The 56,889-nt window shown below is 64.1% G+C and carries 48 protein-coding genes and 2 pseudogenes (1 of these 50 running past the window's edge); 27 read left to right on the top strand and 23 right to left on the bottom strand.

The window, feature by feature from the left end; genetic code table 11:
• From ACYVOC_RS08720 to ACYVOC_RS08655, 14 genes are all read left to right on the top strand, one after another.
• Window positions 1-33, top strand: the 3' portion of a protein-coding gene (locus ACYVOC_RS08720) for a hypothetical protein (RefSeq protein ID WP_116003387.1). It extends 189 nt beyond the left edge of the window; 33 of the gene's 222 nt are visible here — the last part of the coding sequence; its start codon lies off the left edge, out of view; the stop codon is at window positions 31-33.
• Window positions 34-40: 7 nt separating this feature from the next.
• Window positions 41-493: a hypothetical protein gene (locus ACYVOC_RS08715; RefSeq protein WP_461161517.1), complete on the top strand. Its 453-nt coding sequence runs from the start codon at window positions 41-43 to the stop codon at window positions 491-493.
• Between the two features lie 372 nt (window positions 494-865).
• Entirely contained in the window at window positions 866-1,624 is a 759-nt protein-coding gene (gene modA / locus ACYVOC_RS08710; RefSeq protein WP_116003389.1) for a molybdate ABC transporter substrate-binding protein, read from the top strand.
• Between the two features lie 38 nt (window positions 1,625-1,662).
• Window positions 1,663-2,337, top strand: a complete 675-nt coding sequence (modB, locus tag ACYVOC_RS08705) for a molybdate ABC transporter permease subunit (RefSeq protein ID WP_461161516.1) — start codon at window positions 1,663-1,665, stop codon at window positions 2,335-2,337.
• 9 nt (window positions 2,338-2,346) lie between these two features.
• A complete protein-coding gene (locus ACYVOC_RS08700; protein ID WP_116003391.1) occupies window positions 2,347-3,042 on the top strand; it encodes an ABC transporter ATP-binding protein in 696 nt (231 codons plus the stop codon).
• A gap of 53 nt (window positions 3,043-3,095) precedes the next feature.
• Window positions 3,096-5,168 carry a TonB-dependent receptor plug domain-containing protein gene (locus ACYVOC_RS08695; protein ID WP_461161515.1) on the top strand — a complete coding sequence of 691 codons (2,073 nt, stop codon included), beginning with the start codon at window positions 3,096-3,098 and terminating at the stop codon, window positions 5,166-5,168.
• Window positions 5,169-5,190: 22 nt separating this feature from the next.
• Window positions 5,191-5,751, top strand: a complete 561-nt coding sequence (locus ACYVOC_RS08690) for a DUF2478 domain-containing protein (RefSeq protein ID WP_461161514.1) — start codon at window positions 5,191-5,193, stop codon at window positions 5,749-5,751.
• Window positions 5,748-6,803 carry an iron ABC transporter substrate-binding protein gene (locus tag ACYVOC_RS08685; protein ID WP_461161513.1) on the top strand — a complete coding sequence of 352 codons (1,056 nt, stop codon included), beginning with the start codon at window positions 5,748-5,750 and terminating at the stop codon, window positions 6,801-6,803. Before ACYVOC_RS08690 ends, ACYVOC_RS08685 begins: the two co-directional genes overlap by 4 nt.
• A 136-nt stretch (window positions 6,804-6,939) precedes the next feature.
• Window positions 6,940-7,938, top strand: coding sequence for a FecCD family ABC transporter permease (locus ACYVOC_RS08680; RefSeq protein ID WP_461161659.1), 999 nt, complete (start codon window positions 6,940-6,942; stop codon window positions 7,936-7,938).
• Window positions 7,935-8,750, top strand: a complete 816-nt coding sequence (locus tag ACYVOC_RS08675; protein ID WP_461161512.1) for an ABC transporter ATP-binding protein — start codon at window positions 7,935-7,937, stop codon at window positions 8,748-8,750. Before ACYVOC_RS08680 ends, ACYVOC_RS08675 begins: the two co-directional genes overlap by 4 nt.
• A gap of 7 nt (window positions 8,751-8,757) precedes the next feature.
• Entirely contained in the window at window positions 8,758-9,552 is a 795-nt protein-coding gene (locus ACYVOC_RS08670; protein WP_461161511.1) for a class I SAM-dependent methyltransferase, read from the top strand.
• Window positions 9,546-10,421: a Rossmann-like domain-containing protein gene (locus ACYVOC_RS08665; protein ID WP_461161510.1), complete on the top strand. Its 876-nt coding sequence runs from the start codon at window positions 9,546-9,548 to the stop codon at window positions 10,419-10,421. The genes ACYVOC_RS08670 and ACYVOC_RS08665 overlap by 7 nt, the downstream gene beginning before the upstream one ends.
• A complete protein-coding gene (gene modD, locus ACYVOC_RS08660; RefSeq protein ID WP_461161509.1) occupies window positions 10,418-11,278 on the top strand; it encodes a ModD protein in 861 nt (286 codons plus the stop codon). Before ACYVOC_RS08665 ends, modD begins: the two co-directional genes overlap by 4 nt.
• Window positions 11,279-11,355: 77 nt before the next feature.
• Complete coding sequence (locus ACYVOC_RS08655; RefSeq protein ID WP_461161508.1) at window positions 11,356-12,168, top strand: TOBE domain-containing protein; 813 nt, start codon at window positions 11,356-11,358, stop codon at window positions 12,166-12,168.
• A gap of 139 nt (window positions 12,169-12,307) precedes the next feature.
• On the opposite strand, the gene ACYVOC_RS08650 is transcribed toward ACYVOC_RS08655, so the two are convergent.
• The 4 genes from ACYVOC_RS08650 to ACYVOC_RS08635 form a co-directional block, all read right to left on the bottom strand.
• The gene (locus ACYVOC_RS08650; RefSeq protein ID WP_461161507.1) at window positions 12,308-12,793 is read right to left on the bottom strand and encodes a dihydrofolate reductase; all 486 of its coding nucleotides are present in this window, start codon (window positions 12,791-12,793) and stop codon (window positions 12,308-12,310) included.
• Window positions 12,794-12,795: 2 nt separating this feature from the next.
• Window positions 12,796-13,629 carry a thymidylate synthase gene (locus tag ACYVOC_RS08645; protein WP_461161506.1) on the bottom strand — a complete coding sequence of 278 codons (834 nt, stop codon included), beginning with the start codon at window positions 13,627-13,629 and terminating at the stop codon, window positions 12,796-12,798.
• A 149-nt stretch (window positions 13,630-13,778) separates the two neighbouring features.
• Complete coding sequence (locus ACYVOC_RS08640; RefSeq protein ID WP_461161505.1) at window positions 13,779-15,218, bottom strand: FAD-binding oxidoreductase; 1,440 nt, start codon at window positions 15,216-15,218, stop codon at window positions 13,779-13,781.
• 46 nt (window positions 15,219-15,264) lie between these two features.
• A complete protein-coding gene (locus ACYVOC_RS08635) occupies window positions 15,265-15,684 on the bottom strand; it encodes a DUF2069 domain-containing protein (RefSeq protein WP_116003401.1) in 420 nt (139 codons plus the stop codon).
• Window positions 15,685-15,705: 21 nt separating this feature from the next.
• Between ACYVOC_RS08635 and ACYVOC_RS08630 the strand changes: the two genes are divergently transcribed.
• On the top strand, window positions 15,706-16,962 hold the full coding sequence (locus ACYVOC_RS08630; protein ID WP_116003402.1) for a YihY family inner membrane protein: 1,257 nt from the start codon (window positions 15,706-15,708) through the stop codon (window positions 16,960-16,962).
• A gap of 175 nt (window positions 16,963-17,137) precedes the next feature.
• On the opposite strand, the gene ACYVOC_RS08625 is transcribed toward ACYVOC_RS08630, so the two are convergent.
• The 3 genes and pseudogenes from ACYVOC_RS08625 to ACYVOC_RS08615 all read right to left on the bottom strand — a co-directional run.
• A complete protein-coding gene (locus tag ACYVOC_RS08625) occupies window positions 17,138-18,940 on the bottom strand; it encodes a TRAP transporter large permease (protein WP_461161504.1) in 1,803 nt (600 codons plus the stop codon).
• Between the two features lie 16 nt (window positions 18,941-18,956).
• A complete protein-coding gene (locus ACYVOC_RS08620; protein ID WP_116003404.1) occupies window positions 18,957-19,568 on the bottom strand; it encodes a TRAP transporter small permease subunit in 612 nt (203 codons plus the stop codon).
• A gap of 225 nt (window positions 19,569-19,793) precedes the next feature.
• Window positions 19,794-20,441, bottom strand: a pseudogene (locus tag ACYVOC_RS08615) (IS30 family transposase); the annotation flags it as partial.
• Between the two features lie 259 nt (window positions 20,442-20,700).
• Between ACYVOC_RS08615 and ACYVOC_RS08610 the strand changes: the two are divergent.
• The 4 genes and pseudogenes from ACYVOC_RS08610 to ACYVOC_RS08595 all read left to right on the top strand — a co-directional run bounded on the left by ACYVOC_RS08610 (window position 20,701) and on the right by ACYVOC_RS08595 (window position 27,384).
• Entirely contained in the window at window positions 20,701-24,231 is a 3,531-nt protein-coding gene (locus tag ACYVOC_RS08610) for an IPTL-CTERM sorting domain-containing protein (RefSeq protein ID WP_461161503.1), read from the top strand.
• Window positions 24,232-24,289: 58 nt separating this feature from the next.
• Window positions 24,290-24,502 carry a hypothetical protein gene (locus ACYVOC_RS08605; RefSeq protein WP_461161502.1) on the top strand — a complete coding sequence of 71 codons (213 nt, stop codon included), beginning with the start codon at window positions 24,290-24,292 and terminating at the stop codon, window positions 24,500-24,502.
• A 31-nt stretch (window positions 24,503-24,533) separates the two neighbouring features.
• A pseudogene (locus ACYVOC_RS08600) lies at window positions 24,534-25,306 on the top strand (transposase); the annotation flags it as partial.
• A 386-nt stretch (window positions 25,307-25,692) separates the two neighbouring features.
• Window positions 25,693-27,384 (top strand): AMP-binding protein, encoded by a 1,692-nt coding sequence (locus ACYVOC_RS08595; RefSeq protein WP_116003405.1) that lies wholly within the window; start codon window positions 25,693-25,695, stop codon window positions 27,382-27,384.
• A gap of 92 nt (window positions 27,385-27,476) precedes the next feature.
• Here ACYVOC_RS08595 and ACYVOC_RS08590 read toward each other — a convergent pair whose 3' ends face one another.
• From ACYVOC_RS08590 to ACYVOC_RS08560, 7 genes are all read right to left on the bottom strand, one after another.
• On the bottom strand, window positions 27,477-28,655 hold the full coding sequence (locus ACYVOC_RS08590; protein WP_116003406.1) for an ABC transporter substrate-binding protein: 1,179 nt from the start codon (window positions 28,653-28,655) through the stop codon (window positions 27,477-27,479).
• Window positions 28,656-28,678: 23 nt separating this feature from the next.
• Entirely contained in the window at window positions 28,679-30,532 is a 1,854-nt protein-coding gene (locus ACYVOC_RS08585) for an AMP-dependent synthetase/ligase (protein ID WP_461161501.1), read from the bottom strand.
• 4 nt (window positions 30,533-30,536) lie between these two features.
• Entirely contained in the window at window positions 30,537-31,340 is an 804-nt protein-coding gene (locus tag ACYVOC_RS08580; protein WP_116003408.1) for an ABC transporter ATP-binding protein, read from the bottom strand.
• Window positions 31,337-32,134 (bottom strand): ABC transporter ATP-binding protein, encoded by a 798-nt coding sequence (locus tag ACYVOC_RS08575; RefSeq protein ID WP_116003409.1) that lies wholly within the window; start codon window positions 32,132-32,134, stop codon window positions 31,337-31,339. Before ACYVOC_RS08575 ends, ACYVOC_RS08580 begins: the two co-directional genes overlap by 4 nt.
• Window positions 32,135-32,299: 165 nt before the next feature.
• Entirely contained in the window at window positions 32,300-33,376 is a 1,077-nt protein-coding gene (locus tag ACYVOC_RS08570) for a branched-chain amino acid ABC transporter permease (RefSeq protein ID WP_116003410.1), read from the bottom strand.
• A 14-nt stretch (window positions 33,377-33,390) separates the two neighbouring features.
• Window positions 33,391-34,266 (bottom strand): branched-chain amino acid ABC transporter permease, encoded by an 876-nt coding sequence (locus tag ACYVOC_RS08565; RefSeq protein WP_116003411.1) that lies wholly within the window; start codon window positions 34,264-34,266, stop codon window positions 33,391-33,393.
• Between the two features lie 157 nt (window positions 34,267-34,423).
• Window positions 34,424-34,798, bottom strand: a complete 375-nt coding sequence (locus ACYVOC_RS08560; RefSeq protein WP_461161500.1) for a hypothetical protein — start codon at window positions 34,796-34,798, stop codon at window positions 34,424-34,426.
• An 84-nt stretch (window positions 34,799-34,882) separates the two neighbouring features.
• On the opposite strand from ACYVOC_RS08560, the gene ACYVOC_RS08555 reads away from it, so the two are divergent.
• The 6 genes from ACYVOC_RS08555 (at window position 34,883) to ACYVOC_RS08530 (ending at window position 45,055) form a co-directional block, all read left to right on the top strand.
• Window positions 34,883-35,512 carry an ABC transporter ATP-binding protein gene (locus tag ACYVOC_RS08555; protein ID WP_116003413.1) on the top strand — a complete coding sequence of 210 codons (630 nt, stop codon included), beginning with the start codon at window positions 34,883-34,885 and terminating at the stop codon, window positions 35,510-35,512.
• A gap of 175 nt (window positions 35,513-35,687) precedes the next feature.
• The gene (locus tag ACYVOC_RS08550; protein ID WP_461161499.1) at window positions 35,688-37,109 is read left to right on the top strand and encodes an MdtA/MuxA family multidrug efflux RND transporter periplasmic adaptor subunit; all 1,422 of its coding nucleotides are present in this window, start codon (window positions 35,688-35,690) and stop codon (window positions 37,107-37,109) included.
• Window positions 37,110-37,142: 33 nt separating this feature from the next.
• The gene (locus tag ACYVOC_RS08545; RefSeq protein ID WP_461161498.1) at window positions 37,143-40,283 is read left to right on the top strand and encodes an efflux RND transporter permease subunit; all 3,141 of its coding nucleotides are present in this window, start codon (window positions 37,143-37,145) and stop codon (window positions 40,281-40,283) included.
• Window positions 40,270-40,515 (top strand): hypothetical protein, encoded by a 246-nt coding sequence (locus ACYVOC_RS08540; protein ID WP_461161497.1) that lies wholly within the window; start codon window positions 40,270-40,272, stop codon window positions 40,513-40,515. The genes ACYVOC_RS08545 and ACYVOC_RS08540 overlap by 14 nt, the downstream gene beginning before the upstream one ends.
• Window positions 40,512-43,613: an efflux RND transporter permease subunit gene (locus ACYVOC_RS08535; RefSeq protein WP_461161496.1), complete on the top strand. Its 3,102-nt coding sequence runs from the start codon at window positions 40,512-40,514 to the stop codon at window positions 43,611-43,613. Before ACYVOC_RS08540 ends, ACYVOC_RS08535 begins: the two co-directional genes overlap by 4 nt.
• Complete coding sequence (locus tag ACYVOC_RS08530) at window positions 43,613-45,055, top strand: efflux transporter outer membrane subunit (RefSeq protein ID WP_461161495.1); 1,443 nt, start codon at window positions 43,613-43,615, stop codon at window positions 45,053-45,055. The genes ACYVOC_RS08535 and ACYVOC_RS08530 overlap by 1 nt, the downstream gene beginning before the upstream one ends.
• 22 nt (window positions 45,056-45,077) lie before the next feature.
• Here the strand turns inward: ACYVOC_RS08530 and gltS are convergent, their stop codons facing one another.
• From gltS to ACYVOC_RS08505, 5 genes are all read right to left on the bottom strand, one after another.
• Window positions 45,078-46,271, bottom strand: coding sequence for a sodium/glutamate symporter (gltS, locus tag ACYVOC_RS08525; RefSeq protein WP_116003418.1), 1,194 nt, complete (start codon window positions 46,269-46,271; stop codon window positions 45,078-45,080).
• Between the two features lie 331 nt (window positions 46,272-46,602).
• A complete protein-coding gene (locus ACYVOC_RS08520; RefSeq protein WP_461161494.1) occupies window positions 46,603-47,409 on the bottom strand; it encodes a LytR/AlgR family response regulator transcription factor in 807 nt (268 codons plus the stop codon).
• Window positions 47,406-48,467: a sensor histidine kinase gene (locus tag ACYVOC_RS08515; protein ID WP_461161493.1), complete on the bottom strand. Its 1,062-nt coding sequence runs from the start codon at window positions 48,465-48,467 to the stop codon at window positions 47,406-47,408. Before ACYVOC_RS08515 ends, ACYVOC_RS08520 begins: the two co-directional genes overlap by 4 nt.
• A gap of 55 nt (window positions 48,468-48,522) precedes the next feature.
• Window positions 48,523-48,816 (bottom strand): 2TM domain-containing protein, encoded by a 294-nt coding sequence (locus tag ACYVOC_RS08510; RefSeq protein ID WP_116003422.1) that lies wholly within the window; start codon window positions 48,814-48,816, stop codon window positions 48,523-48,525.
• A gap of 11 nt (window positions 48,817-48,827) precedes the next feature.
• Window positions 48,828-49,394 carry a DUF6622 family protein gene (locus ACYVOC_RS08505; RefSeq protein ID WP_116003423.1) on the bottom strand — a complete coding sequence of 189 codons (567 nt, stop codon included), beginning with the start codon at window positions 49,392-49,394 and terminating at the stop codon, window positions 48,828-48,830.
• A gap of 257 nt (window positions 49,395-49,651) precedes the next feature.
• Here ACYVOC_RS08505 and ACYVOC_RS08500 point away from each other — a divergent pair, with 257 nt between their 5' ends.
• Both ACYVOC_RS08500 and ACYVOC_RS08495 read left to right on the top strand, forming a co-directional pair.
• The gene (locus tag ACYVOC_RS08500) at window positions 49,652-50,476 is read left to right on the top strand and encodes an undecaprenyl-diphosphate phosphatase (protein WP_116003424.1); all 825 of its coding nucleotides are present in this window, start codon (window positions 49,652-49,654) and stop codon (window positions 50,474-50,476) included.
• An 11-nt stretch (window positions 50,477-50,487) separates the two neighbouring features.
• Window positions 50,488-51,336: a MipA/OmpV family protein gene (locus ACYVOC_RS08495; protein WP_116003425.1), complete on the top strand. Its 849-nt coding sequence runs from the start codon at window positions 50,488-50,490 to the stop codon at window positions 51,334-51,336.
• A gap of 15 nt (window positions 51,337-51,351) precedes the next feature.
• Here ACYVOC_RS08495 and ACYVOC_RS08490 read toward each other — a convergent pair whose 3' ends face one another.
• The 4 genes from ACYVOC_RS08490 to ACYVOC_RS08475 form a co-directional block, all read right to left on the bottom strand.
• Window positions 51,352-53,163, bottom strand: coding sequence for a diguanylate cyclase domain-containing protein (locus tag ACYVOC_RS08490; protein ID WP_461161492.1), 1,812 nt, complete (start codon window positions 53,161-53,163; stop codon window positions 51,352-51,354).
• 115 nt (window positions 53,164-53,278) lie between these two features.
• A complete protein-coding gene (locus tag ACYVOC_RS08485) occupies window positions 53,279-54,097 on the bottom strand; it encodes an alpha/beta fold hydrolase (protein ID WP_461161491.1) in 819 nt (272 codons plus the stop codon).
• A 24-nt stretch (window positions 54,098-54,121) separates the two neighbouring features.
• Window positions 54,122-54,949, bottom strand: coding sequence for a peptidase (locus ACYVOC_RS08480; RefSeq protein WP_461161490.1), 828 nt, complete (start codon window positions 54,947-54,949; stop codon window positions 54,122-54,124).
• A gap of 199 nt (window positions 54,950-55,148) precedes the next feature.
• Window positions 55,149-56,843: a DNA methyltransferase gene (locus ACYVOC_RS08475; protein ID WP_461161489.1), complete on the bottom strand. Its 1,695-nt coding sequence runs from the start codon at window positions 56,841-56,843 to the stop codon at window positions 55,149-55,151.
• Between the last annotated feature and the right edge of the window lie 46 nt (window positions 56,844-56,889).

The following is a 56,889-nucleotide window of genomic DNA, read 5'->3' as shown; positions in this document are numbered from 1 at the left end:
CTCTTGTTGGTGATGGGCGGCAAGAAAGGCTGAGCACCGCATGCCGACGAAGAAAACCCCTGAGCCTGCGGCAAAGTCTGCGAAGCCCGCAAAGCCCAAGGCCGTTGGTGCGGTAAAAAGTGCCCGCCCGCCAGCGCCGCACCGTGCCGCGCCCGCCAAACCCGCCCAGCCGTTTCTGCGCTTCTACCATTCTGCGGATCTGCGAAAAAAGACGCTGGCGGTGCTGGCATTGATCGAAGGCGCGCCCGATGCCACTGCCCACCGGGGCGTTTTGGCGGATGTGGTGATCGAGCTGATGAAGAGCGGGTTCGACGGCTATTTCCTCGCCCCGCTGAAGAAGGCCAAGGCGGGTTTCCTGATTGAGCAGTCCGCCAATGTGGGCCTGATGGGTGCGCAGCAGGTGATCGGGTCTGTGGCCCGCAACATCATCGGCCGCATGGATGCGCCGCAACTGCTTTCGGTCTGCGGCTCCATTCGCGCATTGATGGTGTGACCGAAGCGGTTGCGCGTTGCCGCGCCTGCTGCTTGTGCGGTCGGCTATGAGCTGAAAATTCTAAATTGATAGCTTCTAGCGCTTATGCAGTAAGCGTTAGCGGATTATTTGACCCATATTTCCCCCTGCACTGCGGCTGATGGCCCGCCAGCGGCGGCGCGCCCTGGTGACCGCTGCGTCATCTCCCAGAGTGTTCTTGGGGCGGGTCTCGTGCGGGGTCTGCCGTGCGCACGGCGCGTAGTGCTGTGGTTGCGGCGCAGGGGGACGAAGGGGAGGGTATTGCGGTGTATCAAAGACAAGGTTCGGTGCCGTTATTTTCGTTATAACCAAGCGTATACTTCGCCTGTTTGTCACACTGCGGAGCACCGTCCCATGCGCCTCTCTTTCCTCCAACGCAGCTTTGCTGTCTGTCTTTTGGCTGGTTGTGCCGGTACCGTGATGGCGGGAGACTTGGTGGTGTCGGCGGCGTCCAGCCTGACCAATGCTTTCAAGGACATTGCGCAGAGCTACGAGGCGCAGCACCCCGGCACCAAGGTGCTGCTGAACTTTGGCGCATCGGGCGCCTTGCTGCAGCAGATGGCCAAGGGCGCGCCGGTGGATGTGTTTGCCTCGGCCGACCAGGAGACCATGGACAAGGCGCAAAAAGAGGGTTTGGTGCACGCTGCAGACCGCAAGGATTTTGTGCGCAACACGCTGGTGCTCATCGTGCCGATGGACGCCAAGACCGTGCCCGCCCAGCTGAGCGACCTGGCCCACAGCGGCTTTGCCCGCGTGGCCATCGCCAACCCGGCCAGCGTGCCGGTGGGCCGCTACGCGCACAGCGCGCTAGAGGCGGCCAAGCTGTGGCCCGCCCTGCAGGCCAAGGCCGTGGGCACGCTCAACGTGCGCCAGTCGCTCGACTACGTGGCGCGCGGCGAGGTGGATGCCGGGTTTGTCTACGCGACGGACGCCGCCATCATGAAGGACAAGGTCAAGGTGGCCTTTGAGGTGCCGCTGGCAACCGCCATCCTCTACCCCATCGCCAAGACGGCGGCCAGCCGCAACGCGGCGGATGCCACTGCGTTCATCAACTACCTGGCCACGCCAGCGGCCCAAGCCATTGTGGGCAAGTACGGCTTTGCCAAGCCCTGACGCGGGTTGTTGGCCTTCTCACTTCTTTGATTTGAACCATGGACGTCGCCTGGTCAGCCCTCAGCCTGTCGCTGCAAGTGGCGGGTTGGGCCACGCTGCTCAACCTGGTGCTGGGCATTGGCGTGGGCTACCTGCTGGCGCGCAAGCGCTTTGTGGGGCGCGACCTGCTCGACACCGTGCTGACCCTGCCCATGGTGATGCCGCCCACGGTGCTGGGCTACTACCTGTTGGTACTGCTGGGGCGCAAAGGCTGGCTGGGCCAATGGCTGCAGGACACCTGGGGCATCAACCTGATTTTTTCTTTGCAGGGCGCGGTGATTGCGGCCACGGTGGTGGCGTTTCCGCTGGTGTTCAAACCGGCGCGTGCGGCGTTCGAGGCCATTGACGGCCAGATGGAAGAGGCCGGGCGCGTGCTGGGTGTTTCAGAAATCGGTATCTTTCTGCGCATTACGCTGCCCCTGGCCTGGCGCGGCATTCTGGCGGGTGTGTTGCTGGGTTTTGCGCGTGCACTGGGCGAATTTGGTGCCACGCTGATGGTGGCGGGCAGCATTCCGGGCAAGACGCAAACCCTGTCGATCGCCGTGTACGAAGCCGTGCAGGCCGGGCAGGATGCCGTGGCCAACACGCTGGTGCTGATTACGTCGCTGGTGTGCATCGTCGTGCTGCTGGGCGCCGGGCGCCTGGCTCCGGGGCGCATTGCGCACCGCTCCTGAGGCAAAGCCATGCAGCTCGACATTGACATCCGCAAAACCCTGCGCTCGGGCCAGCGTGTGTTCCAGTTGAATGCGCGCTTCAGTGCGCAAGGCCAGCGCGTGGTGGTGGTGGGGCCGTCGGGGGCGGGCAAAAGCCTGCTGCTCAAGGCCATTGCCGGGCTGGTGCGGCCTGACAGCGGCCATGTGCGGCTCGATGGCCAGACCTTGTTTGACGCACGCACCCGCACCCACCTGGCACCGCAGGCGCGCAACGTGGCCTATCTGTTCCAGGACTACGCGCTGTTTCCGCACCTGAGCGTGCGCCAGAACATTGCCTTTGGCCTGGCGCGCGGCTGGCGCAATCCGCGCCAGGACCATGACAGCGCGGCGGTGGACTACTGGGTCGATGCTTTTCACCTGGGCGAGGTGGCGCACCAGGCGCCGCACGAACTCTCGGGCGGCCAGCGCCAGCGCACGGCCCTGGCCCGCGCGCTGGTGGCGCAGCCGCGTGCGCTGTTGCTCGACGAGCCCTTTGCCGCACTCGATCCGGTCCTGCGCATTACCCTGCGCGCCGAACTCGACGCCCTGCAGCGCCGCCTGCAGGTGCCCATGGTGCTCATCACCCACGACCCGCAGGATGTGGAGGTGTTTGGTGGGCAGGTGCTACACATGCGCAATGGGGAAATCGAATCGCAAGAGTGCATGCAGGCAACATCCGCAGCGTAAAAATTTTTTAACTACCGTTGTATAAAAAAATACATAACGAAATGGAAACACCCATGGAAAACACGAAGCGCGATAGGTATTGCCACCCCTTTGGTGGGAAGAAAGCCGCAACCACAACAACCTGGGCACACACCCCTCCCCGGCTGCGGTTGCTAACGGCTTTGTTGCTGGCGGCTTTTGCGGCTGCACCTGTCGCCGCGCAAGACGGCAGCTTTCAGCTGGGCACGGTGGTGGTTACGGGCGCGGCGCAAGGCGCAGAGCAGGGCGCCGAGCAGGTGCTGGGCAAGGATGCCATCCAGAAACGCAACGCCGACACCGTAGGTGCCGCCGTGGTGGCCTTGCCAGGCGCCAGCCTCTCGCGCAACAGCCGCAACGAAGACACGGTGTATCTGCGCGGCTTCGATGCGCGCCAGGTGCCCATGTTTGTCGATGGCGTGCCGCTGTATGTGCCCTACGACGGCTATGTGGACTTTGGGCGGTTCACCACCTTTGATCTGTCAGAGATCCGTGTTGCCAAGGCCGGTGCATCGCTGCTCTATGGCCCCAACACCCTGGGCGGCGCGATCAATCTGGTCACGCGCAAGCCGGTGCGCGTTTTTGAAGGCGATGTGCGGCTGGGCGTGGGCTCGGGTTCCGAAAAAATGGGTGCGGTCAACCTCGGCACCCAGCAGGGTGCTTGGTACGCGCAGCTGGGCCTGTCGTACCTGGATGCCGACGGCTTTCCGCTGCCCAAGGGCTTCAAGGATTACAAGGCCAAACCCACCGACACCGGCAGCCAGCGCGAAAACGCCTACCGCACCGACCAGCGCCTGTCGTTCAAAGTGGGCCTCACGCCGAATGCGACCGACGAATACGCGCTGGGCTACGTGCGCCAGGACGGCGAAAAAGGCAACCCGGTGTACACCGGCCAGTCCACCAGCGGCATCCGCTACTGGCAGTGGCCTTTCTGGGACAAGGACAGCGTGTATTTCATCAGCAGCACCCGCATCGGCCAGAACAATGTGCTCAAGGCCCGGGTGTTCCATGACACCTACAAGAACAGCATTCTCGCGTTCAGCAATGCCAGCTACACCACGCAGCTGAACAACACCAGCTTCCCCAGCGTGTACAGCGACAGCTCCACCGGCGCCTCGCTGGAGCTGGCCAACTACGCGGTGGCCAACCACGAGTTGCGCCTGGCGGTGCACCTCAAGGAAGACAAACACGAAGAAACCAACCCTTCGTCGCCGACCAAAAACTACCGCGACACGACCACATCGCTGGCGGTCGAAGACAGCATCACGCTCGCCAAAAACTGGCACCTGCGCCTGGGCCTGTCGCACGACAAGCGCGACGCCAAAGAGGTGTACGACTGGCCTACAGGTTCCACCAGTGCCACCAACGGCCTGGTCGAGCTGACCCGCCTGCTCGACGACCACGGCAGCGAGGTCTATGCCATTGCCTCGCACAAAACGCGCTTTCCCACCATCAAGGACCGCTACTCCGCCCGCATGGGCGCGGCGCTGCCCAACCCCGACCTCAAACCCGAGGTGGCCAACCACCTGGAGCTGGGCATCAAAGGATCGCTCTGGACCGGTGGCAAGGGCCAGGCGGCGGTGTTCTACAGCCGCATCACCGACCTGATGCAGAACGTCTATGTGGCGGCGCCGGTAGGCACCTGTGGCGCGGGCAGCAACACCTGCGCGCAATCGCAGAACGTGGGCCGTGCGCGCCATGCGGGGCTGGAGCTCTCGCTCGACCAGGCCCTTGCGCGCCAGTGGACGCTGACCAGTGCCTACACCTACCTGGCTCGCCGCAACCTCAGCGATGCGAGCGTGCAGCTCACCGACACACCGCGCCACCGCCTGTACACGGCACTCACCTGGGCGCCCAGCGATGCCTGGGAGCTGCGCACCACGCTGGAGACCGAGCAGGGCCGCAAGGTCGCTTTTGCGGGGTCGGGCAAAACCATCTACCGCGACCTGGCTGGCTTTGGGATTGTGGGTGTGAAGGCCACCTGGAAGCCGCGCAAAGACATGGCGCTGGACTTTGGCGTGGCCAACCTGGGCGACAAATGGTATGAGCTGTCGGATGGCTTCCCGCTGCCCGGGCGTACCTGGTTTGTTCGTGGCAGCTACCGCTTTTGAAAATGTATGTAGGACCCAAGCCATGCGCATCATCCAGCCTTCGCCCCTGGCCGCCATCGTGCACCCCGACCATCTCGGCGGTGTCGATAGCTTGCTCGTCGACTTCTGCCGCAGCCTCCAGGCCCAGGGCTGGTGCGTGGGCGGGGTGGTGCAGGCCAACCGGGTGCGCCCCGGGGGCGGCAAATGGATGCTGTTGCAGGACCTGCGCACCGGGGAGGAGTTTTCCATCTCGCAAGACCTGGGCGCGCAGTCGCAATCGTGCTGCATCGACCCTGCCGGTGTGGCGCAAGCCAGCGGTGCGCTGCGCCAGGCGCTGCGCGATCGGGTTGATCTGACCGTGGCCAACCGTTTTGGCGCGCTGGAGGCGGCGGGCGGTGGTTTTGCCGCCGAGCTGCTGGCGCTGATGGCGGACGAGCGCCCCCTGATGACCGTGGTAAGTGAGAAACATTTGTCCGCCTGGCGCCGCTTCACCGGCGGGTTGGGCGAAGAGTTGCCGCCCCGCGTTTCTGCGCTGCAAAGTTGGTTTTCCCTGGCCATCGACATGCAAAAGAGCCAAACGGCGATGGAGTGGGAGGAACGATGAAGCGACGCCTCCTTTTGCAATCGGGCCTGCCTTGGCTGGCCGCTGCCTGGTGGGGTGTGCCCGCCTGGGCAGGCCCGGCGGGCAGTACCATCGCGGCCCGCTTTGGCAAGCTGCCACCGCCCGAGCGCGTGCGCCGGGTGTTTGCAGCGGGTGCGCCTGCGGGCGTGCTGCTGGCCGCTCTGGCCCCTGAAAAACTGGTGGGCTGGCCGCTGCAGTTGAGCGACGCCGCCCGCGGCCTGCTCGGTGCGCCGCTGCGCGATCTTCCGTTTGTGGGGCGCCTGGCCGGGCGGGGCAGCACAGTGCCCATGGAAACCCTGGTGCAGTTGCAGCCCCATGTGATCCTCGATTCCGGAACGGCCGACGCCACCTACATCTCGGCCGCCCAGCGCGTGACCGAGCAGACCGGCCTGCCCTGCGTGCTGGTGCACGGCCGTCTGGCCGACCACCCAGCGCAGCTGCGCGAAGTAGGGCAACTGCTGGGCGTGGCCGAACGCGGCCAACGCCTGGCCGCCTATGCCGACACGGTGTTGGCGCTGGCGGCCCAGGTGCGTGTCACCGTGCCGCCGGGTGAGCGCCCGCGCGTGTACTTTGGCCGCAGCGCCGACGGCCTGGAGACAGGGCTGGAAGGCTCCATCAACCTCGAGGTGCTCGACTTTGCCGGGGGCCGCAACGTTGCCGCTGCCGCCGGCAAGGGCTCGCTCACCCGCGTCTCGATGGAGCAGATCCTGGGCTGGGACCCTGAGGTCATCGTCACCCAAGACCCTGCCTTTGCGCGCCGTGCCTTGAGCGACCCGCTGTGGCAATCGCTCACTGCCGTGCGCAAGCGTCGCGTGCACTGCGCGCCCAGCCTGCCGTTTGGCTGGCTCGATGGCCCGCCGGGCGTGAACCGGCTCATCGGAGTGCACTGGCTGGTGCAACTGCTGCACCCCGCGCACCCGGCGGTGCGTGCGCTCGAACCTTTGCCCGTGGCTGTGCAGCGCTTTTACCGCCTGTTCTACGGCGCAGATCTGTCGCCGAAAGCGGTGGCGGCCTTGCTGGAAGGTGCGGCGTGAAATTGATAATAAATTGGCCTCTAGCGCTTATGTATCAAGCGCGAACAGCTATCAATTCGGTAGTTTTAAGCCCATGACTGCCTGCGTGAAAGAAGCCCAGCAGGCGAGCGCCGCGCTCTGCCCGCCCGCCCCGGCCATCTGGCTGCCCTGGGCCGTGGCGGGCGTACTGCTGCTGGCCGTGGTGGTCACCGCGTTTGCGCTCGGCAAGTTCCCCATCGCCCCGGCCGACCTGCTGCGCGCCGTGTGGGCACGGCTGTCGGGCACTGAGTCGGGCCTCACGCCCGCCCAGGAAACGGTGGTCTGGAATATCCGCCTGCCGCGCGTTGCAGCCGGGCTGCTGGTGGGCGCGGGGCTGGCGGCGGCGGGCGCGGCCTACCAGGGCATGTTTCGCAACCCCCTGGTCTCGCCCGACATCCTGGGCGTGTCGGCCGGTGCCGGGTTGGGCGCGGTGCTGGGCATCTACCTGGGCCTGCCGCTGGCGGTGGTGCAGGCGCTGGCTTTTATCGGTGGGCTTCTGGCTGTGGGCACGGTGGTGGGCGTGGCGGGGCTGGTGCGGCGGCACGACCCGGTGCTGGTGCTGGTGCTCGCGGGCATTGCCGTGGGCGCACTGCTGGGCGCGGGCATTTCGCTCATCAAGATATTGGCCGACCCGACCACGCAACTGCCTTCCATCACCTTCTGGCTGCTGGGTGGCCTGAACGCCGTGACCACGGCCGACCTCGCGGTGACGGCGCCCGTCATGCTGGTGGGCCTGGTGCCCATGGCACTGTTGCGCTGGCGCATGAACCTGCTGAGCCTGGCCGACGAAGAAGCGCAGGCGCTGGGCATCTCCGTCGTGCGCTTGCGTCTGCTGCTGGTGGCGGCTGCCACTTTGAGCACGGCGGCGGCGGTGTCGCTGACCGGCATCATCGGCTGGATTGGCTTGGTGGTTCCCCATGTGGCGCGGCTGTTGGTGGGGCCCAACTTTGCGCGCCTGCTGCCAGCATCACTCTTGCTGGGCGGCGGTTTCTTGGTGGCCACTGACACGCTGGCACGCACCGCTGCCAGCATCGAGCTGCCGCTGGGCATCCTCACGGCGCTGGTGGGCGCACCGTTCTTTTTGTTCTTGCTGGCGCGGCCGGGGCGGGGCGAATGAGCGCCGCTCTGCAATCGACGAAAGCCACTGCGCCGGTGCTGCAAGCCTGCGCCCTCACCATTGGCCACGGCCAGCGCCGCGTGGGCACCGACCTGAGCTTTGCCATGGTCCCTGGGGAGGTGCTGTGTTTGTTGGGGCCCAACGGCAGCGGCAAGACCACCTTGTTCCGCACCCTGCTGGGCCTGCTGGCGCCGCTGGCGGGGGAGGTGCGTGTGTTGGGCGAGCCCGTGGCCGAGTGGCCCCGCAGTGCCTTTGCGCGCCATGTGGGCTATGTGCCGCAGGCGCACGCCGGCATCTTTCCGTACACGGTCGAAGACGTGGTGCTGATGGGCCGCGCCGCCCGCATTGGCCGTTTTGCAGCGCCCGCGCAGCAGGACCGTGAGCATGCCCTGCATTGCCTGCACACCCTCGGCATTGCCCACCTGCGCCAGCGCATCTACACCGCCATCAGCGGCGGCGAGCGCCAACTGGTGCTGATTGCCCGCGCGCTGGCGCAAGAGCCTGTGCTGCTGGTGATGGACGAACCCACCGCCAGCCTCGACTTTGGAAACCAGATCCGCGTGCTCGAACACATCGCGCAACTGCGCCAGCAAGGCATGGCCGTACTTCTTTCCACACACCAGCCCGACCACGCGCTGCGCATTGGTGATCGTATTGCCCTGCTTGGAGGCGGGAGGCTGGTGGCCATCGGCACGCCTGCCAGCACCGCGACACCCGAACGCCTGGCCACCTTGTACGGCGTGAGCGAACGCGCTGTGGCCGCGAGCTTGGTCGCCAGCCTGAACACCTCCCCACCATCACCATCCTTATGAGCCCTGTATGACCATCGAAGCTATCGACTTTGGCCGTCTCTACCGCGACCACCTGGCCACCACCCAGCGTACCCGAAAAGATGCAAGCGCTTGGGACCGCCGCGCCGCAGACATGGCAAGCAAGGCGCTGCGCAGCAGCTATGCCGACGAGTTCATCGGGCGTATGGATCTGACCGCCGCGCATTCTCTGCTCGACGTGGGCTGCGGCCCTGGCACGATTGGTTTGGCGGTAGCCGGGCAGTTGCAGCGCGTGGTCGGTCTGGACTACAGCTGCGCCATGCTGGAAGCTATGCGTGCCAAAGCCGCAGAGATGGGGTTGAGCAATGTCGAAACCTTGCACCGCGCTTGGGAAGACTGCTGGAACGACGTGCCGCAGTGCGACATCGTGGTCGCTTCACGCTCGACCACGGTGGATGACATTTCCACTGCGCTAGAGCGTCTGCACGCCAAGGCGCGCCTGCGCGTTTACCTCACACACCTGGTCGGTGGCCATTTCACCGACCCGGCCATCCAGGCCGTCATCGGCCGCCAGGTGCCCAGCGTGCCCGACTACATCTACCTGCTCAACATCCTGCACCGCATGGGTATCCACCCTAGGCTGGATTACATCGCACACGAAAACCGGCTGGCCGATGCGGTGGACTTTGACGACTTTGCACGCCGTGTCGCGTGGTCCGTCGGTGACCTCGATGGCGACGAACAGGTGCGCCTGCGCGCCTGGTACGAACGCGCTACGCCACAGGAGCGCAGGGGTACGCCTATGCGTTGGGCGTTTATTGCGTGGGAGAAAGAACCATGCTGACCACGGCCACCCGCCTCGATGCGCCGCCCATCACACAAGGCGAAACCTTGCTGGCCGAGTTGCACGCCGAAGTGGTGGCCGCTTTGGGTCCCGAGTTGGCGCAAACCCTGCGTATCGAGCGCGCCGTGCTCGGCGTCTTTTTCACGGGCGTCAAGCTGTCCAACGGCGTGGGTGGCCTGTGCGCCACGCCCATCAAAAGTGTGCCCGAGGCCGTGTGTTGCCCCAGCTCGGCCATGGCCATGCCGGTGCCGTGCAAGATCGCCGGGCGCAATGCGGTGCAATGGCTGCAAGATCTCTACCGTCCGCAAGACCTGCGCCGTGCGCTGGCCATCGCCACGCTGAACGCATTGGTCGACACCTTGTGGCTGCGGGATGGCCCGCCCCCGGGCGCCCGGGGGCAGGCTGGCGATGCATTTGATGCGCTCGGCATCGCACCCGGCCAACGCGTGGTGCTGGTGGGCGCATTTGTGCCCTACATGCGCGAGCTGCGCAAACGGGGCCAGTCGTTTGGTGTGCTGGAGCTCGATCTCTCCACCTTGCGGCCTGACGAGCGGGTGTTTCACATTCCACAAGAGCGCGCAGCGCAAGCCATTGCCGAAGCCGACGTGCTCATCACCACCGGTACCACGCTCATCAACGGCACGCTCGACGGCCTGCTGCAGCACCTGCGCCCTGGCGCGCAGGCCGCTGTGGTGGGCCCCACGGCCACGTTGTGGCCTGCGCCTTTTGCACGCCGTGGGACCACGGTGGTGGGCGGCACACGCGTGACAGACGCCGATGCGCTGCTGGATCTGTTGTCCGAGGGTGGCTCGGGTTACCACTTCTTTGGCAAATCGGTGGAGCGCGTCAGCCTGTGTGTGAACCCATGACCAGCCTGCCTTCTGTCTTTTTCGACCACGCCACCATCGACGCCTGGATTGCCGAGGACGCGCCGCTGCTCGACCTCACCACGCACCTGCTGGCCATCGGCGGGAAATCTGCGCGCATGACCTTCACCGTGCGTGGTGATACGGTGGCTGCCTGCACTGAAGAAGCTGCGCGTGTGGTGCAGCACTGCGGTGGGCAAGTGCAAAGCTGCGTGGCCAGTGGGTCGCGCGTGCGGCCTGGCACTGCGCTGCTGGTGGCCACGGGCGAGGCTGCTGGCCTGCTGCGCGCCTGGAAGGTGGCGCAGAACCTGCTCGAATACGCCTGCGGCGTGGCCGGCGCCACGGCGCGCATGGTGCAGGCGGTGCAAGCCGCAGCCCCTGGGGTAGCGGTGCTGACCACGCGCAAGCACGCGCCGGGCCTGCGGCGCATTGCGCTCAAGGCTACGCTCAGTGGCGGCGCTTTTCCGCACCGGCTGGGTGTGGGCGAGACGGTGCTCGTGTTTGCACAGCACCGCGCGTTGGTGGGTGACTGGGATGCAGTGCGGGCACGGCTTGCACTTGCAGCGCCCGCGCTGGCCGAGAAAAAATGCGTGGTGGAGGTAACCTCGCTCGAAGACGCTTTTGCCGCCATTGGCGCGGGAGCTGATGTGCTGCAGTTTGACAAGGTGATGCCAGAGCAATTGCGCGCATGGTGCCCGCAACTGCGTGAACGGCACCCGAAGCTCGGGCTTTTGGCGGCCGGTGGTGTGAACGGCCAGAACGCCGCCGACTACGCCGCCAGCGGGGTGGATGCGCTGGTGACGAGCAGCCTGCACTACGCGCCCCCGGCCGATGTGGGTGTGCAGATGGAGCCGCAATAACCGCAACGGCCGCGCTGGCCCAGATGCCCCCTGCGGCTGTTCTACACTGGTGTTTTCACCCTTTGCAGCACACCAACATGCCATCGAACGACAAACGCATTGAACTGGGCGGCTCCGTGTGGATGACGGTGGGCGGTGAAAGCCTGGGCGGGCCGGGTCGTATCGCCTTGCTGGCACACATTGCCGAGTGCGGCTCCATCACGCACGCCGCCAAGGCCATGAAGATGAGCTACAAGGCCGCGTGGGATGCCATCGACACCATGAACAACCTGGCGGGCGAGCCCTTGGTTCAGCGCGTGACGGGTGGCAAGGGCGGTGGCGGCACGGTGCTCACGCGCCGGGGGGCGCAACTGGTCGAGAACTTTCACCTGATTGAGAGCGAACACCGCCGCTTCATTGCGCAGTTGAGCGCGCAGGCCAACGGTATCGCCGATGATTTTTTATTGATTCGGAGAATCAGCATGAGAACCAGCGCACGCAACCATTTTGCAGGCCCCGTGACCCACGTTCAGCGCGGCGCCGTCAACGACGAAATTGAAATCCAGGCTGCAGGAGGGCACAAAATTGTGGCCATCGTGACGCATGAGAGCGCCGAGGATCTGGGCCTGGATGTAGGCGCGCAGGCGTTTGCGCTCGTCAAGGCCTCGTCCATCGTGGTGGTGACCGATGCCGAAGGGGCAAAGTTTTCGGCGCGCAACCGGCTCACCGGCAGCATCGCACGCCTGGTGCCCGGTGCGGTGAATACCGAGGTAGTGATCGACCTGGAAGGCGGCGCCGCTGTGGCGGCCATCATCACCAACGAGAGTTGTCAGTCGCTGGCGTTGGCGGTGGGCGGCACGGCCACCGCTATTTTCAAAGCCTCCAGCGTGATCGTGGGTGCGCCTGCGTGAAGTGCCCCCCCTGAGTCGCCTGCGCTCTCGCACCGCTGAGCGCAGGGGGGTGCTCCCAGCGCGCACATCGAAATACTGGCGGCCCTTGCGCGGCGGCCCTGGCTTGGGCTGCGCCTGTAATCTGCGCTGCGGGTAGTGTTCAGCGCCGCTCGTAGCGCACGAAGGCGAAGGGCAGGCCGCTGGCGCTGGTGTGCGCCTCGCGGGCTGTCTCTACCCATTCGGGGCCCAGTTCGGGCGCGAAGGCGTCGCCGTCAAAGGGCTGGGCAATCTCGGTGACTTCAATGCCATCGGCCAGGGGCAAGGCCTGGGCGTAAATTTGCGCGCCGCCAATCACCCACACCGTTTCAGATAACTCACACATTTGTAGCGCTTCGCGCAGGCTGGATGCGCGCTGCACGCCATTTTCATGCCAATCGGGCTGGCGCGTGATGACGATGTTGCTGCGCCCCGGCAGCGGGCGAAAGCGCGGCGGGAGCGAGTCCCAGGTCTTGCGCCCCATGATGACCGGGCAACCGCTGGTCAGCCGCTTGAAATGCGCCAGATCTTCGGGCAGGTGCCAGGGCATGGTGCCGTCCTTGCCGATCACGCCGTTGGCGGCGCGGGCGTAGATGAGGGCGATGCGCATGCCTATACAGCCACCGGCGCCTTGATGGCTGGGTGGTGTTCATAGCCAACCACCTCGAAGTCTTCGTACTGGTAGTCGAAGATGCTGTCCGGGCGGCGCTTGATGTGCAATGTGGGGTAGGGGTAGGGCATGCGCGCCAGTTGCGTCTGCACCTGCTCGGTGTGGTTGCTGTAGATGTGGCAGTCGCCGCCGGTCCAGATGAAGTCGCCCACGTCCAGGTCGCACTGCTGCGCCACCATGTGCGTGAGCAGGGCGTAGCTGGCAATGTTGAAGGGCACGCCCAAAAAGATGTCGGCGCTGCGCTGGTAGAGCTGGCAGCTCAATGTGCCCTTGCCACCCGGCGCGGTGGCGGGCGCCACGTAAAACTGAAAGAACGCGTGGCAGGGCATCAGCGCCATCTTGTCGAGCTCGGCCACGTTCCAGCTGCTGACGATGATGCGGCGCGAGTCGGGGTTGGTCTTGAGCGTGTCGATGACCTGCTGGATCTGGTCGATGTGGCCACCGTCCGGTGTGGGCCAGCTGCGCCACTGCACGCCGTACACGGGGCCCAGGTCGCCATCGGCGCGCGCCCATTCGTCCCAGATGGTGACGCCGCGCTCCTTGAGCCACAGGTTGCTGCTCGACCCGGTGAGGAACCACAGCAGCTCGACGATGATGCTCTTGAGGTGCACCTTCTTGGTCGTGACCAGCGGGAAGCCTTCGCGCAGGTCAAAGCGCATCTGATGGCCGAACACGCTTTTTGTGCCCGTGCCGGTGCGGTCGCCTTTGGCTACGCCGTGTTCAAACACATGGCGCATGAAGTCTTCGTACTGCGAGCGGATGGGGCGGGCGGGCATGGGGGTGTCTCTGCGGGGCGATAAAAAACGCCCGGAAAAGGCGCGGCACGGGTTTGGCGGCGTAGGCCGGGCACTATTCTAATAGTTTTGATGAAATAGGGCTCTGGCGCTTACTGGGTAAGCGCTGGTAGCTATAAAAAACAGAGCATTCAAGGTTGTGGTGGTGCGGCCTGGTTGCCCAGCACCCGACCCGGGTTCATGGTGTTCTGCGGGTCCAGCGCCTGCTTGATGGCGCGCATCATGGTCAGCGCCACGGGCGACTGGTAGCGCGCGAGCTTGTCGGTCTTGAGCGCGCCCACGCCATGCTCGGCCGAAAACGATCCACCGAAGGCGGCCACGGCTTCGTACACGAGGTGGTTGACCTGGTCCTCCTGGTCGCGCAGGAAGGCCTTGGCGTCGCTGCCCGCGGGCGCCTGCACGTTGTAGTGCAGGTTGCCGTCGCCCAGGTGGCCGAAGTTGACCAGGCGCACGCCCGGGATCTCGCGCGTGAGCAGCGCGTCGGCATGCTCCACGAAGGCCGGGATGCGCGAGATAGGCACGGAGATGTCGTGCTTGATGTTCAGGCCTTCCTCGGCCTGGGCCAGCGGGATGCTTTCGCGGATATGCCAGAGCTGGTGCGCCTGCGCGATGTTCTCGGCCACGACGGCGTCCTGCACGCAGCCGGCCTCGAAGGCGGTCTCCAGCAGGGATTCAAAGCGGGTGCGGGCGTGTTCTTCCGATTCGCTGTCGGAGTTCTCCAGCAGCACGCCCCACTGCGCTTCTTCCTGGTCGATAAAGGGCACGCGCAGCTGGGGCATGTGCTTGTCCACCAGTTGCAGCGCAAAGCGGCCCATCACCTCAAAGCCCGTCAGCCCTGCGCCCAGGTACTGGTGTGCCAGTGCCAAAAGTTGTACGGCCTGCTCCATCGTGGCGACCGCGGCCCAGGCGGTGAGCTGGGCGGCGGGCCGGGGATAGAGCTTGAGCGTGGCAGCGGTGATGATGCCCAGCGTGCCTTCGCTGCCAATGAACAGGTCGCGCAGGTCGTAGCCGGTGTTGTCCTTGCGCAGGCCGCGCAGGCCGTCCCACACCTCGCCCTGGGGCGTGACCACTTCCAGGCCCAGGCACAGGTCGCGCGTGTTGCCATAGCGCACCACCTGGGTGCCACCGGCGTTGGTGCCCAGGTTGCCGCCGATGGTGCAACTGCCTTCGGCGGCGAGCGAGAGCGGAAACAACAGGCCTGCCTGCTCGGCGGCATCCTGCACGTTCTGCAAAATGCAGCCAGCCTCCACGGTCAGCGTGAGGTTGTCCTTGTCCAGGGCGCGCACCGCGTTCATGCGGGTGAGGCTGAGCACCACTTCGCGGCCCGAGGTGTCGGGGGTGGAGCCCACCGACAGGCCCGTGTTGCCGCCCTGCGGCACGATGGGCACCCCGGCTGCAGCGCAGGCCTTGACCACGGCGGCCACTTCTTGCGTATTGGCGGGGCGCACCACGGCAAGGGCCTTGCCGTGCACGCGGCGGCGCCAGTCTTGCTCCCAGGCGCTGAGGTCTCCCTCCGTCAGTACATGGGCTTCACCGACGGCAAGGCGCAAGGTTTCAATCAGGTATTGCATGGGGCAGGTTCTCCAGTGGGGCGGCTGCGCACGGCAGTGGCCCGGATCAGGGGGCGGTGGGAGCGGGCTCTGGCGCCGGGGCGCTGCGCAGGCGCAGGCGGATGTGCGCCGTGCAGGCGGTAAAAAGTACCAGGCACAGCACAACTTCGAGCAACGCCAGCCATTGCCCTGGAGGGCGGTCGCTCCAGGCACGCACGACGCCTTCGGTGAAATACAGCCACACCAGCAGGCTGACCCAGCGGTAGGTATACATGCGGTTCTTCAAAAAACCCGCCAGAGGAATGCACAGCGGCAAGGCTTTGAGCGCCAGCCACGAGCCACCGGGGCGCAGCGGCGCCAGGAACAGTTCCCAAGCCAGGCACAGCGCTATCAAGGCCAGCAGGCTGGCGACGGCGACGCGGCGGGCGTCGTGTACCAGCGGGTGGGTCGTGGTGGGGCGGGCAAGCGGGGGTTCGACTGGGTTCATGGCGATGGCATCATAGCGAGCATGCCCTTTTCCCTACAGACCGTGGTGCAGCGCCTGGAGTCATTGCCCGCTGATCTTTCGCATTTTCCTTGGGCGAACACCGCACTCACCCTGCGCGAGCGCTTTCGCGAAGACCGCCTCGGCTTGACAGCCAGCAGCCTGACATTCACCACCATTTTGGCCCTGGTGCCTTTTTTTACCGTGGTGCTGGCGGTGTTCACGGCCTTTCCCATGTTTGGCAAGCTGCAGGATGTGTTGCAGCGCTGGCTGCTCGATAGTCTGATCCCCGAGAGTATTGCGCGCCAGGTGCTGGGCTACCTCACGCAGTTTTCGACCAAGGCCAGCCGCCTGGGCCTGCTGGGCTTTAGCGTGCTGCTGGCCACGGCGCTGGCGCTGATCCTCACGATTGACCGCACGCTCAACAACATCTGGCGCGTGCGCCGTCTGCGCCCGCTGGCCCAGCGGGTGCTGATCTACTGGGCCGCCATGACCCTGGGGCCGCTGCTGCTCGGGGCCAGCCTGGCGCTGACGTCGTATGCGCTGTCGGAATCGCGTGGCCTGGTGGAAACGCTGCCCGGGATGCTGCGCCTGCTGCTCGATTCGATGGAGTTTCTGGTGCTGGCCGCGGGCATGGCCGGTTTGTATCGCTACGTGCCCAATACCCAGGTGCGCTGGCGCCACGCTTGGGCGGGCGGCATCTTTGTGGCGGTGTGCATGGAGCTGGCCAAGAAAGGCCTGGCCCTGTACCTGGCCAAGGTGCCCACTTATTCGGCGGTCTACGGCACCTTTGCCACGCTGCCCATTTTGCTGATCTGGATCTATGTGGCCTGGGTCATCGTCCTGCTCGGTGCTGTGGTGGCAGCCTACTTGCCCAGTCTGCTCGCTGGTGTAGCCCGCCGCTCGGGCCACCAGGGCTGGAGTTTCGAACTGGCGGTGGAGGTGGTTCAGCAACTGCACGCCGCACACCAGGGCAGCGCGCGCGGCCTGCGCACCGATGAACTGGCACAGCGCATGCGCGTGCAAGCGCTGCAACTGGAACCCGCCCTGGATGTGCTCACTGGGCTGGACTGGGTGGGGCGCCTGGAAGAGGTGGATGCCGCTTCTCCCCACCAGGCCGAGCCCCGCTATGTGCTGCTGGCCAACCCGCAGACCACGCCACTGGCGCCGCTGCTGGCGCGCTTGCTGGTCGAGCGCTCACCCAGCCTGCAGCCACTGTGGGAGCGGGCGGGGCTGGAGAAATTGATGCTGGCCGATGTATTGCAGAAAATTGCGGTCTAAATAGCCTCTGGCGCTTATGGATATTGCGGTAGCAGCTATCAATTTTGAATTTTTAATCCATGTGAAGCCCGCCGATCTGTATCGATGTGCCAGGGCCACGAGCGCCATGCAAAAAGCCCCCGCACCTTAGGAAGGTGCAGGGGCTTTTGGGGATGGAGCCAGAGGCCCCGCAGGCTTACTTCTGCTTGGGCTCTTCGGCCAGCGAATCCTGCATGGCCTTGAGGGGGTCATCGTTGCCGGAGGCCGGTTCGGCGTCCGAGGCGGCGTCTGGCGCTGGAGCAGCACCCTCCATTCCGCTGGCCGGGTCGGGCGTATTGAAGCCGCCTGGATCGGGCATCGAGGCCTCCATCTCCAGGCGCACCTTGTCCAGGTCGTAGACCACCTTTTTGTCCAACCCGCTGGAGACGATGCCAGGGAAGATGATGACCAGGCTCACCATGACGATCTGGATGAGCACGAACGGTACGGCGCCCCAATAGATCTGCAGGGTCGTAATGGGCTTGACCATTTTCTTTGTGACCTTGTCCAGGTATTCCACCGTGGGGGCCACGCTGCGCAGATAGAACAGCGCAAAGCCAAAGGGCGGGTGCATGAACGAGGTCTGCATGTTGATGCCCAGCAGAACGCCGAACCAGATCAGGTCAATGCCCAGCTTCTCTGCCACGGGGGCCAGCAGCGGCACGACGATGAACGACAGCTCGAAGAAGTCCAGGAAGAAAGCCAGGAAGAAGACCATGACGTTCACCACGATCAGGAAGCCCAACTGCCCCCCAGGCAGGCCCGACAACAGGTGCTCCACCCAGCGCGGGCCATCCACGCCCTGGAAGGTCAGGCCAAAGACCGTGGCCCCCAGCAGAATGAACAACACGAAGCACGAGAGCTTGGTGGTGGTGGTGAGTGCCTGGCGGAGCAAACTCATCGACAGGCGTTTGCGTGCCATGGCCATGACAAAGGCACCCAGTGCACCCATGGCACCGCCTTCTGTCGGTGTGGCGATGCCCAGAAAAATGGTTCCCAGCACCAGGAAAATCAGCAGCAACGGTGGAATCAGCACAAACGTGACGCGCTCGGCCATGCGCGAGAGCAGCCCCATGCGGGTGATTTTGTTGATACTGGCGGCCATGAAAGCCAGGATCACGCCAAAGCACATGGATACGACAATGGTTTCGTCCAGTGCCACCTTCTCCACCACCTCGCCCGACCACCAGCTGTGCAGCGCAGGCATGTTCTTGGCAACGTAGATGGATGCGGCGGTGCAGATGGTTGTCAGGATCAGCAGCGAGGTGATGCCGCTCTTGCCGCTGTCTTCACGCAGGGTGCGCGCCTCAGGTGGCAAGGCAGGTACCCATTGGGGCTTGAAGATGGCCACCAAGATCACGTAGATGGCATAGAAGCCGCACAGCATCAGGCCGGGTATGAAGGCGCCCTTGTACATGTCGCCCACGCTGCGGCCCAGCTGGTCGGCCAGGATGATGAGTACCAGCGAGGGAGGAATGATCTGTGCCAGCGTTCCCGAGGCCGCAATCACGCCGGCGGCCAGGCGCCGGTCATAGCCGTAGCGCAGCATGATGGGCAATGAGATCAGGCCCATGGAAATGACCGAGGCAGCGACCACGCCCGTGGTGGCAGCAAGCAGCGTGCCCACGAAGATCACGGCCAGTGCCAGTCCGCCGCGTATGGGGCCGAAGAGCTGGCCAATGGTCTCCAGCAAATCCTCGGCCATGCCACTGCGTTCCAGTATCAGCCCCATCAGGGTGAAGAAGGGAATGGCCAGCAGAGTGTCGTTCTGCATGATGCCGAAAATGCGCAAGGGCAGGGCCTGCAGCAGGGCTTCGGGCAGGACGCCCAGCTCGATACCGATGAATGCGAAGAACAGACCGCAGGCGCCGAGGCTGAAAGCCACCGGAAAGCCCATGAGCAGAAACAGGATCAGCCCCCCGAACATGATCGGGGCGAGGTTGGTGGTGAAGAATTCCATGGTGTGTGCTCTGCGTTCAGATGGCCTTGCCGTTGCTCTTGGCCGCTTCGGCCAGGCGACGGATGGATTCAGCAAGCTCTTGTTCTGCGGTTTTTTCGTCGCCCTTCTTTAAGGTCGGGTCTTCGATCAGACCCATGAGAAAAGCGATGCGTTTGATCAGTTCAGACCAGCCTTGCAGCAGCAGCAGTGCAAAGCCGAGCGGCATCATGGCGTACACCGGCCAGCGGATCAGCCCTCCGGCGTTGTTCGACATCTCGCCCGATTCGAAACCACGCACAAAGAAAGGGATGCCGTACCACAGGATGGCCAGGCACATGGGCGTCAGAAAGGTCGTAAAGCCCACGACGTCGATCCAGATCTGGGTGCGCTTGGAGAACCGGCTGGTGATCACGTCCACCTTCACGTGCTCGCCCTGCAGCAGGGTGTAGCCGGCTGCAATCAGGAAGGAAGCGGCGAACAGGTACCACTGCACTTCCAGAAAAGCATTGGAGCTGAGATTGAACAGCTTGCGAGAGAGGGCGTTCAGACCGCTGATAAGCGTCGAGGCCAGGATGAGCCAGATGACGTATTTGCCGATCTGGGTACTGAGCCAGTCGATTCCTCTGGATAGTTTCAGTAATGCCTGCATGGTGTCTCCAATCAAATGTGGGCGCGTCGCGCTGCAGATTTGCCGTAGGTATGGCAAGGGGTCCGGCAATTTTTTGCAACGGCGCGATTCTACGGAGCACTCTAATAGGAGTCTGACGGCAGCGTGACGGTGTTATCCCGCAGCAATGACTTGATTCTGTGCTATTGATTTTGTAGCTATAAGGGTTATCACCAGGGTGGATTCAAGTCCAAGTGCAACATTTGTTCAATGCACTGAATCAGCCTGGAGGTTCAGCCGTTGCAAGTGCTGCGCATAGACCTCCAGGGGAGTGCAGTAGCCCAGGGTCATCCTGGGACGCCCATTGAGCTCATCGGCCACGGCATCGAGCTGCTCCTGGGTGTAGCCGCTCAGATCGGTACCCTTGGGGAAGTACTGGCGCAGCAGCCCATTGGTGTTCTCGTTACTGCCGCGCTGCCACGGGCTGTAGGGATCGCAGAAGTACACCTTCATGCCCGTGTTCTCGGTGAGCCTGGCGTGCTCGGCCATCTCTCGTCCACGGTCGTAGGTCAGGCTCTTGCGCATGGGAGCGGCAATGCCATTGAGCTTGTCGCTGAAGGCTTGCAGTGCGTGCGCCGCCGTCGCCGGGTTGGGATGAGGCAGCTTGACCAGTACCACCAGCCTTGTGGTGCGCTCCACCAGGGTACCAATGGCGCTGGCATTGTTGGCCCCCTTGATGAGGTCGCCCTCCCAGTGGCCTGGAAGCTGGCGGTCCTCAATTTCTGGTGGGCGCACATGGATGCTCAGCAAGTCCTGGATCTGCCCACGCCGGTCTTTGCCCTTGGAGCGGGGCCAACGCTTGGCGTGGACCATGCGCAGACAGGACACCAGTTCCTTTTTGAGCTCGCCCCGGGGCTGGACTGTGCCCTTGCTGCGACGGCATCAGTGTGAGTGAAAAGCTACTTTTATGACACAGTAAGACTAATGTATGGCTCGGGCAACGGAGTTTTGCGATTTGCTTTACAGTCTGTTGCATACCGCTGCGTCGCCTTGGCGGATCACATCCCGCAGGGATCAGTTCTTCACAACCGTTCCCCACCAACCAGGGCACCCGGACATGCACCAAGCTCCAACCTCTTTACGCGTTGGATACGGGGTTCTACCCTCCACCACCGTGGAAGACGCACCGCTGGTGCGTTGCCCAGTGACATGGTGGCGATTGTTTGCCGTGTGGATGGCAGTGGCACTGTTGCTGAGTCTTGTACCTCAACGTGCTGCAGCTCAAAGTGCGCTGGATGGCTTTGACCCCAGCGCCAACGATGTGGTCACAAGTGTGGTGGTGCAGCCCGACGGCAAAGTGGTGGTGGGAGGGGGCTTCACCACCCTGGGCGGGCAAGCACGCAATCGTATTGCCCGGCTCAACGCCGATGGCACGCTGGACGCGGCCTTCAACCCCGATGCCGATGGCGCGGTCAATAGCCTGGCCGTGCAGCCCGATGGCAAGATTCTCGTGGGGGGCAATTTCACAACCATAGGCGGGCAACCCCGCAACAACATTGCTAGGCTTAATGCCGATGGCACGCTGGACGCTGGCTTCTATCCCGCGGCGGGGGCTGACCGTCCAGTCCAAAGCCTCGCACTGCAGCCCGATGGCAAGGTGGTAGTGGGCGGAGATTTCAACCTCATGGGTGGGCAAGCGCGCAACTTCATTGCACGTCTCAACACTGACGGCACGCTGGATGCGGGTTTCAACCCCGGGGCCGGAGACTCTGTCTACAGCTTGGTTGTACAGCCGGATGGCAAGGTGGTGGCCGGGGGGTTCTTTAGCACCCTGGGCGGGGAAACACGACGCTACATCGCACGGCTGAACGCTGATGGCACGCTGGACATGGCCTTCAACCCGGATCCCGACGATGTAGTGCGCTCCCTGGCCGTCCAGGCCGATGGCAAGGTGCTGGTGGGGGGTACGTTCAATTCGATGGCCGGACAACTGCGCAGGAATATCGTCCGGCTTCACGCTGATGGCACCCTGGATTCCGCTTTCGTGAATCTGGAAGGTGATAACGATGTCCTCAGCCTGGCCGTGCAGCCGGATGGCAAAGTGGTGGTCGCGGGACGTTTCAGCACCTTGGGCGGACAGCCGCGAAACAACATTGCCCGGTTGAATGCCGATGGCACGCTGGATTCAGGCTTTAACCCAGGGGCAGACAGCACTAGTGTGTTCAGCTTGGCAGTGCAGCCAGATGGCAAGGTGCTGGTGGCGGGTGAGTTCACCACGCTGGGTGGACAAGTACGCAATCGCATCGCCCGCCTGGAGACCGATGGTTCGCTGGACACCTCCTTGAACCCCGGGGCCAACAACCTTGTCTACAGCGTGGTGGCGCAGCCCGACGGCAAGGTGCTGGTAGCGGGGTCCTTCACCTCCCTGGGAGGGCAGGTGCGCAACCGCATAGCCCGGCTCCAGCCCGATGGCTCGCCGGACGCCAGCTTCAACCCGAATGCCAATAGTCCGGTTCTCACCCTCGCGGTACAGCCCGATGGAAAGGTATTGGCGGGGGGTACTTTCACTACTCTGGGCGGCCAGGCGCGCAACCGCATTGGCAGGCTCAACGCCGATGGCTCGCTGGATGCATCCTTCAATCCGGGAGCCGACGGAAATGTTCGCGGCATGGCGGTACAGCCGGATGGCAAGGTGCTGGTGGTGGGCGATTTCAACAACTTGGGCGGTCAGGCGCGTAGCTACATTGCCCGATTGAACGCCGATGGTTCGTTGGATGCCAGTTTTGACCCGGGTGCCAATAACCCGGTCTTCAGCCTGGCGTTGCAGCCGGATGGCAAGGTGCTGGTGGGGGGCATTTTCAATATCCTGGGCGGTCAGGCGCGCAACCGTATTGGTCGGCTCAACGCCGATGGGTCGCTGGATGCCAGCTTTGATCCAGATGCCAATACCGATGTCTACAGCTTGGCCCTGCAGCCGGATGGCAAGGTGCTGCTGGGGGGCTATATCAACTCCGTGGGCGGGCAACCGCGCAGCCAGATTGCTCGGCTCAACGCCGATGGCTCGCTCGATGCCAACTTTGACCCGGGTGCCAATGACGCGGTCTTCAGCCTGCTGGTGCAGCCCGATGGCAAGGTGTTGGTCGGAGGCTTTTTTACCACCTTGGCTGGACAGCCGCGCAACCATATTGGACGACTCAACGCCGATGGTTCACTGGATGGCAGCTTCAACCCAGGTGCCAATAACTTTGTATACAGCCTGGCGGTGCAGCCGGATGGCAAGGTGCTGGTGGGAGGTGCTTTCACCAGTATTGGCGGGCAACCGCGCAACCGCATCGCCCGCCTGAGCCAGCCCGAAGCAGCATTGCAGTCCCTGCTGGCCACCACCGGCGGCACCGGCCTGCGCTGGATGCGCAGTGGCACGGGGCCTGAGGTCAGCCAGGTGCGCTTTGCTCTGGCCACCACAGAGGATGCTTCCGAGGGCGCCTGGACCGACTTGGGCTCCGGTACCCGCATCGCAGGCGGCTGGGCTCTTGACGGCCTGACACTGCCCGCTGCTACTCCCGTGTGGGTTCGGGCACAGGGAGTTACCGCAGGAGGGTATTTCAACGGTTCAGGCTCCTTGGTCCACTCGGTGCGCCAGCTCTTCCTGGCCAGCGCTCCCGGCGCCCCCACGGGCCTTGCGGCCACAGCGGGTAACAGCGCTGTCACCCTTTCGTGGACCGCCCCCGCTGACGATGGCGGCAGTGCCATCACCGGCTACACCGTTACAGGCACGCCTTCGGGCAGCTGCACCACCACGGGTGCACTCACCTGCACGGTCTCGGGGCTGACCAACGGTGTGGCGCACACGTTTACGGTGACTGCCACCAACACCGCGGGGCCCAGCCCGGCATCAGCTCCTGCCTCGGCCACGCCGCAACCAGGTGTTCCTGGCGCCCCAACAGGTTTGACAGCCCTGGCGGGCGATAGCGCAGTGGCCCTGTCGTGGGCGGCCCCTGCCAGCGACGGCGGCGGTGCCATCACGGGCTATACCGTCGCAGGCACGCCTTCTGGCAGCTGCACCACCACCGGCGCCCTCACATGCACCATCGCGGGCTTGGCGAACGGAGCGGTGCACACGTTCACTGTGAGGGCCATCAATGCTGGTGGCACCGGCAGTGCTTCGGGCTCGGTCAGCGCGACTCCACAGGTGTGGGCCCAGCCCGGCGTGACCTTGCCAGGCGGCGGCAATGCAACCGTACAAGTGGGCGCCCCCCCGGGGTGCACCATATCTGGAGCGCAGATTGGCACGACCTTACCCCCAGGCGCGCCTGCGGGCGCAAGCTTCCCCCTGGGTGTCTTCAGCTTTACCGCTGCAGGGTGCGCCAACGCCACCTTGTCGGTGCGCATTGATTACCCCGCGGGCAGCTTGGGTGGCTTGCAGCCCCACAAGTACGGCCCGGCAAGCTCGGGCGCGGCGCCCGGCTGGTTCCCGCACGGCATGGTCGTGGGTGATTCGGTGGTGTTCAGCGTCACGGACAACGGCGTGGGCGACAACAACCCAGCGCTGGGCGCGATTACCGATCCGTTTGCCCCGGTGCTGTTGCCAGCAGGCCCGCCCAGCGCGACGTCGATTCCCACGCTCAGCGAGTGGGGCCTGATGGCATTGGTGATCTTCACGGGGATCATGGGCATGGGCCATTTGCGTAGGCGCACCGTGTTGTAAGACTGGCTGTGAGGCGGCCAGCACCGGCCCGCCCCGCGCTACTGGCCGTGGCGCGCGGGTGCTGCAGGAAGAACCGCAGCATCTCGCCCGTGGCATTCGCCCCGCGCGGGTCGGTGTGGCTGCCCTGGGCGTTGCCGCCCGCCCAGGCATGGCCCGCCCCGTGCAGCAGCCAGTGCTCAGCGACCACGGGGCACGACGGGCCGACAGCGGCATCGCCCGCACGCACCGTGCGGCGGTGCACAGTGCGCGTGTAGTGCTGGCGTTGCGGTGAATAGAGAACGCTACTGCGTAGGCGCCCTGGTCTGGGCTACCAGCACAGCGGCTTCTCGGTGGACGCTGGCGTGTGCATCGAAGCACACGACCGTGCCGCCCTGGAGCGGCTGCTGCGCTACTGCGCCCGCCCGCCCTTTGCCATGGAGCGGCTGCGCAAAGAAGGTGCTGAGTTGGTGTACCGCTGCGCGAAACAACACAGCGAGCCTCGCTCGGGCAAGCGTGGCGCCAAGGTCGACGAGCTGCACCTCACACCACTGGAACTGATAGCCCGTATTGCCGCCCTGGTGTCACCACCGCGAACGCACCGGCATCGCTATTTTGGTGTACTGGCCCCGAACTCGCCGCTCAGGGCTACGGTGACGGCGCTGGCTGCACCGGTACAACCGGCCAAGCAAGTCTTGGTGCAGACCGAGCCAGCCACCACGGGCGAGGGAGCAACTGGAGTGACACCGCTGGGCTATCCCACCCACGCCCGAGCCTGCGACACCCAAACGGTCGAAGGCGCATTATCTGTGGGCGGTGTTGATCGCCCGCATCTACGAAGTGTTCCCGCTGCTGCGCCCAATGTGCGGTGGTCAGATGCGCCTGATCGCCTTTTTCACCGAGGGCACGCAGATCAGAAAGATCCTTGATCACATCGGGGTGGACTCGGAGCCACCACACATATCCCCGGCGCGCGGGCCACCGTTGTGGGATGACTGCGATGCGCAGACGGATGAGGGGGGTGCACATTGGGCCCGACTGGGATCTGGCGGCACAACCGGCACCGGATTACGAGGTGGGCCAGCGCATCAATTGGTGAGGGATCGAAGCAGTGATTTCGCAAGCACTGTGGGGAGGGCTGCGTGTGCAGCAGACCGACATCCATCTTTGGACCAGCGGCAATTGCACCATCTGAAGAACATCGGCTCTGTAGCACTCACGGATCCGAGTTATTCAGGGCATCCTTTGATCTGCTCGTAGGTTTTTTTGCTCATGGATGCCTCAATTCTGATAGGTGTTGCACTTCAGATTTGAGGCCGCCGTGTAAAACGCCTTGTTTCATGTCCTGTGGCCCCCTTGGCGGGGGTGGGTAAATCGCTAGCACGGGGGGCGGATAAGGAAGGTTTTCGGCGCCCAAGCACTCCTATACTGCCCCGGGGTGGGCGCAGACCCGCCTGTAACCCATATGATAGGAGATACGCACTCATGAGCTCTGTAGCACCCGATACGCTGGCATTGCAGCGCCTTTACCATTGGGAGCAGGCAGCACCCAACCGCGTGACGTTGACCCAGCCCATGGGCCAGGGCGTGGTTCAGGATTTCACCTGGGGTCAGCTGGCCGACCAGGTGCGCCGCATGGCCGCACACCTGCAGTCCCAAGGCTGGGAGCCCGGGTCGCGGGTGGCCATTCTGTCCAAAAACTGTGCCTGGTGGCTGATGAGCGACCTGGCGATCTGGATGGCGGGGTATGTGTCGGTGCCGCTGTATCCCACACTCGCACACGACACGGTGAACCAGATTCTCACGCACAGCGAAGCCAAGGCGTGTTTCATTGGCAAGCTCGATGGCTGGGAAGGCATGAAGCCGGGTGTTCCCGAAGGCATGCCCTGCATCAGCTACGCTTTGTCGCCTGAAGATGCACGCAAGAACTACGAAGGCTGGGATGCCATCTGCGCACGCACCCCGCCACTGCAGGGCGCGCCGGTACGCGGTGCGGACGAGTTGGCTACGCTGATCTACACCTCGGGCACCACGGGCAAGCCCAAGGGGGTGATGCACAGTTTCGGCAATTTCGCCTGGGCACTGGGCTCGGGGATCAAGCGCATTCCCATGGGCCAGGAAGACCGCATGCTGTCCTACCTGCCGCTGGCGCACGTGGTTGAACGTGTGCTGGTGGAGCATGGCTGGCTGCGCACGGGCATGCAGCTGTTTTTTGCGGAAACGCTGGAGACGTTTGCATTGGACTTGCAGCGAGCCCAGCCCACGATTTTCTTCTCGGTGCCGCGCCTGTGGGTCAAATTCCAGCAGGGCATTCACCACAAGATGCCACCGGCAAAGCTCAACCGCCTGCTGTCCATCCCACTGATTGGCGGCCTGGTGCGCAGCAAGGTGAAAAAAGCCCTGGGATTGAACCATTGCCGTATTGCAGCAGGGGGCGCGGCGCCCATGCCTTTGTCCCTGCTGCAGTGGTACAGCAAGCTGGGCCTGGATATCAATGAAGGCTATGGCATGACGGAAAATCTGGCCGTCTCGCACATTACCGTGCCGGGCAAAAACCAGCAAGGCAGCGTAGGCCCGGCCTACGACGGTGTGGAACACCGCACCGATCCGCAGACCGGGGAAATCCAGATGCGCAGCCCTGCCCTGATGCTGGGTTACTACAAGGAACCGGAACAAAGCCGCGACGCCTTCACTGCTGATGGCTGGCTGCGCACCGGCGACAAGGGGCGCATCGACGCCCAGGGTTGCCTGCACATCACGGGCCGCGTGAAGGATTTGTTCAAGACCGGCAAGGGCAAATATGTGGCTCCCGCGCCCATTGAAGACAAACTCGGCACGCACGAGTCGGTCGAAGCGTGTGTGGTGACGGGTGCCAACCTGGGCCAGCCACTCGGAATCGTGATGCTCAATGCCGATGCTGTAGCCAAGGCAGAACAGCCGCAGGGAAAAGCCGCGCTGGAGGCCTCGCTGACAGCGCACCTCAAGAGTGTCAATGCCACGCTGGACCCGCATGAGCAACTGCAATGCATCGTCCTGGTGACCACGCCCTGGACGGTGGACAACGATCTCATTACGCCCACCTTCAAGGTCAAGCGCAACCGTATCGAAGACATTTATTCCGCCAACTATGAGCGCTGGGAAACCTCGGGCAAGAAGGTGGTCTGGTACGGCCAGTAAATCGCTGTTTGCGTCCATAAAAAAACACCGCCCGGTTCAAGCCGGGCGGTGTTTTTTTGTGGTGCGCCCAGCATGGGCGCACACTTGCGAACTTATTCGGTAATGTAGTTCGACACGATGACCCAGCGGCCGTCATGCAGTTGCGACAGGCGCGAGAGGTTGCTGCCCAGGCGCTTTTGCGGTCCGAACTTCTGCACTGCGCTGCCAAAGATGTCGCGCGGGATTTCCATGGTGTCCATGGCCTTGATGAAGCTGTCGGTGCTCAGGTTGGTGCCCGCCTTCTGCGCGACGCGGATGAAGCTGTCGATCGCAAGATAGCCATAGACCGAGAACACAGCAGGGTCTTCGTTGAAGGCCGTCTTGTATTTGGTGGCCCAGAAACGGATGGGTTGCGATGCGTCGTCCAGATAGGGGTTCTGCACCGTCATCGTGGCGTAGAGCCCATCCATGGCCTTGCCGCCCAACTTGTGGATCAGGTCGGTGTAGGCTGCGCTGGAACCCAGGAAGATCGGGTTGAAACCCAGTTTGCGCGCTGTACCAATGCCGCCAATCGTCTCGCGGATGATGGTGCCCAGCACCACCATGTCGCATTCGGCCGCCTTGAGCTTGGACATTTGCGAAGAGAAGTCGGTGGCACCGCGTTTGAACGTGGTTTTTTCGACCATGGTCATGCCGATGGCCTTGAGGCCGTCTTCTGCGCCGCGCTGTACTTCCAGGCCGAACTCGTCGTCCTGGTACATGGAGCACACCTTCTGGGCCTTCTTTTCCTTGACCAGCTTCGGCGTAGCAGCCTTCATCTGGTCATAGTAGGTGGCAGCAAAAGCGTACTTGAGCTTGTGGAAAGGCTCGTACATCTCCCGCGCAGCCGTCACCGGGAAGAAGTTGATGACGTTCTTTTCAAACTGTACGGGCATGGCGGCAAGGTTTTGCGCCGTGCCCAGGTGGCCCACCATCATGAAAATCTTGTTCTGGTTGACCAGCTTTTGGGCCGCCAGAACGGCTTTCTTGGGGTCGTAGCCTGAATCTTCCACGAGCAGGTTGAGCTTGCGTCCGTTGACGCCGCCTTGCTCGTTAACTTCGTTCACGCGCAGCATCATGCCGTTGCGCAACTGTTTGCCAAAGCCTGCCAGAGGACCGGACAGATCCTGGATGGAACCCAGCGTGATCTCGGTTTTGCTCACGCCCTGGCTTTCCTGGGCTTGTACCCCGGACGTGCTCATGGCGGCAGCGCATGCCAGCGCGGCCCAGGCTGCGGTCGATGTCATTTTCATGTCCTGTCTCCTTTTGAATTGTGTCAATACATGGCATCGATCTGTGCCGCGTACTTCTGTTCTACCAGCTTGCGCTTGAGCTTCATGGTCGGAGTGAGTTCTTCATCTTCGGCCGTGAGCTGGGTGTCGAGCAGGAAGAATTTCTTGATCTGCTCCACGCGGGCAAACTTCTGGTTCACCCGATTGATCTCGTTCTGGATCAATTCTTGCACTTCAGGGGCGCGTGTCAAACTGGCGTAATTACTGAAGGGTATGTCCTCATCCTGGGCGAATTTCTCCACGTTCTCTTGGTCGATCATGACGATGACCGTGAGATATGGGCGCTTGTCGCCGATGACCACAGCATCCGTGATGTAGGGCGAGAACTTGAGTTCGTTCTCCAGTTCACTGGGCGTGATGTTCTTGCCACCGGCCGTGATGATGATGTCCTTCATGCGGTCGGTGATGCGGAAGAACCCTTCATCGTCCACCACGCCCACATCCCCGGTGTGCAGCCAGCCGTCTGCATCAATGGTTTCGGCTGTTTTTTCGGGCAGGTTCAGGTAACCCATGAAGACGTTGGTGCCACGCACCAGAATCTCGCCTGTGGCAGGGTCGAGCCGCACTTCATTGAAACTGGCGGCCGGGCCGATGGAACCAGGCTTCATGCGCGTGGCCGGCACGCCGGTTGAGGCGCCGCAAGTCTCCGTCATGCCCCACACTTCCAGCATGGGAACGCCCAGGGCCATGTACCACTTGACAAGCTCGGGTGAGATCGGCGCCGCGCCGGTGACGCAAAAACGCGCCCGGTGGATGCCGATCAGTTTACGGGTGTTGTTCAGGGCCAGCCAGCGCGCCAGCGTGAAGCGCAGCCGCAGCCCGGTGTTCACCGCTTCGCCGGCCATGACCTTCTCGGCAATGCGCATGCCTACACCAATGCTCCAAGCGTAGGCGGCACGCTGTAGTGCACTCGACTCCTTGAGCGTGATCATCACGCCCGAATAGAACTTTTCCCAAACCCGGGGAACGGCGGTAAAAACGGTGGGCGCAATCTCGCGCACGTTTTCGGGAATGGTTTCGGGGTTCTCCACAAAGTTCAGCTTGGCGCCTGTGTAGAGCGCAAAGTACTCGCCCCCCATGCGCTCTGCAATGTGGCACAGGGGCAGGAAGCACATGCGTTCATCGCGCTCGTCTTGCGCCACCAGGGTGTTGAAGCCGCGCGTGGTGTAGACCAGTCCGCGGTGGCTGTGCATGGCGCCCTTGGGCTTGCCTGTGGTGCCCGACGTGTAGACCAGAATGGCCAGGTCGTCGGGTTGGCAGTCGGCCGCACTTTGCTGCACAGCGTCAGGGCGCTTCTCCAGCCATTCGCGGCCCAGGGCCCGCAGGGCGTCGAGCGATATTACGCCGGGGTCATCCAGGTCGCGCAGGCCCTTCATGTCAAACACGACCACCTTCTGCAGCAAAGGCAGGCGCTCGCGCACTTCCAAGGCCTTGTCCAGTTGCTCGTCATCTTCCACAAACAATACGCGCGTCGCCGAGTCCTCGCACAGGTAATGCACCTGGGAAGCCGCATCGGTGGGGTAAATGCCGTTGGAGACACCACCGCAACTGAGTACGGCCACGTCAGCCAGCACCCATTCGACCACGGTGTTGGCGAGGATCGAGGCCGTATGGCCACGCTCAAACCCCAGGGCCATCAGGCCACCCGCAATTTCGCGCACCGCCACGCCGGTTTCCTGCCAGGTCCAGCTGCGCCAGATGCCCAGTTTTTTCTGCCGCATCCAGATCTGATCGCCGCGCAGGGCCACCGCGTTCCAGAACACAGCGGAAATGGTCTCGCCCGGCACGACGATATCTTGCCGAGGCTGGATATGGCTTACATCCCACAAATTGCTCATTGCTTCACCGCCATGTCTTTTTCTTTTTCCAGCGCCGCTCGCCGCGCACGCCGGTTTCCTTCATGCCGAGGTAGAACTCCTTGATGTCGTCCTTCTCACGCAGGCGCTCGCAGGAGTCCTCCATGACAATGCGGCCGTTCTCCAGCACGTAGCCGTAATCCGAGGCGTTGAGGGCCATGTTGGCGTTTTGTTCGACCAGCAGGATGGTGGTGCCACGCTCGCGGTTGATGCGCACCACGATCTCGAAAATCTCCTTGGTGAGCTTGGGTGATAGTCCCAGGCTGGGCTCGTCGAGCAGAATCAGATCGGGGTTGGCCATGAGGGCGCGCGAGATGGCCAGCATCTGTTGCTGCCCGCCCGACAGCAGCCCGGCATCCTGTTGTGAGCGTTCCTTCAGGATGGGAAAGTAGCCGTACACCATCTCCATGTCGCGGGCCATGCCGTCGCGGTCCTTGCGCGTGTAGGCGCCCATGAGCAGGTTGTCGTGCACCGAGAGCAGCGGAAACACTTCGCGCCCTTCGGGTACGTGCACCAGGCCCTGCTGCACGATGAACGCGGGGTCTTTCGCCGTGATGTCCTGGCTTTTGAATTCGACCGATCCCTTGCGCGGGTCCAGGATGCCCGAGATGGTCTTGAGAATGGTGGACTTGCCGGCGCCGTTGGAGCCCAGCACGGTGGCAATCTCGCCCCGGCGCACCTTCAGGCTCACGCCCCGGATGGCCTTGATGGGGCCATAGGAGCTTTCGACGTTCAGCAGCTTGAGCATGGGCGCCTGGGCGCCGTCGTCGCGGTCGGTCAGCGTGCTCATGCAACCCTCCGCAATGAAGAAACATCGTCCACGGTGCCCAGGTAGGCCTCGATGACGGCGGGATCGGTCTGCACCTCGCGCGGTGTACCCATGGCCAGCACCTCGCCCTGGTTCATGGCCAGTACCCGGTCGGACACCTTGGAGACGAGCGACATGTCGTGCTCCACCATGAGTACCGTGATGCCCAGCTCTTGCTGGATGTCCTGGATCCAGAACGCCATATCGTCAGTTTCCTCCACGTTGAGACCCGATGAGGGTTCGTCAAGCAGCAGCAGCTGGGGTTCGGTGCACAGTGCGCGCGCCAGTTCCACCACTTTGCGAACGCCATAGGGCAAGCCGGCCACCAGGGTGTCGCGGTAATGCTGCAGGTGCAGCAGGTCGATCACTTCCTCGGCTTTCAGGCGGGCCTGCAGTTCGGCCTCGCGCGCCGTGGCGGTGAAAAACATGTCGCGCAGAAAACCGGTCTTGCGGTGGGTGTGTCGTCCGATCAGCAGGTTGTGCAGCACCGTGGCGTGCTCAAACAGCTCGATGTTCTGGAAGGTGCGCGCAATGCCCATGGCGGCAATGGCGTGCGCCGGCTGGTCGGTGAGCTTCTTGCCCAGGTAGGTGATCTCGCCCGTGGTGGGCTGGTAGATGCGACTGATCAGGTTGAAAACCGTGGTCTTGCCGGCGCCGTTGGGACCGATGAGTGTGAACACCTCACCACGCTTGACGTCGAAGCTGACATTGTTGACGGCCAGTACGCCACCGAAGCGCACGCTCAGGTTGCGGGCAGAAAGGAGGATATCGCTCATCTCAAAGATTTCTTTCGATGCGTGTGCCACGCGCGGCGCAGGAAACCGGCGCGCCCCAGGCCAGTGGCCCCCGCGCAAGGGCTGCCCCGCCGCGCTGGGGGCGTCCCCGAGGGGCCGCTGCCTCTGGCGGCTGCACGGAGGAGCGAAGCGTCATAGGGGAGTGTTTCACTTGAGGCGGTCCGATTTCTGGAAGGACTTCTGCCGCTTGAACATGCCTTTGCGGTAGAACGGAAAGAGTTGCAGCCAGGTCCGGATCTTCAGCCAGCGGCCATACAGGCCGTTGGGTTCGAACAGCACGAAGGAAACCAGCACCATGCCGTAGATGGCGGCCTGCAGACCTGGCGCCTGGCCGATGGCATCGGGCAGCAGGTCTTTGACCATGCCAATGGCCTGCGGCATGGTGATCAGAAAGATGGCGCCGAGGAATACGCCATGCACCGAACCCAGGCCGCCAATCACGATCATCAGCAGCAGGTCGATCGATTGCAGAATGTTGAACTGGTCGGGCGAAATGAACTGCAGCTTGTGCGCATACAGCGCACCCGCAATGCCTGCCAGCCCGGCCGACAGGGCAAACGACAGTGTCTTGTAGCGCGCCAGGTGAATACCCATGCTTTGCGCCGATATTTCCGAGTCGCGGATGGCCACGAACGCTCGTCCTGTGGGCGCGCGCAGCAGGTTGAGCAGGCCCAGCGTGGCCGCCACAGTAATGCCCAGACAGAGAAAATAAAACGCATCACCGCCCGACAGTGACCATCCCCCGAGCGTTGGCGCCTTCACGTGCATGCCCGCGTTGCCGCCGGTCACCGATTCCCAGCGGGCAAACACTTCTTCCACGATGAAGCCAAAGGACAGTGTGGCCATGCCCAGGTAGATGCCCTTGACGCGCAGCGCAGGCAACCCCACCACCAGCCCCACGGCCGCCGACAGTCCGGCGGCGCAAGCCAGCGCCAGGGGAAAGGGCCAGCCCATGCCCACCAACACCGCCTGGGTGTAGGCCCCCACGCCCAAAAAGGCGGCATGGCCGAGCGAAAACAGCCCGGTGAAGCCCGCCAGCAGCATCAGGCCCAGGCCGGCGATGGCATAGATGAGTACAAAGGTCAGCTGCGCCAGCCAGTATTCGGCAAACAGCCAGGGCGCGGCCAGCAGCAGCAGCCCCAGGGCGCTGTACCAGAAGACGTGGCCAGGGTGCTTGGCAAGACGGATGTCCTGCCGGTAATCGGTTTTGAAAATGAAACGCATGTTGTTTGGCCCCGTCAGACTTTCTTGCGGAGCTTTTCGCCGAACAGCCCGTTGGGCCGGACCATCAGCATGATCAGCACCACCACATAGGCGGCTACATCCTTGAAGCCATCGGGCAAGTAAAAGCCCGAGAACGATTCGACCAGGCCAATCACCAGCCCGCCGACGATGGCCCCGGGCAGGCTGCTAAAGCCCCCCACCACGGCGGCGGGAAAAGCCTTGAGGCCGATGAAGCCCATGTTGGCATGCACAAAGGTGATGGGCGCCAGCAGCAGACCGGCAACGGCTGCCACCGCTGCGGCCAGTGCCCACACCAGGCCGTTGAGCCGTTGCACCGGAATGCCCATGTAGTAGGCCGCCAGCTGGTTCTGCGAAGACGCCTGCATCGCAATGCCCAGCTTGCTGTACTTGAACAGGGCGAACAACAGAATGCACAGCACGGCCGTGGCGGCAATGATGACGAACTGCTCGACGTTGACCACCAGTGTGCCAAGGGTCCAGATCTCGTCCTTGTAGGGCACCGGCAGCACATAGGTCTCTGTGCCGATGCCCGGAATCATGGTGATGATGCCGCGCGCCGTGTAGCCCACACCGATGGTTAGCATCACGATGGAGAACGCGGGCTGGCCCAGAATGGGGCGCACGATGACCCGCTCGATCGCCATGCCAAAGAGTGCCATGCCCGCAATGGAACTGAGCACGGCAAGCCAAAAGGGAAACCCCATCAGCGTCATGCATGCCAGGCCGCCAAAGGCGCCCAGCATCATGAGTTCACCCTGGGCGAAGCTCACGGTTTCTGTGCCTTTGTAAATCAGCACGAAACCCAGCGCGATGAGGCCATAAATGCAGCCTTGCGAGACACCGCTGATGACCAACTGCAAAAACTGCACGCTGTTGACTCCCTGTTTTGTGAATGCGTCCCGGTTTATAGCGGGGCATCGCAGTCTTGTCGTTAAGGGTTTTCCGTTGGTGACGTAAAGCAAAGTCTCGTAAGCGACAGCGGCGTTGCGCATCGCGACCGGGGCGATGCATAGCCAAAAAAATTTGTCAGTCGATGGCGAAGCGCGCGCGCAGCGCAGCGCCAAAAGCAGGCCTTCCGCTGAGCGATAGCGTCACGATATGGCGGCTAGCATGGGCGGGGTCACCCTGCACGGTGATGTGATGTTCGGCTGCGTCGTAGCCCAAGTGCAAGGGTGTTGTGTCTGCCGCCTCACAGAGGGTTTGCAGGTCATAGTCCCAGTCACCTCCGTCCTCGATGGCGCCGCAGCGTCCAGGGAAAACCTCGTGGGCCCACGCCAGCACCCACTCGATTTCGGCCAGCAGCGCTGAAAGCTGCTTGGGAGTGACCGATGCCATGGCATCCCAGGTACCTGTGCCCTCATCGTCTTCGCTGTAGTCAAAATCGAGGTAAAGCAGGGTCATGGTGTGCGGCGATGCAAGACAGAAAATGGCATTGTCCGGCAAGCGCATGCAGGCCCTGAACCATGCCACACGGAAAGTGAAACCATGAACGATACGGTACCGGTCCTGCAGGTCGAGGGCCTTTGTTTTTCTTACCCGCAGCACCCGCTTTTTGCGGGCTTGTCTGCCCGATTTGGCGCTGGCGTGATACTGGTGCAAGGGGGAGAGAGCAGCGGAAAAACCACGCTGCTGCGCTTGCTCGCAGGTGCTCTGGCGGCCGATGGTGGTCGTCTGGCGCTGCGCGGCACGGTGCTGGCCGATGCGCCACAAGCCTATCGGCAGCAGGTGTTCTGGGTCGATCCGCGTGCGGACGCCATTGATCCGCTCATTGTGCAGGCTTGGCTGGATTCGTTGCCCGCACTGCATCCTGCCTGGGATGCGCAGGCGATGGCCGATCATGTGCGCGGTTTTGGGTTGGAGCCTCACCTGGACAAGGCTTTTTACATGCTGTCCACGGGCAGTCGGCGCAAGGTGCTGATGGCGGCGGCGCTGGCCTCGGGGGCTGCGCTCACGCTGATCGACGAACCCGTGGGCGGCCTGGACCGGCCCTCGGTGATCTACCTGCAGCGCGCGCTGACCCGCCATGCACAGCAGCCACGCGCCCTGGTCGTTGCCCATTACGAGGCTCTGCCGGGCGTTCCCTGGTCCCAGGTTCTGGAGTTGCCTGATGCTTGATGCGACCCACGATACTGGACTGCCGTTTGCGGCGTGCCATTCGCTGCGCACAGAACCCGCGGGAGCCCGCTGGCTGGCGCCTCGGTAAAGCCCAGGTAAACCCGCTGGCGTGCCAAGCGCAGGTGCGGTGCGCTGGCTACCATACGCCTTGGTTTCACTTTGCCATGCATTTACCATGCGCTCCTCCCGTCTGATCCACCGGCCCCGCAGCCCTGCATTGCGCCAGTCGGGGCGCGCACGCTGGTGGCTCCTGGGCCTGTTCGTGGTGGCGCTGGCCGGTGGTGGTTGGTGGTGGATGCACCGTCAGGCGGGTGAGGGTGCGACTGCCGCCCCTGCGGGTGCCCCTGGTTCCGACGGACGCAAGGCCGGTGGCCCGGGTCGGTTTGGTGGCAGCCCGGCACAGCCCGTATCGGTCGGCGAGGTGCGGCGTGAGGACGTGCGTGTGCAGGTGAGCGCCATTGGCACCCTGAACGCGCGCGCCACGGCGGTGGTGCGTGCACAAGTGACGGGCCAGTTGATCGCGCTGCATTTCAAGGAAGGCGATGAGGTCAAGGCCGGTGCTTTGCTGGCTGAAATGGACCCGCGCAGCTACCACGCCGCCTTGGGCCAGGTGCAGGGCGCGTTGGCGCGCGACGAGGCGCTGCTCGCCAACGCACGCATCGATCTCGTGCGCTACCGTGATTTGCAGCAGCAGAACTCCATTGCCAGCCAGCAGGTGGACACGCAGGCAGCCCTGGTGCGCCAGCTCGAAGGCACTGTAGCCGCAGACCGCGCCGCGCGCGATGCAGCGCAGCTGCAGCTTTCGTACACGCGCATCACGGCACCGATTTCCGGGCGCCTGGGCCTGCGCCAGGCTGACCGCGGAAACGTGGTGTCGCCAGGAGATGCGAACGGCATCGTCACCATTGCCCAGGTGCGGCCCATTGACGCCGTGTTCTCGGTGCCCGAGGGTCTGCTGTCGCAGATAACCCCTCGTCTGGCGGACAAAACCCCGCTGCCCGTCGAGCTGTGGGACCGTGAGATGCGCCAACGCCTGGGGACAGGCGTGGTCAGCGCGCTGGACAACGCCATTGACACCACTACGGGCAGCATCCGCGTCAAGGCGGCCTTTCCCAACGAGAACGGTGCGCTGTTTTCCAACCAGTTCGTCAACGTCAAGCTGCAGCTCGATACGCTCAAGAACACGCTGACCGTGCCCGCCACCGCCCTGCAAAACGGCCATGTGTACTTGGTGAAGGATGACGGCACCGTCGCTTGGACGGCGGTGCGCGCCGGCCCGCAGGATGGTGATCGCCTGAGCGTGCAAGGCGACTTGTCGGTGGGCGCGCAGGTCGTGACCGACGGGCTCGACCGCCTGCGCGATGGCGCCAAGGTGAACGTGATCACGCCCCCCGTGCCAGGTGCTGCGCCGGTAGCGAAGGCGCGCCGGTTTGATCCGTCCACGCTGCCGCCCGAGGTGCGTGAGAAGCTGGCCAAGATGTCGCCAGAGGAGCGCCGCGCGTTTATTACCGAGCGCCGGGCCAAGGCTGCTGCCTCGGCGCCTGCGCTGGCCGCAAGTGCCCCGGCCAGCGCCCCCGAGAGCAAGGCCAAGCCCTGAAGCGCGGCGGCCTCAGTCCAGACGGTTTCGCGCATGAATATCTCGCGCCCCTTCATATTGCGGCCGGTGGCAACCTCGCTGCTCATGCTCGCCTTGCTGCTCAGCGGCTTGCTGGCGCTGCGCCTGCTGCCGGTGTCGGCCCTGCCCGAGGTCGATTACCCGACCATCCAGATCACCACGCTTTACCCTGGCGCCAGCCCGGATGTGATGACCGCCACCGTCACTGCGCCGCTGGAGCGCCAGTTCGGTCAGATGCAGGGGCTGGCGCAAATGTCGTCCACCAGCTCGGGTGGTGCTTCGGTGATCACGCTGCGTTTTTCACTCGACATTGCCATGGACGTGGCCGAGCAGGAGGTGCAGGCGGCCATCAACGCCGGCAGCAACCTGCTGCCCCCAGATTTGCCCATGCCGCCGCTCTACAGCAAGGTCAACCCGGCGGACGCGCCCATCATGACGCTGGCGATCACATCGCCTTCGTTGCCGGTCATTCGCGTCAATGATCTGGTGGAAAACCGCCTGGCACCGCGCCTGTCGCAGGTGCCCGGTGTCGGGTTGGTGGCGGTGGCGGGCGGGCGCCGGCCTGCGGTGCGCATCCAGGTCAACCCCGCCACGTTAGCGGGCCTGGGCTTCACGCTGGACGACGTGCGCACGGCCATCGCTGCTGCCAATGTGCGCCAGGCCAAGGGCGGGTTCGACGGGCCAGACCGCGCGTCCAGCATCGATGCCAACGATCAGCTCCAGTCGGCGGCTGAGTACCGCAACCTGGTGCTCGCGTTTCGCAATGGCGCGCCGATCCGCCTCGCCGATATTGCCTCCACCGTGGACGACGCCGAGAACACGCGCCTGGCGGCATGGGCTGGTACGCCGGACATGGGCAGCCGCGCCGGTGTCATCCTCAACATCCAGCGCCAGCCCGGCGCTAATGTGATCGACACGGTGGACCGTATCCAGGCGCTGCTGCCCCAGCTGCGCAGCACGCTGCCGGCCTCGCTTGACGTGCAGGTGCTGACCGACCGCACCGTCACCATCCGCGCCTCGGTGCGCGACATGCAGTACGAACTGTTGCTGGCGATTGCGCTGGTAGTGGCGGTTATTTTCGTTTTCCTGCGCAGCCCCTCGGCCACGCTGATTCCCGCTGTGGCGGTGCCGCTGTCGCTGGTGGGAACGTTGGGCGTGATGTACCTGGCGGGTTTTTCCATCAACAACCTCACGCTGATGGCGCTGACCATTTCCACGGGCTTTGTGGTCGATGATGCGATTGTCATGATCGAAAATATTGCCCGGCACCTGGAGGAGCCCGGCGCCGTGCCTCTCACGCCACTACAGGCTGCGTTGGAGGGTTCACGCCAGATCGGCTTTACCATCATCTCGTTGACGATCTCGCTGATTGCGGTGCTGATTCCGCTTCTGTTCATGGGCGACGTAGTGGGGCGGCTATTCCACGAATTTGCCATCACCATGGCCGTGTCCATCGTGATTTCCGCCGTCGTCTCGCTCACCCTCACGCCCATGCTCAGTGCCCGCCTGCTGCGCGCACCAGAAAATGAACGCCACGGATGGCTGTACCACGCCACCGGCCGTTTCTTTGACCGCACCATCGCCGCCTATGGACGCATGCTCGAAGTGGTGCTGGACCACAGTGTGTTGACCTGGGTGGTTTTCATGGCCACGCTGGCGCTCACCGTACTGCTGTATTTTTGGGTGCCCAAGGGTTTTTTCCCGACGCAGGACACGGGCCTGCTGCAGGCCACCACCGAGGCCGATCAGTCCATTTCTTTCGCCGCCATGGCCGAGCGCCAGCAGGCCGTGGCCGCGCGCATATTGCAAGACCCTGCGGTGCAAAGCGTGTCTTCGTTCATTGGAGTCGATGGCCAGAACACCACGCTCAACAGCGGCCGCCTGCTGATCAACCTGAAAGCGCACAGTACCCGCGACGCCGCCCCGGTGGTGCAGCAGCGGCTGGTGACCGCCACGCAGAGCCTTGCCGGTATCCGCTTGTTTGTGCAGCCGGTGCAGGATTTGACGATTGAAGACCGCGTTGCGCGCACCCAGTACCAGTTGCTGCTGTCGTCGCCCGACGCCACCACGCTCAAGGCGGCCACGCAACTGATGCAAGAGCGTCTGCGCGCGTTGCCAGGGCTTTCCGATGTGGCCAGCGACCTGCAGGACAAGGGGCTGCAAGCCTATGTGACCATCGACCGTGCGCAGGCCAGCCGGCTCGGTGTCACCGTGGCGGCGATAGATACCGCGCTCTACAACGCCTTTGGCCAACGCCTGATTTCCACCATCTTTACGCAGTCCAACCAGTACCGCGTGGTGCTGGAAGTCGCGCCGCGCTTTGCCGTTGGGCCTGAGGCGCTGGCGGGTATCTATGTGCCGGTGGCCGGTGGTGCGCCGGTACCGCTCTCGGCGGTGGCGCGTGTCCAAGAGCGCAGCATGCCGCTGGCCGTGAACCATGTGGGCCAGTTGCCGGCCGCCACGCTGTCATTCAACGCTGCGCCGGGCGTAGCGCTGGGCGACGCGGTCGCCCAGGTGCAAAAGGCGCTGGGGGATGCCCGCGCCAGCGGTGATGTCAGCGCTGCGGTGGATGCCCGCTTTCAGGGGGCCGCACTGGCTTTTCAGGCGTCACTGTCCAATACGCTGCTGCTCATTCTGGCGGCGGTGGTCACGATGTACATCGTGTTGGGCGTGCTCTATGAGAGCGTGGTGCACCCGGTGACCATTCTCTCGACCTTGCCCTCGGCCACGGTGGGGGCGCTGCTGGCGCTCAAGCTGGCGGGCGCCGAGCTTGACATCGTGGCCGTGATCGGCATCGTGCTGCTCATTGGCATCGTCAAGAAGAACGCCATCATGATGATCGACTTCGCACTCGATGCGCAGCGCGAGCGTGGTCTGCCCGCCCGCGCCGCCATTGTGGAGGCTTGCCGGTTGCGCTTTCGGCCCATCCTCATGACCACGCTGGCGGCACTGTTTGGCGCGCTGCCCATGATGCTGGGTGATGGTGTGGGCAGCGAGTTGCGCTTTCCGCTCGGGGTGACGGTGGTGGGCGGGCTGATCGTCAGCCAGCTGTTGACCTTGTTCACGACGCCGGTGATTTATCTGACGTTTGAGCATGCCGCCGAGCGTTGGCACGCGCGCCGGGCGCGTAAGGAATCGGGCCATGCACCTGCCTGACTTTTTAGGCGGAATCGGCCGCCAGCGCACGTCTTGCCTGCGTGAGGCAGTCAAAAAGCATAGTGATTTGGAAGTGGGGGCTGATTCCAATTTCTTGCTTGGTTTGAGGGCGCACACCCCGGCCTCTGCCTTCAGTAAAAACAAACCGTCAAAAAATATAGCTGCTACCGCAATACCCATAAGCGCTAGAGGCCAAAAACACTATAAATCTGGAAGAAAGCTCAACCCATGAGCCTCTCCACCCCCTTCATCCACCGCCCGGTAGGCACCCTGCTGCTGACGTTGGCGTTGGTCCTGGCAGGCAGCGTGGCGTACTTTCAGCTGCCGGTGGCGCCGCTGCCGCAGGTCGATTACCCCACCATTTCCGTATCTGCCAGTCTGCCCGGCGCCAGCCCCGACACCATGGCTGCCACCGTGGCCACGCCGCTGGAACGCGCATTGGGCGCCATTGCCGGGGTGACCGAGATGACATCGAGCTCGGCTCAGGGCAGCACCCGCGTCACCTTGCAGTTCGACCTGAGCCGCACCGTCGACAGCGCGGCGCGTGATGTGCAGGCGGCGATCAATGCCTCGCGCACGCTGCTGCCCAGCGGCATGCCCAGCAACCCGAGCTACCGCAAGGTGAACCCGGCGGATTCCCCCATCCTGATGCTGGCGTTGACCTCGTCCACGCTCACCCGGGGCCAGATGTATGACGCGGCCTCGACCGTGCTGGCGCAAAAGCTCTCGCAGGTGGAGGGCGTGGGCCAGGCCACGGTCAGCGGGGGCGCGCTGCCGGCCGTGCGCGTCGAGCTTGACCCGGTGCGTCTGGCGGCCAGCGGCATTTCGCTGGAGCAGGTGCGCAACGCCATCAGCAACACCAATGGCCGCAGGCCGCTGGGGGGCGTAGAGCGCGAAGACCACTACTGGCAGATTGCTGCCAACGACCAGGCGAGCCTTGCTGCCGACTACGCGCCATTGGTGCTGCGCTGGAACGCCAATGGCAGCGCGGTGCTGCTGCGCGATGTGGCCGAGGTGACCAACGGCGTGCAGGACACGCGCAACTATGGCGTGGCCAATGGCAAACCGGCCATCCTGCTGCAGATCTACAAACAGCCGGGCGCGAACATTCTCGATGCGGTGGACCGCGTGCGGGCCTTGTTGCCGCAGCTCAAAGCCTCCATCCCGGCAGCGATCGACGTGCAGATCGTCTCGGACCGCACGCCCACGCTGCGCGCCTCGGTGCGCGAGGTGCAGCGCGCGCTGGTCATGGCGGTGGCGCTGGTGGTGATTGTGGTTTTTTTGTTTTTGCGCAGTGCCCGCGCCGCGCTGGTGCCCAGCGTGGCCGTTCCGGCATCGCTCATGGGTGCGTTTGGCGTGATGTACCTGGCCGGCTATACGCTGGACAACCTCTCGCTCATGGCGCTCACCATTGCCACGGGTTTTGTCGTGGACGATGCCATTGCGGTGCTGGAGAACATTGCCCGCCACATGGAGAACGGCAAGAGCGCACTGCAGGCGGCATTGGTGGGTTCGCGCGAGATTGCCTTCACGGTGCTCTCGATGAGCATTTCGCTGGTGGCCGTGTTCGTGCCCATCATGTTCATGGGCGATGTGGTGGGACGGTTCTTTCGGGAGTTTGCCGTCGTCATGTCGGCAGCCATCCTGATCTCGCTGGTTATCTCGCTCACCACTACGCCCACGCTCTGCGCGCTGTTGCTCAAACCCCGCGCGGTGCACGCTTCTACGCGCATCGGTCGCTGGGTGGACGCCCGGGCTGCGCGCGGCATGCGCGCCTATCGCCGCAGCCTTGCGTGGTGCCTGCGCCGCCAGCCGCTGGTGCTGCTGCTCTTGGGCGGTGTCATCGTGCTCAATGTGTTCCTCTACACCACCATCGAAAAGGGCTTCATGCCCGAGCAGGATACGGGCCGCATCATGGGCTTCATTCGCGCCGATCAAGCCAGTTCCTACCAGGCGATGGAGCGGCGTATCAAACGTTTTCTGGCCATTGTGGAGGCCGACCCCGCGGTCGAAAATGTGACGGGTTTTACCGGCGGCGGCCAGCGCAACGCGGGCGCCATGTTCATGACGCTCAAGACCGATCGAAAAGAGTCTTCCGACGCCGTGATCGCGCGCCTGCGCGGCCAGCTCAAGGACGAGCCCGGTGCGCGATTGTTCATGGTGCCCCAGCGCGACATTCGCATCGGCGGGCGCCAAAGCAGCGGCTCTTATGAATACACGCTGCAGGCCGACGACGTGGCCGATCTGCGCACTTGGGAGCCACGCATCCGCGAAGCCTTGGCGGCGCTGGCGCAGCTCGAAGACGTCAACAGCGATGTGCAGGACCACGGCGAGCAGACGACGCTGGACATCGACCGCGATGCTCTCGTGCGCCTGGGCCTCACGATGGCGCAGGTGGACGCCACGTTGAACGACGCATTCGGCCAGCGCCAGGTGGGTGTGATCTACAACCCGCTGAACCAGTACCGCGTGGTGATGGAGGCGGCGCCGCGTTTTCTGCAAGACCCCAAAGTGCTGGACGGTTTCTTCTTCATCTCAAAAACCGGCCAGCGCGTGCCGCTCTCGGCCTTTGCCAAGCTGCGCAGCACCGTCACGCCGCTGTCCGTGAGCCACGAAGGCGGCTCCCCGGCGAGCACCATCAGCTTTGGCTTGGCGCAAGGCATGTCGCTGTCGGATGCCACCAGTGCCATCGAGCAGGCGGTGGCCAGCCTGGGTGTGCCGGTGTCGGTGCGTGGCAGCTTTGGCGGTAACGCGGGCGCCTTTCAAAAGACGCTGGCCAACCAGCCGCTGCTCATTCTCGCGGCGCTCGTCACCATTTACCTGGTGCTGGGCATGCTGTACGAGAGCCTGGTGCACCCGCTGACCATCCTCTCGACCCTGCCTTCGGCGGGTGTCGGCGCGTTGCTGGCGCTGATGCTGTTTAAAACCGAGTTTTCGCTCATCGCGCTCATTGGCGTCTTCTTGCTGATCGGCATCGTCAAGAAAAACGCCATTCTCATGATCGACTTTGCCCTGGCACGCCAGCGTGGTGGCCAAGCCAGTGCGGCCCAGGCCATTTACCGCGCGGCTGGGCTGCGCCTGCGCCCCATCCTCATGACCACCATGGCCGCTATTTTTGGCGCGCTGCCGCTGGCGCTGGGGCGGGGCGACGGTGCCGAGCTGCGCCAGCCGCTGGGCATTGCCGTGGTGGGAGGGCTGCTGGTGAGCCAGTTGCTCACGCTCTACACCACGCCCGTGGTGTACCTGGTGTTTGAGCGCCTGCGCCAGCGTGTGCAGATGCGGCGCTCGCCGCGACCGCGGGCTCCCGTGCCCCGTCTGGAGACTCTCTGATGGCTGTCCTGCCCCTGTGGTTTGAATTTTTGTCATTGCGGTGTGTGCCGGGCGTACTCCCGGCTGCGCTGGCGCTCGCAGGCCTGCTTGCGGGTTGCGCCGCGCCCGTGCAGCACGCGCTGCCCGACGCGCCGGTGCCCGCCGCATGGAAAGAGGGTGCCGCCGCGCAGCCCGGCTTCTGGCACCCGGCAACGCCGGGGGAGGGCGTGCAGTCCGACTGGTGGCAGCGTTATGGCGATCCGGTGCTGAATGCGCTGCAAGACAGGGCGCAGAGCGGCAACCCGGGCCTGGCACAAAGTGCAGCGCGCCTGCGGGCGGCACAGGCGGCGGTGGGCGGTGCGCGTGCACCGCTGCTCCCTCAGCTGGGCATTTCGGCCAGCAGCCAGCGTGCACAGGCGACACCGGGTGCAGGCCCAGTCAACAGCCAGTCGCTGGGCGTTTCCGCCAGTTGGGAAATCGACCTGTGGGGGCGCGTGGCAGGAATGGTCGATGCGGCCCAGGCCAACGCCCAGGCCAGCAGCGCCGACCTGGCAGCGGCCCGCTTGTCGCTGCAGGCGCTGGTGGCACAAAGCTACTTCGCACTGCGTACCGCCGAAGCGCAGCAGCAAATGTTGCAAGCCACCCTTGCCGCCTACGACGAAAGCCGCACGCTCACGCGCAACCGCGTGCAGGCCGGGGTGGCGTCGCCGTCCGACGCCGACCAGGCAGAGTCCCAGTACCAGAGCACGCGCGCCCAATGGCTGGAGGCACAGGCCACCCGCGCCCAGTGGGAGCACGCCCTGGCCGCGCTGCTGGGCGAGGCGCCTGCCAGCTTTGCGCTGGCGCCCTCGGCACAACTGCCAGCCCCGCCTGCAGTTCCGCTGGCGCTGCCCGCAGAACTGCTGCAGCGCCGCCCCGACATTGCAGCCGCCCAGCTGAACGTGGCGGCTGCCAATGCCCAGCTGGGTGTGGCGCGCAGTGCCTTTTTCCCAGCCCTCACGCTCTCGGCCAGCGCGGGTTACCGTGCCAGCAGCCTGGCATCGCTGATATCAGCGCCGAACCTGGTGTGGTCGCTGGGGCCGCAACTGGCGCTGGCGTTGTTCGACAACGGCGCACGCACAGCGGCCGTGGAGGGTGCGATGGCCAATGTGGACCTGGCTGCGGCCACTTACCGGGGTGTGGTCATCACCGCCTTGCAGGAGGTGGAAGATGCATTGAGCACCGGTGCCTTCGTGCAGCAGCAGGCGCAGGCGCAGCAGCTTGCCGTGGCGGCTGCGCAGCGTGCGCTTGCCGTGGCGCAAAACCAGTACCGGGCCGGTATCGTCGGCTACCTCAATGTGCTTTCCGCCCAGGCGAGTTTGCTGGCGGGTCAGCGCAGTTTGATCGAGCTGCAACGCCAGCAGCTGGTGGCGGTGAATACCTTGCTGAAGAATCTGGGCGGCGGCTGGACCGATGCCCCTTGACGGGTGTGCTGCCCGTGCGCGGTCAGCGCAGGTAGTTCATGTAGCCGGTGATGATCACGGCGTTGAAAAAGTCGATGAACAGGGAGCCCACCAGCGGAATGACGAAAAACGCCTTGATGGACGGCCCGTTGGCTGCCGCAAAGGCCTGCATGTTGGCCATGGCGTTGGGCGTGGCGCCCATGCCGAAGCCGCAATGACCGGCGGCAATCACTGCAGCGTCGTAGTCACTGCCCATGACGCGGAAGGTGACAAAGTAGGCATACGCAAACATCACCACCGTCTGCACCAGCAGGATGGCCAGCAGCGGGCCAGCCACCTGGGCCAACTCCCACAGCTTCATCGACATCAGTGCCATGGCCAGGAAGAATGCCAGCGAAACGTTGCCCACCACTTCGAACTGGCGCAGCGGCAGGTGCCAGTCGCGCCAGTCGATCACGTTGCGCATCAGTGCGGCCACCAGCATGGGGCCGAGGTAGGCGGGCAGCGTGACGCCCAGGTCCTTGAGCCAGTTGACCAGGAGGGTGCCGGCGCCAATCGACAGTGCCAGCAAAATGGTGGCGTACATCACGGTATCGTGCGAATCGGCTTCGCCGGTGTCCTTGATCAGCGGTGAAGCGCTTGCAGATGTTGCCGCCACGGTCGGCTGCAGCTTGTTGCGCCGCATCAGCAGCGTGCCCACCGGCCCACCGATCAGGCAGCCTGCCACCAGCCCGTAGGTGGCGGCGGCAATGGCGGCCGGCAGCGCGCCCACGGCGCCGGCCTGCTCCAGCAGCGGGCCGAAAGCCGCCGAAGTGCCATGCCCACCGGTCAGCGAGATAGAACCTGCGGCCAGGCCGATGAGCGGGTGCACGCCCATGCTGCTCGCCATGGCCACGCCGACGGTGTTCTGGATCAGCACCAGCACCACCGCAGCGCCCAGAAACAGCGCTACGCCTACGCCGCCTTTTTTCAGCAGCTCGAAACTGGCAGAAAACCCAATGGTGGTGAAAAACACCAGCAGCAAGAAGGCGCGGATGCTGTCGTTGAAGATGAACTCGAAACTGCCGGTTTGGTGGCCGACGAGCGTCAGCACCGAAAACAGCACGCCCCCAATGATCGGTCCGGGGATGAAGTAGCGCGCCAGGATGCTGGCGTGCTTTTTGATGAATTCACCGAGCACGAGCAATACGGCAGAAAGCCCTACGGTCTGGGCGATGTCGAGCGGGATGGTGACCATGAAGGAGCCTTCTAGGGGGTGTCGAAGTCCTGCGGGTATTGCGCTGGTCGCTTCTGAATAAAGAGCTTTAGCCGTAGGGCGGCTGTGCGTGAGAGGGGCGATTTTACCGTGGTGGGGCCGTCAGGTCGCTCCCGTGCAAGGCCCTTCCAGGTGGGTGCATGGCGTGTCTTGGCTGGGCTGCATCAGCGGGGTGGCGCACGGTGTGCCTTTGGAGGTCGCGCCCTGGGCTGCGCAACGGGTGTTGCCCAATGCGGTGCAAACCCATTCAAAAAAGATAGCTGTCAGCGCTTGATGGTATTGCGCTGGAGGCCGAAAAAATCCAAAGTTTTTACTACATGGCCCGAAACTGCGCCGCATACAGTCGGCTGACGGGAAATGCCTCTGACCGGCCATGCAGCTGCACGCTGAGCTTGCCGCTCTCGCTGCGCACCGCGCTGGCGATGGCCGACGCGCGCACCAGCGTGCCGCGGTGAATTTGCCAGAACTGCTGCGTGTCCAGCTGCGCCAGCAACTCGCGCAGCGGCGTGCGGATCAGATGCTCGCGCTGGGCGGTCAATACGCGCACGTATTTGTCGGCGGCCTCGAACACCAGCACATCGTCCATCGGCACCATTTCGATACGGCTTGCGTGCCCTGCCTGAATGAAGCGCAGCGGCGCGGCGGCCGCGGGCGTGCCGGCGCTGGCCAGCAGTTTGCGCAGTTGCTCCAGCGCGGGTTCATCGCCCAGCGGCGCGCTGGCGGTGCGCGCGGTGAGGTGCTGCTGCACGCGCGCCACCGTTTTTTGCAGGCGCTCAGCCTGCAAGGGCTTGAGCAGATAGTCCACCGCTTGTGCATCAAACGCCTGCACGGCATATTGATCGTAGGCGGTGAGGAAGACCAGCGCCGGAAAGGGCTTGTCCTGCGGCCAGGCCTCGGCCAGTTCGGCGGCTGCGTCCAGCCCGCTCTGCCCGGGCATGCGGATGTCGAAAAACAGCACGTCTGGTTCCAGCGCCAATGCCTCGCGCACGGCGGCCAGGCCATCGCCGACGGTGGCCACCACCTGCAGCGCAGGCCAGGCCAGGACCAGTTCGTGGCGCAGGCCTGCGGCCAGCAGGGGCTCGTCCTCGGCGATCAGGGCGCGTGGGGCGGGGGTGTTCATGGGGCTGAAAAATTCAAGGGAAAAGTGACTCTGGCGCTTGTCCCGCCAGCGCTGGTAGCTATCAATTCAAGAGTTCCCTGCGGGCCGTACAAAGTGGTCAGGCGCTCGCGTACCTGCGCCAACCCAAAGTGGCTGGCGGTGCTGTCGGTGTGGTCTGTGTGCAGCGGCGCCAAGCCTACCCCCGTATCCACGACTTCGAGGACCAGCAGCGTGCCGGATGGGCCGGGCAAGGTACTGGCACGCACATGGATGCGGCCACCCCCCACCTGGGGTTCGAGTCCGTGGCGGATGGCGTTTTCTACCAGCGGCTGCAGCAGCAGCGGCGGTACAGGTGTGCTTTGAAGTGCCTCGGGCAGGTCCAGTGTGAAGGCCAGGCGCGAACCCATGCGCACGGCCATGATCTCCAGATAGTCTGCAAGGCGTGCAAACTCGACGGCCAGCGGGTGCAACGCAGAGCGTGCGCCGCCCAAGGTGGCGCGCAGGTAGGCGATCAGGTGGTCCAGCATGGCCTGGGCGCGCGGCGGGTCGGTAGCGATCAGCACGCGCAGGTTGGCCAGGGTGTTGAACATCATGTGGGGTTCGAGCTGGGCCTCCAGCAGTTTGAGCCGTGCCTCGGTGGCGTCGCGCTGGGCCTGGGCGATATGGGCCTGCAGGTAGGCGGCCTTGCCCCGGCTGTAGAAGAAGAACGAAATGGCGGCGCTGGCAGCGACGGTGATGAGCAACGAAGGCACCACATCGCGGCCCTGCAGCAGACCTACGGTGCTGCCGCTGTAGGCATCGCCTATGGCCGTACCCAATACGAAGCCAACGCCCATGCCGCAGGCCACCAGCACGATGCCGCGCCAGCCCATGGGCCAGGGTGTGTCGCTGGGCCCTCGCAGCCCATGGCGGCCCAGCTCGATGACCAGCCAACTGGTCAGGCCGATGCCGAGCGAATACACCAGCTGCACATCCCAGGCACCGTTTTTGGACAGCGTGAGTGCCAGCGCGATCAGGCAGCAGAGCACGGCCGTGATCAGGCCGTGGCGCGCAAGCGGGCGAAGGTCAAAGTGCGGCATGAGGCGTGGTGGGCGGGTGTGGCTTGCCATTGTGCGGCAGGCCGTCCGCGTTCTCTCACAGCGGTGGCTGGCGGTGCAGCGCAGCGCGTTCGCGCTCCAGCAATTGGGCATAGAGGCTGCCGCCGGGCATGGCAACCCACACGGCGGCGCCGTGGATCAGCAGGCCCAGGCCCCAGCCCAGCGCTGGGAACACAGCCCAGGGGTAGTTGCTGCGCGAGGAAAGAAAGGCCAGAAACAGGTTGACCAGCACATACACGCAGGCATGGGCGTACCAGCCCAGCTTGGCACCCGCGCGCTTGCGCGCCAGGCGTTCGAGATCGTCGCTTTTGGAAGAAGGGGCGTGGGCCATGGCTTGTCCTTTCAGGCGGCCATAACGCGCTGTGCCGGGGCGCGGTCTTTTGCCAGGCGCAGCAGGCGCCCGGTGCGGGCGGCAAACACACCGTTGAAGACGCCATAGACCAGTGCGATCTGCAGCGCGAAGCCACTATCGCGTGCCAGCGGCGGCTGCAATGCGAGCTCCACACCCACCGCCCACTTCACCAGAAAGATGCCGACGATGAGCAGCATAGGCCAGCCACTTCCCGGCAGCGCAAAGCGTTGGTGTGCGGCGTCGTAGTGGGTGCCTGCGGGCGGTGTACGGAACAGCCACAGTGAAAGCCCGGCCACCGCACAGGCCACAGCCAGCCAGGCGCCCAGCACGCCCGCCAGCTGCGGCGCTGCCCCAAATGCAGAGCCCAAGCCCCAGGCGGAAAAGACGGCCATGGCGATGGGCATCAACAGCACACGGCGCAGGCCGGCGCTGCGCGCGAAAAACTGGCTGGCGCCCAGCCAGACCAGGGCGGCGAGCAGCAGCCACACCCAGGTGGGTGTGTGCTGGACGATGGTGATCAGCATGCGTGGCTGCTGCGTTGCAAGGGTCAAAAGCATGGCAAACCTTTCGAATGGAAGAGCGAAGGCCTGACTGTCGTCGCCAAAGCCGGGCTTGGCTATGCGGCTGCGACGAAATGCGGCTTTGGCACCGCCAGTTGCGCTGGGCGGCTCGCCAGTGGCGAGGTGCCGTTGCGGCCGTGGTGCTCCTCCATTGACTGCGGCGGCTGCAAATGCACCGGCGGGCGGCTTCGTCCGTGACGGAGAAGGGATAATCCACGTTTTTGATCCGGCTGTTCAAGCCAAAGGACGCGCGCGTGGATATTGTTTTGCTGGTCAAGGCCGCCATCATGGGCGTGGTCGAGGGCCTGACCGAGTTTCTCCCCATCTCCTCCACGGGCCACCTCATCTTGGCAGGCGCGCTGCTCGGTTTCGATGACGACAAGGCCAAGGTGTTCGACATCGCCATCCAGACCGGCGCCATCTTCGCCGTCATCCTGGTGTATTGGCAAAAGATTCGCGCCACCGTGGCCGCGCTGCCTAACTCGCGCCAGGCGCAGCGGTTTGCGCTCAATGTACTCATTGGTTTTTTGCCCGCCGTGGTGTTGGGCCTGGCGTTTGGCAAGGTCATTAAGGCGCACCTTTTCACCCCGGTGGTGGTGGCCAGCACCTTCATCCTGGGCGGTTTCATCATTTTGTGGGCCGAGCGGCGCTCACCCGTAGCCACGCGGGTGACGTCGGTGGACGACATGTCGCCGCTGGATGCGCTCAAGGTGGGCCTGGTGCAGTGCCTGGCCATGGTGCCGGGCACCAGCCGCAGCGGCGCCACCATCATTGGCGGCATGCTGCTGGGGCTCTCGCGCAAGGCGGCTACCGATTACTCGTTTTTTCTGGCCATGCCCACCTTGATTGGCGCGGGTGTCTACAGTCTGTACAAAGAGCGTGCGCTGCTGTCTATGGGGGATGCGCCGCTGTTTGCGGTTGGTTTGCTGTTTTCCTTTTTGAGTGCCTGGATCTGCGTGCGCTGGCTGTTGCGTTACATCAGCAGCCACAGTTTTGTGCCCTTTGCCTGGTACCGCATCGTGTTTGGGGTGCTTGTTCTTGTGACAGCGGGCATGGGCTGGGTGCGCTGGGAAGGCTGATAATCGTTCGCATGAATCTATTTGCATTTCACCCTGGGCGACCGCTTGCCGTTGCATTGCTGCTGGTGCTGCCCCTGGCTGCCATGGCCCAACTGCGGCCCGTGCCTGCCCAGGAGACTGAGAAGGGCTACACCTGGGCGCTGGGTGCCTATCTGGCCAATGGCCCCAGCTACCCGGGCAGCACTGAGCGCAGCACCGGTGTGCGCCCCGTCATTGGCCTGGAGGTGGGGCGCTACACCATCAGTTCGGGTGGCGGCGGTTCGCTGCTTGATTTTGACCTGGATGCCCGCGATTCCGGGCTGACCGCCCGCCTGTTTGAATGGGACCACTTTCGCCTGAGTGCCGGTCTGCGCCTCGATGGCGGCCGCAAGGGTGAGGGCGATCCCATCCTGAGCGGTTTGCCGGATGTGGATCGCACTCTGCGCGGACGCCTGAGCGCCATTTATGAATTTCCAGGGCGCCTGTCGCTGCGCAGTACCCTGAACCAGGACTTGCTGGGCCATGGGGGCGGGGCCACGCTGCAGACGTCGGCACGCTACGAATTTCGCATCAGCGACCGTACCGAAATCTCGCTCGCGGCGGGCTTCACCATGGCAGATGCCACCTACATGCGCAGCTATATGGGCGTGCCGGTGGGCGCTGCCGGTGTGACCACCCCGCTGCCCGCGTACCGGCCTGGCAGCGGCATGCACAGCACCGACCTGGGGCTGGAAATCAAGACCGCCGTGGCGGGACGCTGGGTGGTGTTTGGCGGCGTGCGTTACCAGCAACTGCGCGGCGACGCGCGGCGCAGCCCGCTGGCCGTCAAGCCCGACAGTTATGGGGTTTCGTTCGGGCTGGCCTACCGCTGCTGCCGCTGACAGCGTTGCCGGTATTCAACGCGAAGCCAGCGCCAGGTCACCCCGGTTGCGCTGCACGCAGAACTTGCCGCGTTGTTTGCCCGCGTACATCGCGGCGTCGGCCAGCTTGAGCAGGCCCACAGCGTCCTGGCTGTCCTGCGGGGCCAGCGCGTAGCCGATCGTCAGCCCGACCTGCACTTGCTGCGCTCCCAGCGAGAATGGCACATGGAATGACTCCAGCAGCTTGTGCCCCAGGTCGTGTGCCTGCTGCGCACTGGTGATCTGGCTGACCATGATGACGAACTCGTCGCCGCCCAGGCGAGCCACCAGATCGTTCTGGCGCACCTGGCCCTGCAGCCGCTGGGCCACGGCTACCAGCAGCTCATCACCCGCATCATGGCCGTGCAAGTCGTTGACGGGCTTGAACCCATCCAGGTCCATCACGAAGACCGCCACCATGTGCTCAGTGCTGCAGTGCGCCAGGGCACTCGACAAGGCCAGGCCCAGGCCACGGCGGTTGGGCAGGCCGGTCAGGGGGTCTGTGTGTGCGAGTGAATGCAAGGTGTCGCGCTCGGCGCGGGCACTTTCAGCAGCGGTGCGCAGGGCTTTGGAGCGCAGGCCGAGCACGCGCATGAACAGCAGCATGTCGATCGTCGCGCCAAATTGGAAGGAGTGAAGAGTCCAGAAGTTCACCGGGACCCAGCCTCGGATGACGCCAATCACCGTGGCGGTGGTCGTAAAGTAAATCAACCAGGCCCATAGCAGCGTGCTCCCCACGGCGTCGCCCTGGCGCATGCGTGCCACCGCACCGGGAATGCCCATGAGCGCAGGCAACAGGCCCAGGATGCTGACGATGGCGGTCAATTTTCGAGTGTCATACAGGTTCAGCGCAAAAGCTGCGGCCAGAGCGGCAGTGCATGCAGCGCCTACGCGCATGGCCCTCATGAGTCGGTTGCGTGGGTCGTTTGCGGCCAGTGCCTGGCCGAAGAACAGAAAGGAGCCACAGGTGGCCAGGAGGGCTGAGAGGCCACTGGCATGCTGTTCCATCCAGAGGTTGCTGCCCCAAAGGTACTGCGCACCCACACCGAAGAATTGCAGTGAAAAAAGCAGGCTTCCCGAAATCAGCACGGCGTACTGGATGAACAACACATCGCGCAGACTGATCCACAGGGCCAGGCTGTAAGCCAGCAGGCACAGTGCCAGACCGGTGAGAACACCTTGCAGCATTTGCTCCTGCAACGCCTGGTGCAGCAATGCCGGGGGTTTGCTCAGGGTGATGGGCAAAATCATGGCGCCCTGGGCCTGCACGCGCAGCAGCAGTTCGTGCTGTGCGCCCGGCGCCAGGCTCAGCGCCACCGTAGGCACCCGGCTGGGCAGTGGGCGCAGCGCCGACCCAACGAGGTTGCCCAGAGCCGTTTGCTGGACGATGCGTCCGTCCCGTGCCAGAAACACATCGATGCGGTTGAGCGGAGCGTAATCGATAGACAGTATCCATTGCCCGTCCGACTGGGGTGCCAGAGCCAGCGGAACGCGCAGCCAGACGGCCTCGGGGCGCACGCCCAGGGTGCCCTGGGTGGGGGGCATGGGGACAAAATCGGTGTTTTGATCGAGCAGCTCCTGGGCTGTGAAGCGGCGCTCGGGGTCGGGCAACATGGCCAGAGCCGACCACAGTGTGATGGATCGCGCGTTGTCGTCCAGCACCACAAGGGCCTGGTCCGCCCGGGCCCAGGGCGCTGTCAGCAGCAGCGCCAGCAGCACCCACAACACGGCCGCCCCCTGGATGCCCGCCCTGCACCGTGTACCTGCAGTCAAGAGCATCAGGCGCCGCAAGGTAAGAGGGCGGTTCATGGCGGGTAGGGCGAAGGTGTGCGGGTCGGGGTTGTGGCAGCACCAAGGCGGCCAGTGTGAAAAAGTGTAAATTAAAAGCGAAACTTTGGCTGGACGGCCCCTGCAGTGCAGCGGGTCAGTCCGAACCGTTCAGCGATGCCAGGTTGAGCAGCGAGGCCTCAATGGCGGCGGCAGTCATCTTCGGTTTTTCCATCGGAAAGAGGTGGCTGCCGTCGACCATGGAAATACGCCCCTGGGTGATGCGCTGCACCAGTGCCATGCCCACCTGTTTCAGCTCGGCCGATGCGCGCCCGCCAATAAAGGCGGCCGGGCAGCGCAGCGGGTGCTTGCGCAGCAGGCCGCCCAGGTGGTGCGGCATGGTGTTGTAGATGGCCGTCTCCACGGCGCGGTCGAAGGCCAGCACGCGGCGGTCTTCTTCATCGTAGAGGCCGTGGGTCACATAGTCGCGCAGCACCTGCGGGTCCCAGCGGGCGAAGGCCTTTTTCTTGTGGAAATGCTCGAAGGCCTCCTCGGTGCTGGCCCAGCTGTTGCGGCGCAGGCGGCTCACCCGGCCGGGCGACACCGAACCCACCACCTGGGTGCGCTTGGCCATGCCCACAGTGGTGGCACGCCAGCCGCTGATCAGGGGCGAGTCAACCATTAGCACGCCGCGTGCCAGCTCGGGGTGCATGGCAGCGGTCATCACGCTCAGAATGCCTCCCAGCGAATGGCCCACGAGGTACACCGGGCCGCCCGAGGTGCGCACCTGCTCGGCGGCGAACTCGGCCAGTTGCTCCACCAGGTTGGGCCAGTTGTTGGTGACAGGAAAGCGCGGGTCGTGGCCAAAGCGGTCCACCGCGCTGACATCGAAACCGCGCTGGCGCAGGTGGTCAAAAAGCACGCTGTAGGTGCCCGAGGGAAAGCTGTTTCCGTGGGAGAAAACGATTTTTGTCATACCTTGTGAATGCAGGGGCCGCGCTCAGATCAGCTTGTCGCGCGGCGTAGTGATTTTTTTGAGTGGCTTGCAGCGCACCGGAGCCACCAAAATGGGTACCTCGGTCGCCTCGCCGCCCCAGTTGGGGCTTTCGATGCTGTCGAACACCTGGCGCAGCTTTTCGCCCCAGCTGTCGTGCAGCATACGGAAGTAGGGGTTGTCCTCGGTGATGCAGACGATCTTGTCGGAGCAAAAGCGGTCCGCTTCGTACAGCACCAGGTCTAGCGGCAGGCCCACCGACAGGTTGGATTTGAGCGTGCTGTCCATCGACACCAGCGCGCACTTGGCCGCATCGTCCAGCGGCGTTTCGGGCGTGAGCACGCGGTCGAGCACGGGTTTGCCGTACTTCGATTCGCCCACCTGGAAATACGGCGTCTCGGACGTGGCCTCGATGAAGTTGCCGGCCGAATACACCTGGAACAGGCGCATGCCCTCGCCCTGGATTTGCCCGCCGAGCACCAGCGAAACGTTGAAATCCACCCCCGAGCGCTTGAGCGAGGCGCCGTCGCGCTCGTGCACATGGCGCACCGCTGCGCCCAGCACGCGCGCGGCGTCGAACATGCTGCGCGCGTTCCAGATGGTGATGGGCTCGCCGTCCGCCTCGTCCTTGATCTGCGTGGTTTGCAGAATCTCGCGTACCGACTGCGAAATGCTCAGGTTGCCCGCCGACAGCAGCACCATGAAGCGCTCGCCTGCTTTCTCGTACACCATCATCTTGCGGAACGAGCTGATCTGGTCGAGCCCGGCGTTGGTGCGCGAATCGGACAGGAACACCAGCCCAGCGTTGAGTTTGATGGCGACGCAATACGTCATGGGGAAATGCGTGAAAGAGGAAAAACCCTGAGTGTAGTGCTGCGCCAGAACAAGCCTGCACTGATTCCGTTTTACGGAAGGTTGGTATAAAAATAATAGCTGCTAACGCTTATCCAGTAAGCGCCAGAGTTTGATTTCATTCAAACTTCCCAGAACGCCTCGATCAGCTCGCCCTGCGCATCCAGCAGCCACCACTCGATCACCACATCGCGCTGGCCCACACCCAGAATGCCGAGCAGCCCGCGCGGCGCCGAGCGGCGCGGGCTGCGCCACAGGTGGTCGCCCGGTTGGGCCAGGGCCTGCACCTTGGCGCGCACGGCGGCGGGCACCTCGGGGCTGTGCAGATCCACCAGGCGGTCTTCGCCGTCGCCGATTTCCTCTGGAGTAGCGGGGCGTGCGCGCATATCAGGCTCCGGTGGGTGTGCTGCGCTGCGCCTTGCGCTGTGCCCCAGTCCAGCAGCGCATCGCGGCATTCGATGTGCTCCAGGGTGTCGAGCACGGGGTTGGTCTTGAACTCGTAGCCGTGCGCCAGGCGCCATTGCAGCTCGCCGATCCATATCGTGACGCGGGCGAGTTCGGCGGCATATTCGTTCAGTTCGATGCCCAGCACGTTGTGCGGGCCGGTCACCAGGTCGGCCTCACGGTCCAGGCCCAGTTCGGCGGCCTGCAGGTGGCTGTGGTGCTCCACGTCTTTGAGGCACTTGAGGGCCAGGAACAGGAAGTTGCCGCTGCCGCAGGCCGGGTCGAGGGCGCGGTAGTTTTTGAGTTCGTCGAGCCAGGTGACGAACAGCGCATGCGCTACGCGGTAGTGCTTGTCGCCTTTTTTGGTGATTTTGGCTGAAATCGCTTGTAAATCAAGCGCTAATAGCTCCCATTTTTGTAGCAATGGGCAGCGAATAACGGGGTCGATCAGGCGCTCAATGGTGGCCGGGTCGGTGTAGTGGGCGCCGAGCTGGCTGCGCTTGGCGGGGTCGAGCCCGCGCTCGAACAGGGTGCCGAAGATGGAGACGTCGATGGCGCTCCAGTCCAGGTCGGCGGCGCGGCGCAGTTCGTGCAGGTCGGGTGCCGAGAGGGCGGGCACAGCGATGGCCTGGAACAGGCCGCCGTTGAACCAGGGAATGTCGTCCACGCCATACAGGCCGCCGGTCTGCATGGTGGTGAAAAGCTGCGTGAGGCCTTGGGTAAGTCGCTCGGGGGTGATTTGTTTGTGGGCTACCAGCCGCTCGAACATGCGGCCCGGCAGCAGTCCCACGTCTTCGGTAAAGAAGCAGAACAGGCATTGCGTGAGGAAGTGCGCCTCCTGGTTGGCACGCTGCTGGCGGGCGGCGGCGGTTTCTCCGTCCGTGGCGCCGCGCTGGCGCAGGTTTTCGGCCAGGGCGGCAAAGCTTTGGGCGGCGGCTTCGGTGATGTCGCGGCTGGTCTGGCGTGGCTTGAAGCTGCCCGGCGCTGTCCAGATGCGGCGCAGCAGGGCGAGCTTGTCGGGCTGGTCCATCTCGGCAATACGCACTTCGTGCGTCTCGCTCGGGTGGCCGGTGAACTGCGTGTGGATACGGATGGTGAGCCGGTCGGACACCACCAGAATCGGCGGGTTGGACAGCGCCAGGCTGTAGGTGAGCAGTTGTTTGAGGGCGGTGTCGAGGTTCTTGCCGGGGGCCTTGTTCTCCCAGGCGAAGACGCCGCGCATGAAGACGTCGGCATAGCCGGTCTTGCCGCCGACGATGTGGCTCTTTTCTTCGAAGCGGTAGCCCTCGGCGCTGCCGGGCTTGGGCACGCCCAGCAGTTCGCACAGGTCGAGAAAGTGGCTTTGCGCGCCTTGCTCTTCGTTGAGCGCGTAGGCCGGGCCGGGGACGCCGCCGGGCGTGCCCCATTTGGCGATGAAGTCTTGGGGAGTCATGGGCGGGGTGTGATCAGTAGCCGCGCAGCAGCATGTCCAGCGCGGT

This window comes from Simplicispira piscis, from assembly GCF_054783455.1.
This window is presented reverse-complemented; position numbering and strand designations above follow the sequence as displayed.

What these genes read in the sequence shown, in the direction of transcription:
- ACYVOC_RS08715 (WP_461161517.1), top strand. Translation starts at nt 41, where the DNA reads ATGCCGACGAAGAAAACCCCTGAGCCTGCGGCAAAGTCTGCGAAGCCC.
- modA (WP_116003389.1), top strand. Translation starts at nt 866, where the DNA reads ATGCGCCTCTCTTTCCTCCAACGCAGCTTTGCTGTCTGTCTTTTGGCT.
- modB (WP_461161516.1), top strand. Translation starts at nt 1,663, where the DNA reads ATGGACGTCGCCTGGTCAGCCCTCAGCCTGTCGCTGCAAGTGGCGGGT.
- ACYVOC_RS08700 (WP_116003391.1), top strand. Translation starts at nt 2,347, where the DNA reads ATGCAGCTCGACATTGACATCCGCAAAACCCTGCGCTCGGGCCAGCGT.
- ACYVOC_RS08695 (WP_461161515.1), top strand. Translation starts at nt 3,096, where the DNA reads ATGGAAAACACGAAGCGCGATAGGTATTGCCACCCCTTTGGTGGGAAG.
- ACYVOC_RS08690 (WP_461161514.1), top strand. Translation starts at nt 5,191, where the DNA reads ATGCGCATCATCCAGCCTTCGCCCCTGGCCGCCATCGTGCACCCCGAC.
- ACYVOC_RS08685 (WP_461161513.1), top strand. Translation starts at nt 5,748, where the DNA reads ATGAAGCGACGCCTCCTTTTGCAATCGGGCCTGCCTTGGCTGGCCGCT.
- ACYVOC_RS08675 (WP_461161512.1), top strand. Translation starts at nt 7,935, where the DNA reads ATGAGCGCCGCTCTGCAATCGACGAAAGCCACTGCGCCGGTGCTGCAA.
- ACYVOC_RS08670 (WP_461161511.1), top strand. Translation starts at nt 8,758, where the DNA reads ATGACCATCGAAGCTATCGACTTTGGCCGTCTCTACCGCGACCACCTG.
- ACYVOC_RS08665 (WP_461161510.1), top strand. Translation starts at nt 9,546, where the DNA reads ATGCTGACCACGGCCACCCGCCTCGATGCGCCGCCCATCACACAAGGC.
- modD (WP_461161509.1), top strand. Translation starts at nt 10,418, where the DNA reads ATGACCAGCCTGCCTTCTGTCTTTTTCGACCACGCCACCATCGACGCC.
- ACYVOC_RS08655 (WP_461161508.1), top strand. Translation starts at nt 11,356, where the DNA reads ATGCCATCGAACGACAAACGCATTGAACTGGGCGGCTCCGTGTGGATG.
- ACYVOC_RS08650 (WP_461161507.1), bottom strand. Translation starts at nt 12,793, where the DNA reads ATGCGCATCGCCCTCATCTACGCCCGCGCCGCCAACGGCGTGATCGGC.
- ACYVOC_RS08645 (WP_461161506.1), bottom strand. Translation starts at nt 13,629, where the DNA reads ATGCCCGCCCGCCCCATCCGCTCGCAGTACGAAGACTTCATGCGCCAT.
- ACYVOC_RS08640 (WP_461161505.1), bottom strand. Translation starts at nt 15,218, where the DNA reads ATGCAATACCTGATTGAAACCTTGCGCCTTGCCGTCGGTGAAGCCCAT.
- ACYVOC_RS08635 (WP_116003401.1), bottom strand. Translation starts at nt 15,684, where the DNA reads ATGAACCCAGTCGAACCCCCGCTTGCCCGCCCCACCACGACCCACCCG.
- ACYVOC_RS08630 (WP_116003402.1), top strand. Translation starts at nt 15,706, where the DNA reads ATGCCCTTTTCCCTACAGACCGTGGTGCAGCGCCTGGAGTCATTGCCC.
- ACYVOC_RS08625 (WP_461161504.1), bottom strand. Translation starts at nt 18,940, where the DNA reads ATGGAATTCTTCACCACCAACCTCGCCCCGATCATGTTCGGGGGGCTG.
- ACYVOC_RS08620 (WP_116003404.1), bottom strand. Translation starts at nt 19,568, where the DNA reads ATGCAGGCATTACTGAAACTATCCAGAGGAATCGACTGGCTCAGTACC.
- ACYVOC_RS08595 (WP_116003405.1), top strand. Translation starts at nt 25,693, where the DNA reads ATGAGCTCTGTAGCACCCGATACGCTGGCATTGCAGCGCCTTTACCAT.
- ACYVOC_RS08590 (WP_116003406.1), bottom strand. Translation starts at nt 28,655, where the DNA reads ATGAAAATGACATCGACCGCAGCCTGGGCCGCGCTGGCATGCGCTGCC.
- ACYVOC_RS08585 (WP_461161501.1), bottom strand. Translation starts at nt 30,532, where the DNA reads ATGAGCAATTTGTGGGATGTAAGCCATATCCAGCCTCGGCAAGATATC.
- ACYVOC_RS08580 (WP_116003408.1), bottom strand. Translation starts at nt 31,340, where the DNA reads ATGAGCACGCTGACCGACCGCGACGACGGCGCCCAGGCGCCCATGCTC.
- ACYVOC_RS08575 (WP_116003409.1), bottom strand. Translation starts at nt 32,134, where the DNA reads ATGAGCGATATCCTCCTTTCTGCCCGCAACCTGAGCGTGCGCTTCGGT.
- ACYVOC_RS08570 (WP_116003410.1), bottom strand. Translation starts at nt 33,376, where the DNA reads ATGCGTTTCATTTTCAAAACCGATTACCGGCAGGACATCCGTCTTGCC.
- ACYVOC_RS08560 (WP_461161500.1), bottom strand. Translation starts at nt 34,798, where the DNA reads ATGACCCTGCTTTACCTCGATTTTGACTACAGCGAAGACGATGAGGGC.
- ACYVOC_RS08555 (WP_116003413.1), top strand. Translation starts at nt 34,883, where the DNA reads ATGAACGATACGGTACCGGTCCTGCAGGTCGAGGGCCTTTGTTTTTCT.
- ACYVOC_RS08550 (WP_461161499.1), top strand. Translation starts at nt 35,688, where the DNA reads ATGCGCTCCTCCCGTCTGATCCACCGGCCCCGCAGCCCTGCATTGCGC.
- ACYVOC_RS08545 (WP_461161498.1), top strand. Translation starts at nt 37,143, where the DNA reads ATGAATATCTCGCGCCCCTTCATATTGCGGCCGGTGGCAACCTCGCTG.
- ACYVOC_RS08540 (WP_461161497.1), top strand. Translation starts at nt 40,270, where the DNA reads ATGCACCTGCCTGACTTTTTAGGCGGAATCGGCCGCCAGCGCACGTCT.
- ACYVOC_RS08535 (WP_461161496.1), top strand. Translation starts at nt 40,512, where the DNA reads ATGAGCCTCTCCACCCCCTTCATCCACCGCCCGGTAGGCACCCTGCTG.
- ACYVOC_RS08530 (WP_461161495.1), top strand. Translation starts at nt 43,613, where the DNA reads ATGGCTGTCCTGCCCCTGTGGTTTGAATTTTTGTCATTGCGGTGTGTG.
- gltS (WP_116003418.1), bottom strand. Translation starts at nt 46,271, where the DNA reads ATGGTCACCATCCCGCTCGACATCGCCCAGACCGTAGGGCTTTCTGCC.
- ACYVOC_RS08520 (WP_461161494.1), bottom strand. Translation starts at nt 47,409, where the DNA reads ATGAACACCCCCGCCCCACGCGCCCTGATCGCCGAGGACGAGCCCCTG.
- ACYVOC_RS08515 (WP_461161493.1), bottom strand. Translation starts at nt 48,467, where the DNA reads ATGCCGCACTTTGACCTTCGCCCGCTTGCGCGCCACGGCCTGATCACG.
- ACYVOC_RS08510 (WP_116003422.1), bottom strand. Translation starts at nt 48,816, where the DNA reads ATGGCCCACGCCCCTTCTTCCAAAAGCGACGATCTCGAACGCCTGGCG.
- ACYVOC_RS08505 (WP_116003423.1), bottom strand. Translation starts at nt 49,394, where the DNA reads ATGCTTTTGACCCTTGCAACGCAGCAGCCACGCATGCTGATCACCATC.
- ACYVOC_RS08495 (WP_116003425.1), top strand. Translation starts at nt 50,488, where the DNA reads ATGAATCTATTTGCATTTCACCCTGGGCGACCGCTTGCCGTTGCATTG.
- ACYVOC_RS08490 (WP_461161492.1), bottom strand. Translation starts at nt 53,163, where the DNA reads ATGAACCGCCCTCTTACCTTGCGGCGCCTGATGCTCTTGACTGCAGGT.
- ACYVOC_RS08485 (WP_461161491.1), bottom strand. Translation starts at nt 54,097, where the DNA reads ATGACAAAAATCGTTTTCTCCCACGGAAACAGCTTTCCCTCGGGCACC.
- ACYVOC_RS08480 (WP_461161490.1), bottom strand. Translation starts at nt 54,949, where the DNA reads ATGACGTATTGCGTCGCCATCAAACTCAACGCTGGGCTGGTGTTCCTG.
- ACYVOC_RS08475 (WP_461161489.1), bottom strand. Translation starts at nt 56,843, where the DNA reads ATGACTCCCCAAGACTTCATCGCCAAATGGGGCACGCCCGGCGGCGTC.